This is a genomic window from Mesorhizobium sp. B1-1-6, assembly GCF_006443035.1.
In the GTDB taxonomy this organism is placed as follows: Bacteria; Pseudomonadota; Alphaproteobacteria; order Rhizobiales; family Rhizobiaceae; genus Mesorhizobium.
Map to the genome: position 1 here is coordinate 284,455 of NZ_VFWR01000004.1, position 55,717 is coordinate 340,171.

The following is a 55,717-nucleotide window of genomic DNA, read 5'->3' on the forward strand; positions in this document are numbered from 1 at the left end:
AAATCGATTTTCGCAGGCCATGGTGCGAAGATGAGAGGTGCCAGAGCGCTGCGGGCGTCCGGTTGGATGCCCGTCACCCTGGCCGAAGCAGGGCACCGCCGATGCTACGCTACATTTTCAGGCGGCTTCTGACCGCCATTCCAACGCTATTCGTCATCGTGACCTTGGCGTTCTTCCTGATGCGCGTCGCACCGGGCGGCCCGTTCAACCAGGAGCGGGGCCTGAGCCCCGAGATCAGGGCCAATCTTGAAGCCCAGTTCGGGCTCGCCGACCCGCTCTGGCTGCAATATGTCCACTATCTCGGCAATCTCCTGCGCGGCAATTTTGGCCCGAGCTACAATATGCCGGACTTTACCGTCACCGAGCTTTTCGCGAAGGGCTTGCCTATTTCCATTCAGCTCGGCGCCTCCGCGCTGATCTTGGCGCTGCTGCTCGGCAGCGTGCTCGGTACCATTGCGGCGCTCAACCAGAACAAACTTGGCGACTACACGGTGATTGCGCTGGCAACCGCGGGCAGCACCATCCCGACCTTCGTCATCGCGCCGATTATCCAGCTCGTGTTCGGATTGACCTGGAAGCTGTTGCCGATCGGCGGCTGGGGCGATGGCGCGCTTATCAACAAGATCGGTCCCGTGCTGACGCTTGCCCTGCCGCAGATCGCCATCGTCGCCCGCCTGATGCGCGGCTCGATGATCGAATCGCTGCGCTCGCATCACATCCGCACGGCGCGCGCGCTCGGCCTGTCCGACTGGTCGGTGGTGGTCAAGCACGCGCTGCGCGGCGCCGTCCTGCCGATCGTCTCCTTCACCGGTCCGGCTGCCGCCGCCCTGCTCACCGGCTCGATCATCGTCGAGACGATCTTCTCCATTCCCGGCGTCGGGCGCTACTTCGTCGATGCCGCGCTCAACCGCGACTACACGCTGGTGATGGGGACGGTGGTGGTCATCGCCATCTTCACCATCGTCTTCAACCTGATCGTCGACGTCATGTATGCCGTCGTCGATCCGAGGGTGCGCTATGACTGATATCGCGATCGCCGCACCGGTCGTCGGCCGTTCGCTGTGGGGCGATGCCTGGGCGCGCCTCAAGGCCAACCGCGCTGCCATGTTCAGCCTCTACTATCTGATCCTGATCGCCGTGATCAGCGTGTTCGGGCCCTGGTTCGTGCCGCACCAATACACCACCATCTATGGTGATTATGTGCGTACGCCGCCGAGCCTGTCGGCCTATCCGAAGGCGGACATGATCGAGACCGCGCTTAATGAGGCGATCAAGCGCATGCGTGTCGACATCAAGGACTGGCGCCAGGACGGCAATCGCGTCTTCGTCACCGTCACCTCCAGCAAGGCGATCGACGACCGCAACATCCGCTATCTCGACCGGTCCGACGCCTTCGACGACACCAGGATCGAAAGCAAGTCGCCTGACGGCCTCGAAGCGACGATGAGCGCCTCGGTCAAGCAGCAATATTTTCTTTTCGGCACCGACAACACCGGCCGCGATCTGTTGTCGCGGACGCTGATGGCCGGGCGCGTTTCGCTGGCCATCGGTCTGCTCGCCGGCGTCGTGGCCGTGGCCATCGGCGTGCTCTATGGCGCCACTGCCGGTTTTGCCGGAGGCAGGGTCGACGAGGTGATGATGCGCATCGTCGACGTGCTTTATTCGCTGCCCTTCATCTTCTTCGTCATCATGCTGGTGGTGTTCTTCGGCCGCAACTTCGTGCTGATGTTCCTGGCGGTCGGCGCCGTGCTGTGGCTCGACATGGCCCGCATCGTGCGCGGCCAGGCGCTGTCCATCCGCCGCCAGGAATATGTCCAGGCGGCCGAGGCCATGGGCGTCGGCCAGCGCGGCATCCTTTTGCGCCACGTCATTCCCAACCTGCTCGGGCCGGTGGTGATCTACATGACGCTGCTGGTGCCGCAGGTCATTATCCTGGAGAGTTTTCTGTCGTTCCTCGGGCTCGGTATCCAGGAGCCGATGACCAGCTGGGGCGTGCTGATCTCGGTCGGCGCCAAGAACATCGGCACCGCCAACTGGCTGCTCCTGTTCCCTGCCTTCTTCCTGGTCTCCACCTTGTTCGCCCTGAACTTCGTCGGCGACGGCCTGCGCGATGCGCTCGACCCCAAGGACCGCTAAGATGGACGCAGCAGAGACCATTCTCAGCGTAAAAGATCTTCGCGTGCGCTTCCGCACCCTCGACGGCGCGGTCGAGGCGGTGAAAGGCATCAACATCCACGTCAAGGCGGGCGAAACCGTCGCCGTGGTCGGCGAATCCGGCTCAGGCAAAAGCCAGACGATGATGGCGGCGATGAGCCTGCTGGCCTCCAATGGAGAAGCCACCGGCAGCGTCGATTATCGCGGCCGCAATCTTCTGACGCTAAGCAAATCCGAGCTGAACAAGGTCCGCGGCCGCAAGATCAGCATGATCTTCCAGGAGCCGATGACCTCGCTCGATCCGCTCTATTCGATCGGCAACCAGCTGATCGAACCGATCCGCCGGCACCGGGGCTTGAATGCGGCGCAAGCGCGCGAGGAGGCGCTCAACCTGCTCAGGCTGGTGCATATTCCCGATCCCGAACGGCGCATGAAATCCTATCCGCACGAAATGTCGGGTGGCCAGCGCCAGCGCGTCATGATCGCCATGGCGTTGGCAAACGATCCCGACATCCTGATTGCCGACGAACCGACGACTGCGCTCGACGTCACCATCCAGGCGCAGATCCTCATGCTTCTGGCCGAGCTGCAGCGCAAGCTCGGCATGGCGATCGTCTTCATCACACACGATCTCGGCATCGTGCGGCGCTTTGCCGACCGGGTCTATGTCATGCGCTCCGGTGAGGTGGTGGAGGAGGGGGACGCGCAAGCCATCTTCGCCAGTCCTCAGCATGCCTACACCAAGATGCTTCTGGCGGCCGAGCCGACCGGAACCAAGGCGCCGCCGCCGGCCAATGCGCCGGTCCTGCTCGAAGGCAGAAACGTCGAGGTCACCTTCCGTATCGGCGGCGGCTTTCTGGCCGGCGAACCGCTGATGCTGCGCGCCGTCGACCACATCTCGATCAGGCTGAGGCGCAATCAGACGATCGGCATCGTCGGCGAATCAGGCTCTGGAAAATCTACGCTTGGCCGCGCTTTGCTGCGGCTGTTGCCGAGCGACGGCGTCATCCGCTTCGGCGACCGCGATATCTCGACCGCCGACCGCCAGGCCATGCGACCGCTGCGGCGTCAGTTGCAGCTGGTCTTCCAGGATCCGTTCGGTTCGCTGTCGCCGCGCATGACCATCGGCCAGGTCATCACCGAAGGGCTGCTGGTGCATGAACCGAACCTCTCGGGCAAGCAGCGCGACCAGCGCGCCGTCGAGGCGCTGCGCGAAGTTGGCCTCGATCCCAACTCGCGCAATCGCTATCCGCACGAATTCTCAGGCGGCCAGCGCCAGCGCATCGCAATCGCTCGCGCCATGATCCTCAAGCCCAAGCTGGTGGTGCTGGACGAGCCGACCTCCGCCCTCGACCGCTCGGTGCAAAAGCAGATCGTGGAGTTGCTGCGCAAGCTGCAGGCCGACCATGAGCTGTCTTACCTCTTTATCAGCCACGACCTCGCCGTGGTGCGCGCCATGGCCGACTACATCATCGTCATGAAGCAGGGCAAGATCGTCGAGGAAGGGCCGACGGAAGACATTTTCAGCAATCCGCAGGCCGGCTACACGCAGACGCTGATGAGCGCCGCAATCGATGTCACGCGGTTTCGTTTGAGTGCGTGAGGCGAGCCCGGCAGCGGCGCCTCAGCTCAATTCGCCAGCCCTGGGCATTTGCGCGCCCTGGCGGCGGCCATGGCCGCTTGCTGCTGCTTCAGCCGATCGATCCTGGTCGTTTCGCGATTGGCGACGGCGGCCTTGACGCTTGAGCCGCCCAGCAGCCATCTCGGAACACTGGTGCTGGCGACCTTGCCCCGCGTGATGGCTGTCTGCGAGATGTCTTTGGCGGCTTCCCCTATGGCGCTGTTCAGTTCGGCGCATGTCATCTTGTCGTAATTCGCCGGGTCGATCGATCCGCTGGTCGACGCGCAGCCTCCGACAAGGGCGAGAAGGAGCACGGGGATGAACGGCCTGCTGGGGGTCGAATGCAATTTCATGTCCACGACCTTACTCCAGCGTAAGCGACCATGGCCACCCTCCGATATGTCCGCATGCGTGCGTACGCCGAAACGAACCGGGGTCATTCACATTCACGACGGACACGAGTTCGACCTCGGCGGAACCCTTGAAAGAGAGCCTGCGAGCCCCATCTGCGTTGACAAATATTCCTGGTTGGTTGATGGCTGAGGCGATATCCTATATCAGCGGACAGAACGAGCTTGTCATTGCGCGGCTATTGCCTACATCGATCGTTTGTCGAAAATTTTGGATTCTTTTTGGCTGAAATGGAATAGTCATTCCATGAAAAGTTGGATCAAGAATTCAAAAGAGCCGGCAAAGGCGCTGCCGAAGGCTGGCAACGTACAATCAATACTCATAAATCAGACGAAGTTTATCGGGGATGTTGTTCTAACTTCGGTTCTGGTCAGGCATCTGCGGGCAGAGTTTCCGAACGCGACGATCACCATGCTATGCCAGGCGGCGCTGGCGAAATTCGTTCTGGAGCAAGGCATCGCCGACAGCGTGGTTTCGCTCGATCGCGGCAAAATGCGCGGCTCCCCTTTCGAGCGCATGTCCGGAATGACCAGGCTCCTGCACGATCTGAGGAAGTCGGATTATGATCTTATCATCGATCTGTCCGACTCCAAGACATCACGGCTTGTGATGCGCTTCGTCAAGGCGCCTTTTCGCGTAGGCTATGTTCCATCGGAGCAGCCCCTGAAATTCTGGGAGCGCCAAAGCGCCAACATCTTTGCCGCCACATACGGCCATGGCGGCGAGCATTATCTGCATCGGTACCTGTCGCCGCTGTTTGCCCTTGGCATTCCTGTGACCGATCCTATTCCGTCCCTCAAGCCAACCGAATCCGGTTCGCGTCAGGCAAAGCAGCTGCTTGCCCGACACGAATTGGAAACGAAGTCGTTTGTCGCCGTCCATGCCGGCGCCAGTTTCCCAGGCCGTTGCTGGCAGCCTGACCGTTTCGCATCGGTCCTGGGAGAGATTTACCGTCGAAAGGGTCTCCGGGCGGTCATCGTTGGCGGCCCGGACGAGGCAGGTATCGCAGGCAAGGTGTTGGATGCGGCAACATCGCCGATCGTGAATCTCGTTGGCCAGGCACCCCTGACCACCCTTTTGCCCCTGCTGGGCGAGGCCCTGATCTTCCTGGGCAACGAAAGCGGACCCATGCACCTGGCCGCGGCCATGAAAACGCCCGTCGTTGGCCTGTTCGGTCTGACCCAACCTGACATCTGGGGGCCTCTTGGCGTTCCCAACCGTACGCTGCAGCCTCCGATGCCATGCAAGTGCATAGCGCCGGGCCTCTGCAAGGTGGGCAATGCAGGGGGCGTTTATTGCGTTCAACGGCTTGACGCCGCCGACGTCACCAAAGCGGCAATCGAACTCATAGAACGCGTCAGCTAAACCAATTCCAGGAAAACTGCGCAGCGGTTTTTCCGTCCGGAATTGCGTAAAGCGATGAATTGGAGCCGGAATTGCGTAAAGCGATGAATTGGAGCAGGCGACGATCAAACATCGAGCCGCTGCAGCGGGAACAACAAACACGCGTATCGCTTTGTTTTTCTGGTCGGAGTGGCAGGATTTGAACCTGCGACCCCCTCGTCCCGAACGAGGTGCGCTACCAGGCTGCGCTACACTCCGTGACCAGACGCGGGCTTATAGCCGCCGCATCTGGTTCCTGCAAGCGTCAATGGCAGCACTTCTGTCGCATTTCGCCAGCTTTCTTCGCGAGCCTGTTTCAGCGCCTCGAATAAACGCCGCTTAAAGGCTTCCGTGGTAGGGCACTCCTCGGCAAACGTTTGCGCGATTTGTGTTTCCAGCCGCCCGGAGATTTCCAGTCTTGACCCTCAGGATCGTTGGCGAAGCACGGCCCAACAGTTTCGGATTGCCGGAGCTTGTCGTGGTGGTGGAGAGCCCGGTATCGTCGCAGCGGCGCCGGCAGACGTTCGACGCGGTGCTGCGCCGTAGTCCGGAAGTCGGCGCCTACAACCAGATCTTTTGACAAGGGCATCATGAGCCAGCGCATCGTCAGTTTCGTCATGAGCGGCGGCGTCGGCTCGCGGCTCTGGCCGCTGTCGCGCGAGGACAATCCCAAGCAGTTCCACGACCTTTCGGGCGACGGCTCGATGCTGGCAAAGACCTTGCGCCGGCTGGCGTCACGGCCCAGCGGCGATACGCCCATCTTCATGATCGCTTCCGAACGCCATGCCGAGCGCGTCCATGCCGATCTCGCCGGCATAAACCTTGCCGGCGGTGGGCCGCTGTTCGAACCTACCGGCCGCAACACCGCCGCGGCGGTGGCGCTGGCAAGCCTGCGCACGCTCGCCGAATTCGGTGACGAACTGGTGCTGGTGGTGCCCTCCGATCACGAGATTTCGACCGCGCGGCAATTCTGGCAGAGCGTCGAGGCGGGCACCGCCGCTGCCAGCGCCGGGCGGCTGGTGGTGTTCGGCCTCAAGCCGACACAGCCGGAGACCGGCTATGGCTACATCGAAGTCGCCGCCGAAAGAGCAGGCGTGTTCGATGTCTCGCGCTTCGTCGAAAAGCCGGACCTTGCCACCGCCCAGGCCTATCTCGAAGCCGGCAATTTCCACTGGAACACCGGCATCTTCCTGTTTCGCGCCGGCGCCATGCGCGATGCTTTCGCAGCTTTCGAGCCGAAGATCTGGCAGGCGACCGAAGCTGCCTACAAGGCTGCGACATCGGACCTTTCCGGCTTCTACATGCCGCTGGACCTCTACGGCGCCATTCCTTCGGTCTCGATCGACTATGCCATCATGGAGCGGGCAAAGGACATCGCCATGGTGCCGGCCAGCTTTCGCTGGAACGATCTCGGCTCCTGGCAGTCGCTGCTCGATGTCGGGCCTGCCGATAGCCAAGGCAATGTCATCGCCGGCGACGTCGTCGCCATCGATTGCGAGAATTCCTACATTCGCAGCGATGGCCGGCTGCTGTCGGCCATCGGCATGAGAGATGTCGCCATCGTCTCGACATCGGACGCGACCTTCGTCGCCCCGGTCAGCCACAGCCAGCACGTCAAGAAGATCGTCGGGCAGCTCGAAAAATCCGGCCGGCTGGAAACCCGTTTCACGCCTGCCCGCGACCGGGTCATCGAAAGCGGCGCCTGGCGCCGTCGCGTCCACCACTGGCTGTTTCAGGAGACGCTTCCGCTGTGGTCGACATCAGGCGTCGACGAACGCTATGGCGGATTCCACGAGGCGCTTGGCTTCGACGCCACGCCGCTGATGAAGCCCAAGCGCATGCGCACGCAGGCCCGCCAGGTCTACGCCTTTGCGGTCGCCAAGCAACGCGGCTGGGACGGCCCGGCCGACCGGCTCATCGCCCACGGCATCGACTTCATGGCCGGAAGCGGCCGAACGGCAAGAGGCGGCTGGGTGCGTACCCTCGACATCGATGGTTCGGTCGCCGACCCGGTCGAGGACGCCTACGATCATTCCTGCGTGCTCTTGGCCCTGGCGCATGCCCACATGTCGGGCCATCCGGATGCGCTGCGGCTCGGCGAAGAGACCTTCGCCTTCCTCGATGCCCATCTCGAGGATAGCCGCACGACCGGCTTTCTCGAAACCTCGGACGGGCGGGGCGAGCGGCGCTCCAATCCGCACATGCATCTTCTGGAAGCCTTCCTTGCCTGGCACCAAACAACAGGCGAGCGCGCTTATCTGCGCCGCGCGGCGGGCATCATCGACCTGTTCCGCAGCCATTTCTTCGATCCCGAAAGCTGGACGCTGGGTGAATATTTCGACGCCGGCTGGAGGCCCGTGGCGGGCGAGAAGGGCACCTGGACCGAGCCCGGCCATCATTTCGAATGGGCCGCGCTGCTTGTCGATTTCGCCGCTCTTAGCGGTCAGGCCGAACTGAGTGGCTTCGCCAGGAAACTCTATGCCTCGGCCATCGCCAATGGCCTCAACCGCGCCACAGGCCTTGCCTATGGCGCCGTCTCCCGGCAGGGTCTGCCGCTGGACCTGGTCTCGCGTAGTTGGCCACAGGCCGAAGCGGTCAAGGCGGCGATTGCGTTGGACGGTTCTGGCGGACCCGATCTCAAGCCGGAGATCGAGGAACGCGTAGGCCGGCTGTTCCGCTGGCACATCGACCCGGCGCCGCTGGGTCTGTGGATCGACCGCGTCGACGAGCGCGGCCGCTCGCGGGCATCAGATGTGCCGGCCAGCATTTTTTATCATCTCGTGTGCGCGCTGACGCACTATCTGGATGGGACTGCCGAGAAGGGCGGCTGAGAAAGAGGCGCTGTCCCGACGACATTTTGCTCAATACGGGCTGACCACATCCCCGGTCTCGACATAAACCGCCTTCATCTGCGAATAGAGCGCCAGCGCGGCCAGTGAATTTTCTCGCCCAATGCCGGATTGCTTGACACCGCCGAAGGGGATTTCGACCGGGGTCAGGTTGTAGGCGTTGATCCAGCACGTGCCGGCCTGCAGCTCGGCGATGACGCGGTGGGCGCGCGACAGGTCGCGCGTGAACACGCCGGCCGCGAGACCGAACTCAGTGTCGTTGGCGCGCTCGACCACCTCGTCCTCGCCGTCGAATTTCAGCACGCTCATGACAGGCCCAAAGATTTCTTCGCGCGCGATGCGCATGCTGTCGCTCACCCCGGTGAACACCGTCGGCTCGACGAAGAAGCCGCCTTCAAAACCTTGCAGCGAAGGCACGTTGCCACCGCAGGCGAGCGTGGCGCCTTCTTGCTTGCCCGCCGCGATGTAGGAGACGACCTTCTCCTGCTGTGCCTTGCTGACCAGCGGCCCCATCTGGGTTTCGGCATCGAGTGGGTCGCCGATGCGGATCTTCTTGGTTCGCTCGACGAGCCGGTCGACGAAGCGGTCATGGATGCCCTTCTGGACGAAGACGCGTGTGCCGTTGGAGCAGATCTGCCCCGTCGAATAGAAATTGCCGAGCATGGCGCCGCCGACGGCATTCTCGAGATCGGCGTCGTCGAAGACGATCAGCGGCGACTTGCCGCCGAGTTCCATCGTCGCGTGCTTCATCTTCGAGCCGGCGAGCGACAGCACCTTACGGCCGGTCGGCACCGAGCCGGTCACCGACACCTTGGCCACGACATCGTGGCTGACCAGGCTGGCGCCGACATCGCCATAGCCTTGCACGACGTTGAACAGCCCGTCGGGCAGGCCTGCCTCGCTGTAGATCTCGGCCAGGGCCAATGCCGACAATGGCGTGTTTTCCGATGGTTTGAACACCATGGCGTTGCCCATGGCGAGCGCGGGCGCGGATTTCCAGCCGGCGATCTGGATTGGATAGTTCCAGGCGCCTATGCCGACGCAAACGCCGAGCGCCTCGCGCCGCGTGTAGGCGAAGGCCCCGCCCAAATCGACAGCCTCGCCATTGTAAGCTGCAACCGCGCCGCCGAAATATTCCAGGCAATCCGCGGCCGATGGCGCATCCGCCACCAGCGTTTCCTGAATCGCCTTACCGGTGTCGAGCGTCTCGAGGCGGGCAAGATCGGCGTTGCGGGCGCGCAAGATGTCGGCGGCGCGGCGCAGGATGCGGCCGCGCTCCACCGGCTTCAGCCGCGCCCAAGCCGGTTGCGCGGCACGCGCAGCCTCGATGGCGAGTTCCAGCACGTTCGGCGTCGCCGAGCGCAGCAGGGCGATGGTCTCGCCGGTTGCCGGATAGATGACCGGCAGTGGCGCGCCTTGCTCGTCGTCTATGTAGCGTCCGTTGACATAGTGCGATGCCGTTGGCTGGGCGCGCATGGGCTTCTCCAAATCGTCTTAGCGGCATGCCGATCGTGCGGTTGCACGATCATGCTCTATCTGTCGGACGCCTGCCAGCGGGGATTGATCCATGGTTCCTGGTTGGAAGGCGCCAGCGGCGTGCGGCCGAGAATGTGGTCGGAAGCCTTCTCGCCAGTCATGATCGACGGCGCGTTGAGGTTGCCGTTGGTGACGCGCGGGAAGATAGAGGAATCGGCTACCCGCAGGCCCTCGACGCCGATCACGCGGCATTCCGGATCGACGACGCTCGTGACCTCGTCGGCGCGGCCCATCCGGCAGGTGCCGCAGGGATGATAGGCGCTTTCGGCGTGATCCCTGATGAAGATGTCGAGGTCGTCGTCCGATTGCACGTGGCTGCCGGGCGAAATTTCCTGGCCGCGGAAGCCGTCGAAGGCCTTCTGGCCGAAAATCTCGCGCGTCAGCCTGATGCAGTGGCGGAACTCGCTCCAGTCGTTTGGATGCGACATGTAGTTGAAGTGGATCACCGGTTTCGAATTCGGGTCCGGCGAGCGCAGTGTCACCGAGCCGCGCGATTTCGAGCGCATTGGCCCGACATGCGCCTGAAAACCATGCGACTTCGCCGCCGCCTTGCCGTCATAGCGCACCGCCGCCGGGATGAAGTGGTACTGGATATCAGGATAGTCGACCCCGGCGCGCGAGCGCACGAAGGCCGCCGCCTCGAAATGATTGGTGGCGCCAAGGCCGGTCTTGAAGAACAGCCACTGCGCCCCGATCATCGCCTTGGAAAACGGGTTGAGCACCGAATTCAGCGTGATCGGCTTTGTCGATTCCTGCTGGATATAAAGTTCCAGATGGTCCTGCAGGTTGCGGCCGACGCCGGGTCTATCGGCCACCACCGCGATGCCGTTTTCCCTGAGATGTTCCGCAGGCCCGATGCCCGACAGCATCAGGATTTTCGGCGAATTGATCGACGATGCCGCGACGATCACCTCACGTCGCGCCTTAACGACTTGAATCTGTTTGCGAGCTTCGATTTCGACCCCGATGGCGCGTTGATTCTCGATGATCACCCGTCGCGCAAAGCCCTTGACCAGGCTTACGTTTTTGCGCCTGAGCGCCGGCCTCAGATAGGCTGATGCCGCCGACCAGCGGCGGCCGCCGAAAATGGTCTGCTCCATCGGGCCGAACCCCTCTTGCCTGGAGCCGTTATAGTCGTCGGTCAGTTCGAAGCCGGCCTGGCGGCCCGCTTCGACGAAGGCGCCATAGAGCGGATTTTTCCGCGTGCCGCGTCGCACGTGCAGCGGCCCGCCATGGCCCCGCCAGCCGTCCTCGCCGCCATCCGCATCTTCCATGCGCTTGAAATAGGGAAGCACGTCTGCAAAACCCCAGCCGGCGGCTCCCTGTTCGGCCCAGTGGTCGAAGTCGCGGGCGTGGCCGCGCACATAGACCATGCCGTTGATCGAGGACGAGCCTCCGATCACCTTGCCGCGCGGCGTCGCCAGCACGCGGCCGCCGAGATGCGGCTCGGGCTCGCTGGCAAAACCCCAGTCGTAGAGGCTCATATTGAGCGGGATCGACAGCGCCGATGGCATCTGGATCAGCGGCCCGATATCGGAGCCGCCGAATTCGATAACGATGACCGAGTGCTTGCCATCCTCCGACAGGCGATAGGCCATGGCCGAGCCGGCGGAGCCGGAGCCGATGATGACGAAATCCGCTTCAAGCATTGTTCATATGCGCCCATCGTTCATATGCGTGATGAAATCGGCGAGCGAGACATTGCCGCCGGTAGCCACCACAAGGACGGTCTTGCCGGCCACATCCACCTTGCCGCCGAGCAGTGCCGCCAGCGAGGCAGCTCCGGACGGCTCAAGCACCAGCTTCATCCGCTCGAAGGCGATTTTCATTGCCCGCCGCACCAAGGCGTCGTCGACAGTGATGCCGCGAACGCCGGCGGTTCTGACCGCCGCGAACGGCGCGTCGCCGGGCCGCCGTGACATCAGCCCGTCACAGATCGAATTCGGGGCGAGCGGCATGGTCTCGATGCTGCCATGCGCCAGCGAGGCGCCCATGCCGTTGAAACCTTCGGGCTCGACGCCGATGATTTCCGTGGCCGGCGACAGGTAGTGGAAAGCGAGCGAAACGCCGCCGATCAGGCCGCCGCCGCCGACCGAGCAGAACAGCACGTCCGCCTTCGCGCCCTTGGCAGAAAGCTGCTCCAGCGCCTCCAGCCCGGCACCTGCCTGGCCGGCGACGATTTCCGGATCGTCGAAGGGATGCAGCAATGTCAGCCCTTCGGTCTCGGCGATCTCGCGCGCCTTGGCGGCGGCGACTTCCTCACGCGCGCGCTCGCCGTGATCGGTAAGCACCACGCGCGCGCCGTAGCCTGCTGTGGCGTCGCGCTTGGCGGCCGGCGCGTCGATCGGCATGACGATGGTGACGGGAATGCCGAGCGCCTGGCCCGCAGCCGCCAGTCCTTGCGCAAAATTGCCGGAAGAATAAGCGACGACGCCCTTCTTGGCTTCGTCGGGCGACAGCCGCTTCAGCCGCCAATAGGCGCCCCGAACCTTGAACGATCCCGCCCATTGCAGCGATTCCGCCTTGACGAAGACGCGAGCGGCGCCGGTTTCCCTGGCGAGCGCCGCCGATTCCAGCAGCGGCGTGATCTGCGTCGCCTTGGCGGTGACCGCATAGGCTTGCTTCAGGTGGTCGAGTGAGGGGACAAGCGTAGTCATCATTCGCCTCGAGGATACCGCTTGCTCTCCTCGAGAGTGTCGAGGTTCATGTGGTTGCGCATGTAGCGCTCGGACGCTTTCTGCAGCGGCTGGAAATCCCAGGGGTAGTAGGCGCCGTTGCGCAGCGCCCGATAGACGACCCAGCGGCGCGCCTGGCTTTCGCGCACCGCAGCGTCGAAAGCGGCCATGTCCCAGCGCGCCCGCACCTTGTCCATGAACGCCGCGACCAGCGGTTCGTTGGCCGGATCGGCCGCGAGGTTTTCCCGCTCGAGCGGATCGGATTGGAGATCGAACAGTTGCGGCGCATCGAGCTCGCAATGGACGAACTTGTATCGGCCCTCGCGGATAGCCACCAGAGGAGCGTATGAACCCTCAGCCGCATATTCCATCAGCACAGGCGCGCTGCGCCGCTCACCGTCGATCAGAGGCAGCAGCGATTGGCCATCGGTCCATGGCGAGACGGCATCGATGTCGATGCCAGCGAGTTCGCAAAGCGTCGGCGTCACGTCGAGATTGGAAACCGGCGCTTCGATCAGCCCGGCCGCAACGCCCCTGCCGGCAATCATCAGCGGCACCCGCGCCGAGCCCTCGAAGAAGCTCATCTTGAACCACAGGCCGCGCTCGCCGAGCATGTCGCCATGGTCGGAGCAGAACAGGATGGTGGTGTCGTCAAGCATGCGCGTCCGCTTGAGGACGTCCAGGAGCTCGCCGAGCTTGTCGTCGACATAGGAAATATTGGCGAAATAGCCACGCCGCGAACGGCGCACCTGCTCAGGGGTGATCTGGAACGACGGATAATCGCTGGCGACATACAGCCGCTGCGAATGCGTATCCTGTTCGTCATACGCAATGAAATTGGTTTCCGGGTCGAGCGCCTGGCAATTTTCGTAGAGATCCCAGTACTGCTTGCGCGCGACATAGGGGTCGTGCGGATGTGACAGCGAAACGGTCAGGCACCAGGGCCGGCGCTCCTCATCATCCTGCTCCCGCGAAAGCTGGTAGAGCTTCTGCGTGGCGAGGAACACGACCTCGTCGTCATATTCCATCTGGTTGGTGGTTTCCGCGATGCCGGCCCCGGTCACCGAACCCAGATTGTGATACCACCAGTCGATGCGCTCGCCGGGCTTACGATAATCCGGCGTCCAACCGAAATCGGCGGGGTAGATGTCCGTGGTCAGCCGTTCCTCGAAGCCGTGCAACTGGTCCGGCCCGACGAAGTGCATCTTGCCCGACAGGCAAGTATGGTAGCCGGCGGCGCGCAGATGATGAGCGAAGGTCGGGATCGACGAGGCGAACTCGGCGGCATTGTCATAGACTCCGGTGCGCGACGGCAACTGGCCGCTCATGAACGAGGCACGGCCCGGCGCACAGAGCGGCGAGCCGGTGTAATTGTTGCGGAAGCGCGCCGAGCGGGCGGCCAATGCCTTCAGATGCGGCGCGTGCAGGAAGTCAGCCGGCCCGTCCGGAAAGAAAGTTCCGTTGAGCTGATCGACCATGACGATCAGGAAGTTAGGGTGCTTGCGTGTCACTGCGTCTACGTCCGCTGAGTTTCGTTTCGAGATAGTCTTCGACCAATGCGATCGCGGTCGCGGCATCGGGCACGCCGTCCTTGAGCGCGCGCCTGATATAGAGCCCGTCGATCATCGCCGCCGTCGCTTCGGCGACGCGGTCGGCCTCCGCTCGGGACAGGATGCCGGCCAGCCCGCTCATCAGGTTCGAATGCAGCCGCCGCGCATAAATCCTGAGCAGCCGGCGCAGCGCAGCCGATTTCTGCGCCTCGACATAGAAGGCGAGCCAGGCGGCGATCGTTTCGGCTCGGAACTGGATGTCGGAGAAATTGACGGCCACGACCGCCGAGACGCGCTCGCGTGGGGAACCGGCGGATTGAAGCGCGCGCCGCATGTCCGTGGTCAGTTCGGCCAGGATATGCCGCATCGTCGCGAACAGCAGCTCATCCTTGGCGCCGAAATAGTGATGGGCTAGCGCCGACGACACGCCGGCGCGCCCGGCGATCTCCGACATCGTCACGTCAAGCGAGCCGCGCTCGCCGATCGCCGAGATTGTCGCGTCGATGAGCGCTTTACGGCGCAGTGGCTCCATTCCGACTTTCGGCATGCTGTTCTCATTGTTTCGGCGAAGATTATTTTTTATTGACGGATCAATCAATAAAAATTCAGCCCAAACAACAACCGATTGTCGGCTCTGGCTCATTCTGCGGACTGGAAAACGGTTCACTATTGAACAATATTGAGTGCTCAGGCCGTGATATGACGTGTTAGGATCCGCGGCAAATGGAGGTTGCCATGACCGCATGCATCGTCGGCTGGGCGCATTCGCGCTTCGGCAAGCTTGAAGGCGAAACGCTGGAGAGCCTGATCGTCAAAGTGGCAACCGAGGCGCTCGACCATGCCGGCATTGGCCCGGACGACGTCGACGAGATTGTGCTCGGACATTTCAACGCCGGCTTTTCCGCACAGGATTTCACCGCCAGCCTTGTCCTCCAGGCCGACGACCGGCTGCGCTTCAAGCCGGCGACGCGCGTCGAGAACGCCTGCGCCACCGGTTCGGCCGCTGTCCGGCAAGGCATCCGCGCCATCGATGCCAATGCCGCCCGCATCGTGCTGGTGGTCGGCGCCGAGCAGATGACGACGACGCCTGGCCCCGAGATCGGCAGGAACCTGCTGAAAGCCTCCTATTTGCCCGAGGATGGCGACACGCCGGCCGGCTTTGCCGGCGTCTTCGGCAAGATCGCACAAGCCTATTTCCAGCGCTACGGCGATCAGTCGGATGCGCTTGCCCTGATCGCCGCCAAGAATCACAAGAACGGCGTCGACAATCCCTATGCGCAGATGCGCAAGGATTTCGGCTACGAATTCTGCCGCCAGGAGAGCGAGAAGAACCCCTTCGTCGCTGGCCCGCTGAAGCGCACCGACTGCTCGCTGGTCTCCGACGGTGCCGCCGCTCTCGTCCTAACCGATACAGCGACGGCACTGAAGATGCGCCGCGCCGTCACCTTCCGCGCCAATGAGCACGTGCAGGATTTCCTGCCGATGTCGAAGCGCGACATCCTGACTTTCGAAGGCTGCGAGCAGGCCTGGAGCCGGGCGCTCAGGAATGCCGGCGTGACGCTTGATGATCTCTCCTTCGTCGAGACGCATGACTGCTTCACCATCGCCGAATTGATCGAATATGAAGCCATGGGCCTGGCGAAGCCTGGGGAGGGCGCGAGGCTGGCGCTGGACGGCACGACCGCAAAGGACGGGCGGCTGCCGGTCAACCCGTCCGGCGGCCTGAAGGCGAAGGGTCATCCGATCGGCGCCACCGGCGTGTCGATGCATGTGCTGAGCGCCATGCAGCTCGTCGGTGAGGCCGGCGGCATCCAGGTGCCCAACGCCAAGCTTGGCGGCATCTTCAACATGGGCGGCGCGGCGGTCGCCAACTACGTTTCCATTCTCGATCGGATTCGGTAAAAGCGACCCGCATCCGCGGGGGCAACATGACAAATCCGGTTCTGATCGAAGTTCTGCGTGGCGCCATCGTCGAGAGCGCGCACCGAGGCGCGGTCGCGGTTTTCGACGCCGATGGCAAGCCGGTTCTCGAGATCGGCGACACATCGAGGCCGGTGTTTCCGCGCTCCGCGGTCAAGGCGATCCAGGCGCTGCCGCTGGTCGAAAGCGGTGCTGCCGATGCCTACGGCTTCGGTAACCGCGAACTGGCGCTGGCCTGCGCCTCTCATTCGGGCGAACCGGCCCACGTCGAACTGGCGCGGTCGATGCTCGCGAGGGCCGGGCTGGACGGGTCGGCGCTTGAATGCGGCGCGCATTGGCCGTCGAGCCATGACGCGACGATCGCACTCGCCCGCGCCGGCGGTTCCCCGAACGCCCTGCACAACAATTGCTCCGGCAAGCATTCCGGCTTTCTTTGCACCTGCGTCCATTCAGGCATCGAGCCTCACGGCTATGTCAGGGCGGATCACGCCTTGCAGGAGATGGTGCGCGATGCCATGCAGGCGGTGACGGGAGCTCGCCACGGCGCCGACGAGCGCGCGACCGACGGCTGTTCGATCCCGACCTACGCGGTGCCGCTCAGGAGTTTTGCGCTTGGCTTTGCCCGCATGGTGACCGGCAGGGGCTTCGCGCCCGAGCGCGCCAGGGCGGCAAAGCGATTGTTGTCGGCTTGCATGGCCGAGCCGTTCTTCGTCGCCGGCACAGGCCGCGCCGATCTCGCGCTGATGCAGGCGGCGCCTGGCCGAATATTTGCGAAGGGCGGCGCCGAAGGGGTCCATTGCGCGGCGCTTCCCGAGCTTGGCCTCGGCATCGCACTCAAATGCGATGATGGTGCCGGCCGGGCCGCCGAATCCATGGTGGCCGCAATCATCGCCCGACTGCTGCGCGCGGACGAGGTTTTGGCGGCGAAGCTGCTCGAAATGGCGAATGCACCCATCGAAAGCCGGATAGGCGCCAAGGTCGGTGCGCTCAGGCCGACGGCGGCACTGGCCTGAGCCGGACGCTCTCAACTGACATGATTGCGCTCGACGGTCAGATGCGGAAAGCCGGTGTCGGCTGACGCGGCGAGATCGCCCGTGGCCGGGTCGGCCCAGCGCTGCCCGACAATGGCGCCATTGCGTGCGCCGTCGATGACATTGTCGGAGATGATGGCGGTTCCGGCACCGTCGACCACGCTGACGACGATGCCGGTGCCCGCTTTGCGGATGATGTTGCCGGTGGCCACGACGTTGCGCAGATACGGTCCCCAGCCGATCGACATGCCGTAGAGCGGCGCATTCTCGATGACGTTGTTGGACACGGTGGTGTCGGCCTCGACGCCGATGCCGACGCCGAATCCCGGCGGGTCGGCGGGGTAGGGGCCTGATGTCGACAGGTTGCGCACGATGTTGCCCGAGCAAACACCCATGCGTCCGCCTTCGTTGAAATTGACGATCGAGATGCCGTTGGCGGCACCATCGACGATGTTGTTGCTGATAACGGCGCCCTCGAACGAGAATTCGGAATAGACCGCCGTTTCGCCGGAACGCATGCAAGTGTTGCCCGATACTTGCAGATTGCTGGCGCTGTTGGCGCGGATGGCGGAGAATGCGCAGTCCGAAACAATATTGCCGGAGACGATCACGTTGGCGGCGCGGAAGGCATTGATGCCATTGCCGTTCTGGCCAGTGCCGCCGCCGCGCGCCGCGATGCGTTCGACCCGGTTGCCGGTGACGATGGTGCCGTCCTCCGCCGCTTGCCAGCGGTGCACGAGGATGCCGCCATTGGCGCAGTCGGAGACGGTGTTGCCTGTGATCGCCAGCCCTGCGGCCTCGACCGAATAGATGCCGGCGTCCGCCGCTCCGGATATTTCCGTGCGCTCGACCCGGCCCGCCGCGTGCTCGAGCGCCAGCCCGTTCTTGCCGCTGCCGGTTATCTGGCAATTATCGACGATGAGATGCGCCACGCGGCGCAGATCGAGCAGTCCTTGCGCGTAGTCGCCCATCGAGCGGTTTGAGCCGTCGAGGACCAGGCCGCTGAGCTCGATGTGATCGGCTTGTTCGGCCATGAACAGGTGGCCGTCGCCACCATAGACGATGCGCGTTGCGCCAGGCACGCCGGTAAGGCGCACCCGGCCGGGCAGCGTCAGGTTGGACACGACATAGGTGCCGGGCTGCAGGAAAACCGGCATGTCGCGATCGCTGGCCTCGCGCAGCAGCTTGGCGAAAGCCTTGCTCTGATCGTCAAAGGTGCCGGGTTGCACGCCAAGCTCGGTGGCGTTGATCGATCCGCGCATCGAGGCTTTCTCGACGCCGGGCAAGCTCGCGGCGGCTGCCTTGCCCAGCGAAAGCCCGAACACGGCAAAACCGGCTGTCCGGACAAGCAGCTTGCGTCTGTTCAACATCGGCACAGGTCCTGGCTTTTGCCCGTCTAGTGGCAGGATTCGTGCCAGTCAGGCACCTGCGTCCCCGGCGAGGGCAATGACTTGTGAAGTCGTGAGGGCGGGCATAAGTTCAAGGAATGAGCAGAGCCTTTACCCGCGAGGAAGACAGCGAAAACGCCATCGCAGGCGTCGGCGAACGGCCGATCAGTCAACACCGCAACCTGGTGACGGAGCGTGGCCTGGCAATGATCGACGAGAATCTGGCCGATCTGCGCGACATATTGGCCAAAGCCGAGCGGCGGGGAGACCGCGAGCGCATCGCACTGGTATCTCGCGACCTGCGCTATTGGACCGCGCGGCGCGAAAGTGCCGAGCTTTCGGTGCCCGAGCCCGGGAGCGACGTCATCCGCTTCGGCATGGGCGCCACGCTCGAAGCCGACGACGGCAAAAAGGTGCACTGGAAGATCGTCGGCGAGGACGAGGCTGACCCATCGAAAGGCAGCATTTCCCATGTATCGCCAATGGCGATTGCTTTGTTTGGCAAGAAGGTCGGCGATGTCGCCACCGTCAATGGCAAGGAATGGGAAATCGTCAAGCTGAGCGCGGGCGGCTGAACCCCAACATCAGTCCTCGGTCTTCACGATGTGGTCGCGAAAAAATGCGGCGGCACCCGCTTCATCGATCTCGCCGGCGGCGACAGCCATCACGAATTCATAAAGCGTGCCGTTGTCCGCCGTCAGGACGTGACCGTTGACGATCAGGAAGGCGCCGGCGGCGACAATAGCCGTGCGTTTGTTGCCGTCGACAAAGGCATGATTTCTGGCAATGCCGAAGACATAGGCTGCTGCAAGATCTGCAATCGACGGAGTGCCGTAATTAGCCTTGTTCTCGGCCCAGGCCAGTGCCGATTCAAGTGCATTTTCATCCCGCAAACCTTGTGCGCCGCCATGCCGGCGCAATTGTTCGGCATGCATCGCCTCCACCGCGCGGCGCGACAGGAACTCCCAGTTCATTCGGCGAGCTTCTGGAGCGCGACCTTGTACTTGTCCATGACCTTGCGAGCAGCTTCCATCTGCCGCTCGAAACTATCGTCGACCGGTTTGAGGACGATGTCCTTGTCCGTTTCGAGAACCTGAAGCTGATCACCGGCTTTGAGATTCAGGCGGTCGAGTAGCTCCTTGGGCAGGATCACACCTTCGGAATTGCCGATCTTGCGAATGGTGGTGTTCATGCTGGATCAGCCCTGTTGCAACGCCGATTATAACTCGATCGCTGTGTTGTTGCAACAGAAATTATAACTTACGAATGGGAGGAAGGCTCGGACACACTCGTTGCCGATAACTCAGGACGCCAGCAGCCGGTCGATCAGCCGCTCCGCTGCTTGCGGGATCACGGTACCGGGCGGGAAGATTTCCGCCGCACCCGCTTGCAGCACGGCATCATAGTCCTGCGGAGGGATCACGCCGCCGGCAACGATCAGCATGTCGCTGTGGCCGAGCCTCTTCAGCGCATCCCTGAGTTCGGGGATGAGCGTGAGGTGTCCTGCTGCCAACGATGAGGCACCGACGACATGAACGTCGTGCTCCACCGCCAGCTTCGCGATCTCCTCCGGCGTCTGGAACATGGCGCCGACGGTGACGTCGAAGCCGAGGTCGGCAAAGGCTGTGGCGATCACCTTCTGGCCGCGGTCATGTCCGTCCTGTCCCATTTTGGCGACCAGGATGCGCGGCTTGCCGCCGGTCTTCTTTTCGAACGCGCCGATCTTCTCCTGCAGCCGGTCGACGGCCGGATTGTCGCCGAGCGCCTGGCGGTAGACGCCGGAAATCGTCTGCACCGACGCGATGTGGCGGCCAAAGACCTTTTCCAGCGCCAGCGAAATCTCCCCGACCGTCGCATTGGCGCGCGCGGCGTGGATGGCGAATTCGAGCAGGTTCTCGCCGCTCGCGGCCGCGCGGGAGAGCGCTGCGAGCGCATTCTCGAGCACCGCGACGTCGCGCGTGCCCTTCAGCCGCTGCAGCTTCGATAGCTGCCGGGCTCTTACCTCGGCATTGTCGATCTTCAAGACGTCGACTTCGATATCCGCACCGGGCCGGTGCGCGTTGACGCCGACCAGCACCTGCTCGCCTGAATCGATGCGCGCCTGGGTGCGGGCGGCCGCCTCTTCGATGCGCAGCTTGGGAATGCCCTTCTCGGTGGCCGCGGCCATGCCGCCGAGCGCCTCGACCTCCTCGATATGGGCAAGCGCACGCGCTGCCAGATCATGCGTCAGCCTCTCGAGATAAGCCGAACCGCCCCACGGATCGATGATGCGCGTGGTGCCGGATTCCTTTTGCAGGATCAGCTGCGTGTTGCGGGCGATACGGGCCGAATGATCCGTCGGCAGCGCCATGGCCTCGTCGAAGGAATTGGTGTGCAGCGATTGTGTATGGCCCTGTGTGGCGGCCATCGCCTCGATCATCGTACGGATGATGTTGTTGTAGGGATCCTGCACCGTCAGCGACCAGCCGGAGGTCTGGCAGTGGGTGCGCAAGGACAGCGAACGCTCGTCCTTCGGCGCAAAATTCTTCATCATCAGGCTCGACCACAGAAGCCGCGCCGCCCTGAGCTTGGCGACTTCCATGAAGAAGTTCATGCCAACAGCCCAGAAGAAGGACAGGCGCGGGGCGAAGCGGTCGATGTCGAGCTCGGCCGCGACGCCGGCGCGGGCATATTCGATTCCGTCGGCAATCGTATAGGCGAGCTCCAGGTCCGCCGTCGCGCCGGCCTCCTGCATATGGTAGCCGGAGATCGAGATCGAGTTGAATTTCGGCATGTGCCTGGATGTGTAGGAGAAGATGTCCGACACGATCCGCATCGAGGGCTTCGGCGGATAGATATAGGTGTTGCGGACCATGAACTCCTTCAGAATGTCGTTCTGAATGGTCCCTGCGAGATCCTTCTGCGCAACCCCTTGTTCCTCGGCAGCCACGATGTAGAGCGCCATGATCGGCAGCACCGCGCCGTTCATGGTCATCGACACCGTCATCTCGCCGAGCGGAATGCCGTCGAAGAGCTGGCGCATGTCGAGAATGGAATCGATGGCCACGCCCGCCATTCCGACATCGCCGGCCACCCGCGGATGATCGCTGTCATAGCCGCGGTGCGTGGCGAGATCGAAGGCGACCGACAGACCTTTCTGGCCGGCGGCAAGATTGCGCCTGTAGAAGGCGTTTGACTCTTCCGCCGTCGAGAAACCGGCATATTGCCGGATCGTCCACGGCTGCTGGACATACATGGTCGGATAGGGTCCGCGCACGAAGGGCGGCATGCCCGGATAGGTGTCGAGATGCGGCAGCCCCTTGAGATCGCCCTGATTGTACAGATGTTTGACGGCAAGGCCTTCCGGCGTCATCCGCTGGCCCTTGATCTCGACCGGCGCCCGCCGAGGCGGCGCCCAGCCGACCTGGCTGAAATCCGGAATCAAGAAGCGGCTCCGATCGCTTGATCGATGCGGACCGGAAACAGCGGCTCGCACATGACGATGCCTTCCGTGAACGCAGATCGCCGCTCCGCGGCCAGCGTCTCGACCGCGCGCTCGGTTTTCTGCGGATAGAGCGTGGCGCCGACGATGGCGCGCTCGCGGGATCGGAAGGCGGCAGCACGCTGGGCGGCGGCGGTGCGAACACGTTCCTGTATGCGTCCGTCCTGAAGGCTGGACAGCACGCCGCCCTCGGCCTCGATCGCCTGCAACTCGGACCAGGCCGCTTCGCAGAGGCCAGCGGTGAGCGCTTCGACGCCACCGGAGCCGCAGGCGGGATCGGCGACCTGATCGATGTGGCTTTCATTGGCCATGATCAACTGCGCATTACGGGCCACGCGGCGTGCGAAAGGCGCCGGCAGGCCATGCGCGACGGTGTGCGGCAGGATGGCGATCGAATCGGCTCCGCCCGCCGCCGCGGCGAAGCAGGCGATCGTCGTGCGCAGGATGTTGGTCTCCGGGTCCAATGCCGTCATCATCCGAAACGACGTCTCGGCGTGAATATTGGCCGTCGAAGTCGGGATCGAGCAGGCTTCCTGGACGCGAGCCCACAGCCTGCGCAAGGCCCGGACCTTGGCCATCGACAGGAACTGATCCTGGTCGGCGCTCAGCGCAAACCCGATATGGGGCGCTGCGTAGACGAGCGGTTGCCGCGCTTTCTCGAACATCCTGAGATAGGAGACGGCCGAAGCGAGCATGATGCCAAGCTCCTGCGCCTCCGTGGCGCCGGCATTGTGGAACACCCGCCCATCCGCCTCGAGCAGCACGCCGGGCACGCCCATCGAAAAGAAATGTGCCAGCGATTGCGGCATGGATTCCTGCAGCGCCTCGATCGACATGCGCAACCGGCCGGTTCCGGCCAGGATCGCCGCCGGATCGATCCCGAAGGAGAGGTTGAGCTTTGCCGGATCGGAGCGGCGCTTGCCAAGGAACGCCACCAGCCAGTCGGCCATGGGGCGGCTCCATGGGTGGGCGTCGATCCGGATCTGGACGCGGTTTAACGGGATGCCGTCCAGAACCGTCTCCAGCGCCTGCGCCGTTCTCGGCAGGCCGTAGCCGAAGGCGTTCGGGGCACCTTCGAAGACGAGCGACAATCCCGTCGCGCCCTGCGCGACGTCCTCCAGCGCCTGGGCTTTGGCGCGACCAATGTCGGGATCGTCGATGCGCTGGCTGACGATCCACGGCGATCCGGGGTTGGCGCGCACGATCGGCTCGGCCGCCGCCGCGCGCTCATAAAGCGGTTCCACGCGGATGCCGTCATCGGTGTGCGAGACCAGTTTTTCCTCGAAAGATGCGCCGGCGAGCGCCTTTTCAGCCAGGGCCAGCCATCGCTGCCGGTCGGCATTCGGAACTTCGTTATCCCTGGTCAAGGCTCCGGCGCTCATCCACTGTCCTCGTCACTATGCGGCCGCATCAGCCTGGAGCACTTCAGTCTACGGGTCCCGGTGCGATACCGCAATGCAATGCGCTTCCAAGACTCGAATTCGATCCCTCGAGCGTACACCAGCCTTCGAGCACGAAGCATGAACGATTGCCAAACATGGGCAAAATCCGCAAGCTCCAAAAAAGGCCATTTTCGCTGATCGCCATTGTCGCTGTGCAAGGGCCCCACTATACCTTCGGGCAAGGGGCTGGTTTTATACACAGCAGTTTGCGGAGACCGGACATATGGCTGACGACACCATTTTCATAGGCGCCAGCCGCAAGCCCGACGACAGCTATCAGCGTCCCGAAAACCTGCTTTTGCACTATGGCAACCGTCACGGCTTGGTGACCGGTGCCACCGGCACCGGCAAGACGGTCACCTTGCAAATATTGGCCGAGGGATTCTCCAATGCCGGCGTGCCGGTGTTCTGCGCCGACATCAAGGGCGATCTCTCCGGTATAGCCATGATCGGCACGGCGCAGGATTTCCTGGTCAAGCGCGCCGAGCAGGTCAAGCTCGACCCCTATGACTTCCAGGAATTCCCCGTCATCTTCTGGGATCTGTTCGGCGAACAGGGCCACCCCATCCGCGCCACCATCTCCGAGATGGGCCCGCTGCTCTTGTCGCGGTTGATGAATTTGTCCGAAGCCCAGGAAGGCATCATGAACATCGCCTTCCGCATCGCCGATGAGGAAGGCCTGCTGCTGCTCGACCTCAAGGACCTGCAGGCGCTGCTCGCCAATATCGCCGGGCGCGCCGAAGAGATCAGCGCCCGCTACGGCAATGTGACGAAACCCTCGGTCGGCGCCATCCAGCGCACGCTGCTGGTGCTGGAACAGCAGGGGGCGGCGAATTTCTTCGGCGAGCCGGCATTGCGCATCGCCGACATCATGCGCACCACCCGCGATGGCCGCGGCGCTATCAGCGTGCTGGCCGCCGACAAGCTGATGATGAATCCGCGGCTCTACGCGACGTTCCTGCTTTGGCTGATGTCGGAACTGTTCGAGGAACTGCCCGAAGTGGGCGATCCCGACAAGCCGAAGCTGGTCTTCTTCTTCGACGAGGCACATCTGCTTTTCGACGACGCGCCGAAGGTGCTGATCGACCGCGTCGAGCAGGTGGTGCGTCTGATTCGCTCGAAGGGCGTCGGCGTCTATTTCGTCACGCAGAACCCTCTGGATATTCCTGAGAAGGTTCTGGCCCAGCTCGGCAACCGGGTCCAGCATGCGTTGCGCGCCTACACGCCGCGCGAGCAGCAGGCGGTAAGGACCGCGGCCGAGACGTTCCGGCCAAATCCGGATTTCGATTGCGCGACCGTGATCACGCAACTGGGCACCGGCGAAGCGCTGGTTTCAGTGCTGGAAGCCAAGGGCATCCCGTCCATGGTCCAGCGCACGCTGATCCGTCCGCCATCGTCACGACTTGGGCCCATAACCCCAGCCGAGCGGCGGAAGCTGATCCAGGAAAGCCCGGTGATCGGTGAGTACGATGAGGGTGTCGATCGCGAATCGGCTTTCGAGATGCTGCAGAAAAAGGCCAAGGACGCGGCGGATGCCGAGGCACAGCAGGCCGACGCCGGCCGTTCACGCTGGACCATTCCGGGCTTCGGCAATGATGCTCCGCCGCCGCAACCCGGCGGCAGACGCCCGCCTCAACCGCGCCCGTCCAACCGCCAGACGGTGGCGGAAGCCGCGATCAAGTCGGTGGTGCGCTCTGTCGGCTCGTCGGTCGGCCGCGCCATCGTGCGCGGGATACTCGGGAGTCTGTCGAGGGGCAGATAGGGAAGCGCGATCGCGCAACGGCCATGCAGGGATAGGCTGATGTGGAGGTGAAGGCGGCGAGTCGCCGCATTCACCCTCGCTCCCATCAGAAAATCGCGTCGGTCACCGCTTTCACCGGGCCAAGCAGCACCGATCCGTCCGGCACGCCGGCATCGATCGGGATGGCTTTGTGATTCGCGGTCGCCACCATGGGCTGGCTGGCGTCGCTGGTCACGATGACCGGGGTCTTCGAAGGCACGCGATCATATAGGTCTATAATGTCCTGGTTCATCAGGCGCACGCAGCCCGACGACACCGACTTGCCGATCGAACGCCATTCCGGCGAGCCGTGCAGCCGGTAGAGCGTGTCGACGTTGCCCTGGAAGAGATAGAGCGCACGTGCACCGAGCGGGTTTTTCAGCCCGCCCGGCATACCGCCATTGTCAGCGCTGTATTGCCTCAGTTCCGGCTGCCGGGCGATCATCTCGTCCGGCGGCGTCCATTTCGGCCACTTCTGTTTCCACTGGACGACGGCATCGCCCGACCATTCGAAGCCGGCGCGGCCGAGGCCGACGCCGTAGCGGATCGCCTGGCCGCCCGGACGAACCAGATAGAGGAAGTGGCCGGTCGTATCGACGACGATGGTTCCCGGCTTCTGGCCGGTCGGGTCGGGCACGATCTGGCGCAGGAATTGCGGATCGATCCTGTCGACGGGAATGGCCGGCACTTCGAAACCGCCATCGCTGACGGCGGCGTACATCGTCACGTAGTCGGCGAGCGGCGGCTCGACATAGGCCGGTGGCGGTGGCTCGACTGGCCCGGACCCGGTGGTGGCGCATGCGGAAACCGCGATCGAGGCGGCGCCCAGGGCTGCGGCATTGAGAAAGCCGCGACGGCTCAGGCGATAGGATTCGATTTCGGCTGGGAACATGGTTGCCTTCTTTAAGTCTGAAATCGCAACAAAGCATGAATATGCCGACCGTTGCGAGGGTGCCTGATCAACACTTGGGCGCGATAGGCGGTTCCGAATCTGGCCTCAAGGTGGACAAACAAAGGCGAAGCTGTGACCGCGTCGCCACTGTGGCGCTACGGTCACAGGAGCGAAAACCAGGATTACTTTTGGGCCGCATGCGTTAGCCACCTGTGACAAGGGCATCGAGCGACGGCAGGATCAGGGCCGGTGGAAAATCCCGATACTCCTCCGGCTGGTTGGAGCGGTTGATCCACACGGTGCGGAAGCCGAACTTGGTCGCGCCGGCAATGTCCCAGCGGTTGGACGACTGGAAGGAGACCGCACCCGGATAGAGGCGCCAGCCTGTCGTGACCATGTCGTAGACCGACGGATCGGTCTTGAAGCGCCGTACCGCATCGACGGAATAGATATCGTCCAGCACCTGATCGAGCGCCGCGGATTTAACGGCTGCCTCCAGCATTTCCGGTGAACCGTTGGACAGGATTGCCAGCTTGGCGCCGGACGCCTTCAGCGCCTTCAGCACGGCGGGCACTTCCGCATAGCAGTCCAGCCGCCAATAGGCATCCAGCAATGCCGCCTTGAGGCCGGGATCGGCAGAGGGCACCTTGTGCAACGCGAAATCAAGTGCCTGCTCGGTGAGTTGCCAAAAATCGGCATAGGCGCCCATCAACGTACGCACCCAGGAATATTCGAGTTGCTTGGCGCGCCAGATCTCGGACAGCAACTGGCCGTCCGGTCCGATGGCGTCGGCGTGGCGGCGCACGGCGGCATGAACATCGAACAGTGTGCCGTAGGCGTCGAAAACATAAGCGGCGTATTGCATGGCAACAGTTTTGAGGCGAGGCGGGGCAAGGTGCAAGTCTTGATTGCAGCGCGCCGTCCGTGGCCTCAACAAAACTCCCCGATGCTGGTTGACGACGCCGGCCAAAGCGTCATCCAATGCTGCAACACGAGATTGATCGGAACGGGACAAAGCAATGACACTGGCGGCTGCCGCACTTTCCGCGACATGGACTTTCGTCGACGGCGACTGGTACGAGGGCAATGTCGCCGTTTTGGGCCCGCGCAGCCACGCAATGTGGCTCGGCACCAGCGTGTTCGACGGCGCCCGCTGGTTCGAGGGCGTCGCTCCCGATCTTGAGCTTCATGCCGCGCGCGTGAATGCCTCGGCGATCGCGCTCGGTCTCAAGCCTTCGATGACGGCCGAGAAGATCGTCGGACTGACCTGGGACGGATTGAAGAAATTCGATGGCAAGACGGCTGTCTATATCAGGCCGATGTATTGGGCCGAGCACGGCGGCTATATGGGCGTGCCGGCCGATCCTGCCTCGACCCGTTTCTGCCTGTGCCTCTACGAATCGCCGATGATCTCGCCGACCGGCTTTTCCGTGACGGTTTCGCCGTTCCGGCGCCCGACTATCGAAACCATGCCGACCAACGCCAAGGCCGGCTGCCTCTATCCCAACAATGGCCGTGCCATCCTCGAAGCCAAGATGCGCGGCTTCGACAACGCCCTGGTGCTCGACATGCTGGGCAACGTCGCCGAGACCGGAACCTCGAACATCTTCCTGGTCAAGGACGGCCACGTCCTGACGCCGGCGCCGAACGGCACCTTCCTGTCCGGCATCACCCGCTCGCGCACGATGACGTTGCTTGGCGAGTACGGGTTCAAGACCACCGAGAAGGCGCTGTCGGTGCGTGAATTCCTCGAGGCGGATGAGATTTTTTCGACCGGCAACCATTCCAAGGTCATTCCGATCACGCGCATCGAGGACCGCAGCCTGCAGCCCGGGCCGGTGGCCAAGAAGGCGCGGGAGCTCTATTGGGATTGGGCGCATTCGACGTCGGCGGGCTGATCCGTCCAGACTTTTCGTCGCAATGCGCCCGGTTTCCGGAAACTGTGTGACAGTTCTCCGGAACCCGCTTAGAAAGAGCACCCGGCGCTTCACTTTTCGGAGTTGTCCGAACCCAATCCAGACCTATCTTAGTCCGGTATCGACACCGGATTTTCCTTGAGGGAGTACCTTCCATGGCTTTTGAATTGCCCGCTCTGCCTTACGACTATGAGGCCTTGCAGCCCTACATGTCGAAAGAGACGCTGGAATATCACCACGACAAGCACCACAAGGCCTATGTCGACAACGGCAACAAGCTTGCCGCCGAAGCCGGCCTTGGCGATCTGTCGGTAGAAGAGGTGGTCAAGCAGTCGTTCGGCAAGAATGCCGGCCTCTTCAACAATGCCGCCCAGCACTACAATCACATCCATTTCTGGAAGTGGATGAAAAAGGGCGGCGGCGGCAACAAGCTGCCGGGCGCGTTGCAGACGGCTTTCGACAGCGATCTGGGCGGCTACGACAAATTCAAGGCCGACTTCATCGCCGCCGGCACGACCCAGTTCGGTTCCGGCTGGGCCTGGGTTTCGGTCAAGGATGGCAAGCTGGCGATCTCGAAGACGCCGAACGGCGAGAATCCCCTCGTCCATGGCGCGGCGCCGATTCTCGGCGTCGATGTCTGGGAGCACTCCTATTACATCGACTATCGCAACGCCCGGCCGAAATATCTCGAGGCCTTCGTCGACAGCCTGATCAACTGGGATCATGTTCTCGAACTCTACGAAAAAGCGAAAGCCTGATCGAGATTCAGAAAGCCCCGGCACTCCCGGGGCTTTTCTTTTTGTGTGCCGAGATCCCACAGCAGTAAAGGTCTGGCAAAATCGTTGGGGGAAGGGAATATTCCTCCCTTCACGTCCGTTAACGTCCTGTCCCGAAATGCCTTCATCATGGAGCCAATTGAATGAGAAAGCTTGTCGTCGCCATCTCTATGCTCGCGTTCGCCGGTTCGGCGGCCTTTGCCGACCCGATCCTCGACCGCCAGGCCCTGATGAAGGAGCGCGGGAAGATCGTCGGCGGCCTGTCGAAAGTGGTCAAGGGTGAGGAGCCCTTTGATGCCGCCGCCGTACTGACTGCGCTGCAGGCGCTCCAGGCGAACGCGGAAAAATTCGACGCCGACGTCCTGTTCCCGGCGGGCAGCGACACGGGCGACACCACGGCGGCGCCGAAGATCTGGCAAGACATGGCCGGCTTCAAGGCGACGGAAGACAAGTATCTTGCCGACGTCAAGGCCGCGGTCGCCGCGGCCCCAGCCGACGTGGAGTCCCTGAAGACGCAAATCGGCGTCATCGGCACCGACTGCGGCACCTGCCACAAGGGCTACAGGGTCAAGAAAGGCTGATCGCCGGCCATGGCATGGCTGAGGAAGTTTGTCGGCGCCGCACTCGTGCTCGGCGGCGTCGGCGCGGTTGCCGCGTGGACGCTTTCGGCGCCGGTGAAGCTCGACGCGGAAACTATGGCCAAGCTCGCGCCTGGTGACGCGGCCAGGGGCAAGCGCATTTTTTATGCCGGCGGCTGCACCTCCTGCCATGCAAAACCCGGTTCGAAAGGCGATGAGCGGCTCGAACTTGTCGGCGGCCTTGAACTCAAGACTCCGTTTGGCACGTTTGTGCCGCCCAACATTTCGCAAGACCCCAAGGACGGCATCGGCGCGTGGTCGGCCGAGGATCTCGCCAATGCCATGCTGAAGGGTGTCTCGCCGTCGGGCGAGCATTTCTATCCGGCATTTCCCTATACGTCCTACGCGCGCATGAAGCCCGCCGACATTGCCGATCTCTATGCCTTCCTGAAGACGCTGCCGGCGGTTGCCGGCCGAGCGCCGGCCAATTCGTTGAGTTTTCCGTTCAACATCCGTCGCGGCATCGGCTTGTGGAAACGGCTCTATCTCAGCGAGCAGCCTGTTGTGTCCCTGCCCGAAGGCGTCCCTGGTCCTGTGATTGCCGGTCGCTACCTGGTCGAGGGACCGGGTCATTGCGGCGAATGTCACACACCGCGTGACCTTGCGGGGGGGACAAAGAAGAGCGAGTGGCTGGCTGGAGCCACAGCCGCCGAAGGCAGCGGCATCGTCCCCAATATCACCTCCGGGGAGGGCGGCATCGGCGACTGGTCGCAGGCCGATATCGCCAACTATCTCGAAACCGGCTTCACGCCCGATTTCGATTCCGTTGGCGGGGCCATGGTCGACGTGCAGAGGAACATGGCCGAACTGGCGCCCGAGGACCGCGCGGCGATCGCGGCCTATCTCAAGGCGGTTCCGCCGCATCCGAACGGCTATCCGGCGCGCAAAAAACCGGCGAGCTGACTACGGGTGGCGATCGCCCAGGAAGTCGAAGCCCGCCTCGAAGAAATGATTGTAGTTGCAGGTCAGTTCCTCGCCGGCCGCGATGTCGCGCAACGCAAAGCTTTCCTCGGGCGAGGATACGTCGCAATTCGGCTCGTCGGCGTGGTTCATGTAGCGTGCATCGTCGGCCTCGAAGACGATGTAGTTCGGATCTCGCCTGTCCGGATAGGCATAGCGGTCGAGATAGCTCTTCACCGGTCCTGTCTGGCTCTCATAGGTCTCGACCTCGATGAGCCGGTCGAATCTCGGATCCAGCTTCCAGATCATCGTGCCGCGGGAAATGGGATTCTTGGCAAAGACACCAATGCCCTGGATGGGGGATTTGTCGAGATAGACGTCGACGAGCAGCATGGCAGGCCCTTGTGCGATTGTGGGCTGTCATGGCCCGGGACAAAACGCGCCTTGGGTAGCGCGCGGGCATCGCAATTGCGAGCGAAAACCAGCAACACGGAGTTCAAAAACCAATGATTGCCCGGCTCGCCGAGAAGGCCGCGCCGGTCACCGTTTCGCGTCAGCGCTGCTGAAGCGCCAGCCGCACGCCCAGGCCGCAATAGATGCCGCCGACAATCTTGCCCTGCCATTTCAACACCGTGGGATTTCGACGCAGGAAAGTGCCAAGCCCGCCTGCGCTCACCGCGAAAACCACTGTGCTGAAGAGGCCCAGCAGAACAAAGATGATCCCCAATACCGCCAGCTGGAGCATTACCGATCCGTTTTCGGGCCGGACGAACTGTGGCAGGAACGCGAGGAAGAAAAGCGCCGTCTTGGGGTTGAGCATCTCAGTCAGTATGGCTTGCCGAAACGCCTTGCCCGCTGAGATTGGGAACCTGCCGGCGGCGAGATCGGCCGGCGTCTTTTCCATGATCGCGCGAATGCCGAGATAAACGAGATATGCCGCACCGAGATACTTCACGGCGCTGAACAACACCGCCGATGCGGCGATGATCGCCGAGATGCCGACCATGGCCGTGAAGGTGTGAAACACGTCGCCGGCCGCGATCCCTGCGCCGGTTGCGATGCCGGCTTTGGTTCCCGAACTCGTTGCCCGCGCGACCGTCAGCAGCGTGGCGGGGCCGGGAATAAACACAAAACCGAGCACCACGGCGACATAGGTGGTCAATGTGGCCAGGTCGATCATTGCTCGCATCCTCCTCGGCGTTCGTCGCCGATCAAGTCACGCCAGGGGCCGAAGGGCAATGACCGCTTCAGCCCTGCGGCCCTGTTGCCCTGCCTGTCACTTTCAAGGCGAATGAATATGTGTAGGCGATCTCCTCAAGCCGGGAAAACCGGCCGGACGCGCCGGCATGGCCCGATTCCATGTTGATCTTGAACAGGACCGGATTGTCGCCCGTCTTGCGCTCGCGCAGCCGCGCCACCCATTTGGCCGGTTCCCAATAGGTGACGCGCGGGTCGGTGAGACCGGCTAGCGCCAGGATCGGTGGATAGCCGAGCGCGGCGACATTGTCATAGGGCGAGTAAGCGGCGATCGTCCGGTAGTCGTCCGCCGACGCGATCGGATTGCCCCATTCAGGCCACTCCGGCGGGGTCAGCGGCAGGCTGGCGTCGAGCATGGTGGTGAGCACGTCGACGAAAGGCACCTCGGCAACGATGCCGCCGAAACGGTCCGGCGCCATGTTGGCGACCGCGCCCATCAGCATGCCGCCGGCGGATCCACCTTGCGCGACGATGCGGTCATGCACAGTGTAGCGTTCGGCGACCAGATGGCGTGCACAGGCGATGAAATCGGTGAAAGTGTTCATCTTGTGCGCCCGCTTGCCGTCATCGTACCAGCCATAGCCCTTGTCCTTGCCGCCGCGGACGTGGGCGATCGCAAAGACAAAGCCGCGGTCGACCAGCGAGAACCAGTTGGTGTTGAAGGCCGCCGGCACTGTGATGCCATAGGAACCGTAGCCGTAAAGCAGGCAAGGCGCGGAGCCGTCCAGCGGGGTATCGCGGCGGTACAAGAGCGAGACCGGCACCAATTCGCCATCAGCCGCGGGCGCCATCAGCCGACGCGTGACATAGCGCTCCGGGTCGTGGCCGGACGGCACCTCCTGGGTCTTGAGCAACACGCGCTCGCGGGTGCGCATGTTGTAGTCGAAGACCTGCGCCGGCGTCGTCATCGATGAATAGGTGAAGCGCATGATCTCGGTGTCGTATTCCAGGGATCCCGACAGGCCGAGCGAAAACGCCTCCTCGTCGAAGGAGATCAGGTGTTCCTCGCCGGTTGCACGGTCGCGCACGACGATGCGCGGCAGGCCCTCCTTGCGCTCCAGCCTGACCATATGGTTCTTGAAGCCGATCACCGACAGGATCAGCCGGCCGGCCTCGTGCGGAACCAGTTCCTGCCAGTTGGCGCGGATCGGATCGCTCGCCGGCGCCGTCATGATCTTGAAGTCCTTGGCCCCATCGGCGTTGGTCAGGATGAAGAAAAAGTCGCCGCCTTCCTCCATCTCGTATTGAAGACCGGTCTCGCGCGCCGCCACCAGCTTCGGCTCGCCAAACGGCTCGCCCGCGCTCAGCAGCCGGTATTCCGATGTCTCGTGGTCGTTGATGGCAACCATGATCCATTCATTGGAGCGCGTGCCGCCGACATTCATGAAAAAGCCGGGATCATTTTCCTCATAGATCAGCCGGTCGCTTGCCGGATCCTGCCCAAGCGCATGGAACAGCACCTTGGAGGGACGGTGGTTGGGGTCGAGCCGGGTGTAGAAAAACCCGTCATTGGCGGCGTTCCACACCCCCGAACCGCCGGTGTCTGGAACCGTGTCCGCGAGTTCCTTGCCGTCGGAGAGGTCGCGCACCCGAAGCGTATAGAATTCGGAGCCCTTGTCGTCGAACGCCCATAAAAGCTTGCCATGGTCGGCCGAATGATCGACGCCGCCAAGCCGGAAATAGGCCTTGCCTTCGGCCTCGGCATCGCCGTCGAGCAGGATATGCTGCGCGCCGCCGTCCCGCGGCATGCGGAAATAGCGCGGCTGCTCGCCGCCGAGTTTGAAGGAGGAGCCATACGCGTAGGGTCCGTCCTTCATCGGCACGGAAGAATCGTCCTCCTTGATGCGACCCTTCATCTCCTTGAACAGCCGCTTCCGCAAATCGGCCGTGTCGGCCATCAGCTTCGACTGGTAGGCGTTCTCGGCCTCGAGATGGGCGCGGATGCCCGCATCGAGCAATGCGGGGTCCCTGAACATCTCCTGCCAATTGTCGGCCCGCAGCCAGGCATAGTCGTCCGTTCGCGTGATACCGTGATGCGTGTCGAAAACCGGCCGCTTCTCGGGCGTTGGCGGGGTGACATCCGGGAATGCAGAAGTTTTGGTCATTGCGTCTCGCTTTGGAAATGTCCTGAATGGCCAATGAACACGCCGATCAGCGTGGGTTCAAGAGCCGGGCCTTATTGCTGCGCCGGGCTCCAGAAAGTGGGCCGGGAGGAGAAATGATGAATATCTATGCTCGCACCGTCGCGGCTCTCGCCGTCGTTTCCGCAACTATGGCCATCGCCGGCCAATCTCATGCGACCGTATTCGCCGCTTGGCAAGTGGCCAACGTGCCGTTCGGCGACACGCTCAACGTGCGCAAATATCCCTCGGGCACGTCCCAGAAACAGGCCGCATATCCGATCGGCACCGTTTTGCAGATGACCGGACGATGCACCGGCGGGACGAACCTGCTCGACATCGCCAATCAGCCGCCATGGAAGCAGCAGCAGGCGGTTCGCTATCGCTGGTGCGAAGTCTGGCATGATCCGGCCAAGAACGGCGGTTTCGTCACCGGGTGGGCCTATGGCAAATACATCGCCCCGTATTGAGTGATCCGATCTGGTCGACTGCACGACGCGTGAGGGCCGGCAATGGCCGAGGTGGGGCAACCTCTGGTTTTGCGAAAGGGGGTGAGCAACCAAGATTGCCGGCGCGATCGCCAAGCAAAGCAAAGCACTCGGAGATGCTTTGTGAGTTAGCGCGAATGTAACGGTTAGCTAACGCTGCGTCACAGGCCGCTGGTTTCGCCTGCGAAATATCCAAAAATTACATCGTGCACGAAAGATTGAAGCTGATCCGGAAATATTTGATCAACATCGTTCAATATAGTGCAAGGATCGAATTGACTTACTTGCTAGGTAGGTTCATTGATGCCCCCGCGACACGAATCGCAGAAGCTCTGTCTGCACAAAATTCGTGCAATGCCTTGCCTGTAAAAAAGGGCGCACTAAACTAACTCTCGTTGGGGCCTGAAGACCATGGATATTGTCGAAACACCTTCCAGAAACAGCGACGCGCTGATCGAGCTGACCGCCGACGTGGTGGCCGCCTATGTCAGCAACAATCCCGTGCCGGTCGGCGAACTGCCGAACCTCATCTGCGATGTCCATGCTGCTCTCGGGCGTGTGGGCGGAACCGCCGAACAGCCGCCCGCCGACAAGCAGAAGCCGGCAGTGAACCCGAAGCGCTCGGTTCATGACGACTACATCGTTTGCCTTGAAGACGGCAAAAAGTTCAAGTCGCTCAAGCGTCACCTGATGACCCACTATGATCTGACGCCGGATCAGTATCGCGAAAAGTGGAACCTCGACCCGAGCTATCCGATGGTTGCCCCGAACTACGCGGCCGCCCGCTCCCAGCTCGCCAAGAAGATGGGCCTCGGCCGCAAGCGCAAGGCCCGCTAAGCATTTGCTGCCAGGTGAGTGCACTTGGCATCGCAGAATGCGGCTCAAACGATAGATAGAGCCGGACGGACAGTTCAACCGGATCGATATCGGCGCCTTCGGGCGCCGTTTTACTTTGCCGGTGGGCCGAGGACAGCGCTGGTACCAGTGCGCGGTATGATGCGATCGGCTGGTCGCGGAGGCGATATCAGGCCGTCTGCTCGAGTGCGGCCTCTGCATCGCGCCTGATGCGCTTGACCATCGAGCGAAGGCCGTTGGCGCGCTGCGGCGACAGGTGCTCGTCCAGGCCGAGCGCCTTCAGCGTCGCTTCCGCATCGGTCTTCTGGATTTCGCTGGCGGTCTTGCCGGAGAACAGCGCCAGCATGATCGCCACCAGCCCGCGTACGATATGGGCGTCCGAATCGCCCCTGAAGGTGATGACCGGATCGCCGCCCGGTCCCCGTTCGGTGGTCAGCCAGACCTGGCTGACGCAGCCCGGCACCTTGTTGGCGGCGGTGCGTTCCTCATCCGGGAATGGCGGCAGCGCCTCGCCGAGTTCGATGACATAACGATAGCGGTCCTCCCATTCGTCAAGGAATGAGAAGTCGTCGCGGATCGTCTGGATCGTGGTCGTCATGACAGGGATATAGTCATCCACCGTCGCCGCGTCACGGAAAAACAAGGACACCGCGGGCGTCGAGAGGCAGACTGCCCGCGGTGCGCCGTCGAAACGGCTTAATTCTTTACCGGCAGGTTGACTGTCTCGGGCAAGACGACTTCTTCGGGAACGCTGCCGGTCATTGTGGAGATGTCGGGGCCGGCGGACTTGTCGTCCAGCATGGCGGCCGCGATCTTGGCTGTCTCCTTGGCCCTTGCGGTGATGGTGTGCATTGCCGACTTGCCGGTCTCACAGACATCGGGCTTGCGTTCGCAAATGCCGGCGATGTCGCCGACCGCGTCGCGGGCCGCGAACAAAGCCTGGATCGGGCCTACGCTTTCTTGACCCGGCTCGGAACCGACGCCCAGCGGCAGTGCCAGCAGCACCAGCGAAAACCAGAAAGCCATTCTCATCAGGAAGAACATGCTCGCCTCTTGTCGTGACCGGATCATGCATCCATGAGCATGACCTCTTTTGTGGGCGGGATATTGGCACAAAGGCGCAAAGGACGGCTTGCGGGTTGGCCGAGAATTTTCTTCAAATTTGAGGCAAATTCGAAACGAAGCGTTTTGCTGTCGATTTGTCTCAGATTGGAACCATTTTTCTTATCATCCATCATCCATATATTCCTTTGTTTCTATTGCGTTTTCCACAAAATCAGGCGGTCGGTGCGCTGCGGCTGGCCAGGCTTCGGGCGGCCCCTGCGGATAACCCTCCGTTTACTATGGTGGCATTTGCCCGCCTTTTCGGGCGCTCCCATCCCGATATTCGCCGTGGGCCGGGCCTTGGGTCGGCCCTGCCTTATCCATTCTTTAAAGGCTGGGTGCGAGTTTCAGAGTCAATCAAAACGATCTGCAAAAGCAGAGCTGTTCACGACGAGTGCGGGTGCGTTGAGTTGATGCCGATCAAGGCCAGATACGTTGAATTGCCTGGGGCAATGGCCGCCGGTTGTGAACGTATGGTCCATCCCTCCATTCTTGGGCTGGACGACCGCGAGCGTCAGCGTCGCTTTATCGGCGCCATGCTGGCCGCTCCGTTCTTTGCCGCCGGTGCCGCCGTCACGCTCGTCACGTCAGGCATGGGCGCAGCCGTCACCGTGGCCGCCATCTTCGCGGCCTTTGGTCTTTGCTGGTTCATCGCCTTGCTGGTGGCCGCGACCGGCAGGATGGATCTGGCCGGCCGGGCCGCGCTGGCGATCGCGGGACTTGCGCTCGCCGGTCTTGTTGCCGCTGCCGGCGGGCTGAGCTCTCCGGTCGCGATGCTTTTCGTGGCGCTGCCGTTCGAAGCCTGGTGGATCGGCGCCTCGCGCCGCGCGGCGCTGTGGGGAGCCGTCTGCGCCGTCGTCGCCATTCTGTTGCAGCCTGTGACGGCAACCGTCCTCCCGCACGCCGCGGTGCCGATCGCCGCGTGGCACTGGCTGCTGCCATTGGCCTGGGCGCTGACGCTGGTGCCGCGTATATCGGCGGTTCGCAACACGGCGGCTGCGGCCGACGTAGGGGACACCGGCGATCGTCTGGAAGACATGATCGACGCGGTGGTCCTGCGCGTCGCCCGCCATGGCGAGGTTATCGATGCCTCGGCAAAGGCGCGTACGCTGTTGAAACTGCCCCCGCAACTGCTTTGCGGAACCGGGCTTTTCGATCGCGTGCATCTCTCGGATCGCGTCTCCTATCTCAGTGCCTTGGCCGACATGCGAGACGGGGCGCTGTCGCGCAGGCTGGAGTTGCGCGTCAGGCTGCCGCAGGACGGCAATGGACAGAATGGCAATGGCCCGGCAGACAACTATCGGCCGTTTTCGCTCGAACTGATGCGCGCTCAGGAGCAGGGCGACGTTTTCACGCTTGTGCTGCGCGAGAACGACGAGGTCGCCCGGTTGCGCGAAGACCTCGGCGCCGCCAATGACGCGGCCGCCGCCGCCGAAGTGGCGAAAGGGCGCTTCCTGGCGGTGGTGAGCCACGAACTGCGCACGCCGCTCAATGCCATCATCGGATTCTCCGACATGCTGCTGCACGAGATGTTCGGCGCCTTCAAGGATCCACGGCAGAAGGAATATGTCGGTCTGGTGCGCGATTCCGGCCAGCATCTGCTTGCCGTCGTAACCTCCATTCTCGACGTGTCGCGGATCGAATCGGGCGTCTATGCGACCGAACCGGAGCCATTCCGCTTCATGGAAGCCGTCGACATGTGTCAGCAGATGATGCGGCTCCAGGCGCAGGCCAAGAACATCGATCTCAAGGCGCAGATCGCGCCGGACGCCGGCGAAATCAACGCCGACCGGCGCGCCGTGCAGCAGATCCTCATCAATCTCGTCTCGAATGCGATCAAGTTCACGCCCGATGGCGGCGATGTCGTCGTCGGCGCCAAGCGGATCGGTTCGCGCCTGCATTTCTGGGTGCGGGACACCGGCATCGGCATCGCCGAGGAAGATTTCGCCAATCTCGGCAAGCCGTTCATGCAGATCCAGAACGACTATACCCGTCGTTTCGAGGGGACCGGCCTTGGCCTGTCGCTGGTCAAGGGACTGGTGGCGCTGCACGAAGGCACCATGTCGATCGAAAGCATGCCGGGCGAGGGCACCACGGTCACCATCAGCCTGCCGGTGAACGGGCCGAAAGGGCGGCCGGCGGACAAGGCCGGGGTGCTGACGATGCCGCTGGCCAGGGCGAAAGGGGACGGAAATGGCGCGCTCCGCAAAACAGCCTAAGGCGGCCAAGCGCCGCAGCAACGCCTTCCAGGACGGAGCCGTCGCCATCGGCGGCATGATTTCGCGCAATCCCGTCCTGGCGGGAGGGTCGACGGCATTCCTGGTGACGCTGTTCTACGTTTCGGCGAATGCGCTGTGGTACCAGCCTTTTCCGCATGCCGGCGCCTTCTTCGCGACCCGCAGCATGCAGGGCGTTCCGCACGCGGCCGCTGATGAGCCGGAGACCACCTTCAACATCGTGCGGCCAGGTACCGCGCCGGCGCCGGTCAAGGGCGATCCGGTGGTGGAGCAGGTGCAGGGCATATTGAAGGATCTCGATTTCTACGCCGGCACGGTCGACGGCATTTCCGGACCCAACACGCGCAAGGCGATCCAGGCCTATCAGCAGAAGGTTGGGCTCAACACGTCCGGCGAGATCGACGCGCTGCTGCTCGATCAGCTGGGCGCGACCCCGAAAACCGCCGCCGTGCCGAAACCGCAACCGCGTCCCGAAGTGTCGCAGGCGGTTCCAGTGTCGCTGCAGACCGATACGGCTTCCCAAGCGCCGGATCCTCGCATTGTCAAGATACAGGCCGGGCTCAAGGCCTTCGGCAATGACGACATGCAGCTCGACGGCGTCGTCGGCGCCCGTACCAAGGCGGCCATCAAGGAATTCCAGTCGCTGTTCGGCCTGCCGCAGACCGGCGAGCCCGACGAACTGGTCTATGTCAAAATGCGCGAGATCGGCCTGACCAACTGACGGCGCAAACAACGGCTCGCCCAGCGGTGTAAATACCGATAGATAGCCCGCATGCTGTCCGGACTTTTCTCATGCGCGTGACCACGGATCTGTGGGTATCGGCCCTGTTGCGTCGGGTTTTCGGCGCGGGCGGATTTGCCGCCGTGGTCAAGCGCGGCGCGACCGAAGCCGGCGCCGTGTTCGTTCTGACGCGGAGCCGGCTTGGTGAAATCGCTCTCTATGGGCCGGCGCCACAGACGAGCTACGATTCGGCCAAGCCCGACGACCGTTTCTTTAGCCTTCTCGCCACCGCCGCCGATGCTTCGGTGCTGGACGCCAGGCTGGAACGCGAGAAGAAATTCGATCCCGACATCTGGGTGGTTGAGATCGAGGCCGGCGCTGTTCCTGTCGAGGAGCTTATTTCCGTGAAGATGTCCTGAGGCCAGGGAAGGCCGCTGCATCGTCACTGTTCGACGCCTCGCGGCTGGCGCTGTTGGTGGGGGCGGCGTCGCGAACCACATCGGACAGGGTCACGGCCTTCCATTCCCGCACCTTGTCCAGCGCCGCGTCGCGGTGCAGGAGCCGGTAGCGATCGAGGAAGGTGCGGATCGCCTGCGGATGCGGAAACTCGCGGGAGTAGACGGCAACCGTGATCAGGAATGCCCGGTCCTCGCTGAGGTCGAGCGAGCGCAGCGCCGTCAGCAGCGGCATGTAATTCTGGTTCGCCGTCAGCAACCTGGCCGTCGAGAAATCGATATCGAGCGCATCGGCGAGCGCGGTCTGGAAGAAGGCGGCGTTTCCGGTCAGCGCCGTCTCGCGCAATTTGGCATAGGTGTCGGCTCCGGTGAACGGATCGACCTGCGCCGCCTGCGCCTCCTCGCCGGCCCGCATCATGGAGCGCAGCCTGTGCCGCGCATTTTCGGCACCAACGCCCGGCGTCTGCTGCCTTGTCGCGCTGTCGGCGGCCGGCGCCTTCAAGGGAGCGGTTTGTGCCGGGGAGGCTTCCGCTTCCGGATCGCGTACCCGCACCAGCGTCGGCCTTTCCAGCGCCCTGATCAGATCGGCGATGGTCGGATTAAGGTTCTTGCGGCGCGCGATCGCGCGCGCATGCGGCAGCCCGTGCCGGCCGATCAGCGCAATGAGGTCGATGTCACTGACTGCGCGCGAGCGGATGAGCAAGGGGGCGGCGATGTCTACCGGCTCCTCGCACAGGCGCCGCACCAGCCCGGCCGGAGCATATTCGCATTCAGAGAGGGCCGCCGCCACGTAGCGGCGCGATTCGACGGACACGTTGTCGAACAGCGGCAGCGTCAGATCTTCGAGCTGGCCGATCTCCCGGCGGGACGGCCGCGTAAGCGAGCAGAACGCAGACACCGCTGCGCGGAACAGCCTTTCGGCCTTTCCCGATTCCGTCCCTACCGCGATTTGCCTGAAGTCCGAAGATGACACGAGGGATACGCCCGATACTCTATACACGCCTGACCATGCTCGACCGGAACCGTGTCGGTTTCGCGATTGCCAAAAACAAAGATCAAGTTAGCTGGGATCCGTTAGCGCTCCGTTAACCCTCTGCCGGCCTTAATGATATTTGGAGGCGTTGCGTTGTGCTCCGGGGCAACCGAGAGGAATACGCGAACCATGGGCATGGTACTCTCTTTCGTGCCGAGAACGGCACCAACCAATCGAGCAAAGCAAACCACCGAAATACCGGCGGCGGTGATCATCTTTCCCGGTATCCGCTATGAGCGGTCCGCCGCGGGGGAAGCGCGGCCTGCCGGCCCTGACAAGCCGGGATCGCCACGCACGCCAGTGCCGCACCACTGAACGTTCTTGAGGCCGAGGCGGGAATCATCCCTGCGGCACCGCCCTTGATTGTTGTGATGCGGACTGTCCGGGCCGCGGTCTAAAAGTCTTGCAGCTCGCACGAACTCTGCTCCAGAAAGCGCGACACGATCGACTTCCAGCTGTCGTCCGGCACGAAGCTGCGGATGACGAATATGCCCTCGTCGATCGGCGCTTCGACGAAGATCGCTCCCTGAAGCTCCTCGGGAAGGTCCCTGCGCATGTCGATCATCTGCGCCGGCGTCAGCACCACGGCATCCAGCTTGCCCCCGGTCGCCGTGTGGTCGTTGAATGAATAGATGTTGTGGCCGTTGCGGTCATAGACAGACACCGACCAGAAGGGCACATTGCCCGGCGCCCTGATCCTCACCATTCCCTCATCGAGGTCGAACCGGCAAGCCGTCGCATAAAACAGCGGGTCGACCGATTTCACCACCGGCGCGCCGCCCGCCTCGGCATCGAGCCGGGTCATCCGGTAGAGATCCGACGCCATCGACAGCCGTGACCAGGCATCGCGTTCCGAGAATTCAGGCACCAGAAGCAGCACGACGATATGCACGATGCCGGCGCCGACGAGGCCGAGCAGGACGGCATGTAGAAGTCTGCGCGTCGCGGCATAGACACTACGCATCGCAGCTGACCTTGGTGATCTTGGGCAGCGACACATCCGACAGGCCGGTGCTGCTGGCGATCGGCGTGTCGTAGAATGTCAAAACGAAATACATCCTGCCGGAACCGTCGGTCAGCAGCCAATTGCCGGGCATCGGGTGATGGCCGACGGAAATGAGCACCGAATTGTCGGATTGGCGCAGCACGCCATAGGATTGAAGCGCGGCAACCCGCGATTTGCCGGTCTCGACCACGCTGAGCGATTGGTCGGCGGCATAGAGGGTCCAGAATCGGGCGGTCGGAAATCCGCCTTCGATCGTGTAGGTACATTCGCGCCTGAGTTCTCCGCCAGCTGCGTCGTCCTCGGCGACAAAGGACAGCCCTTCGGCGCGGCCGAGCGCGAGCACGCCCTCGCGCGCCACGCGGGCCTTGGAATAGGGGTCGGCTGCGGGTGTGCCGATATCGGGAAAGGCGGTCCACTGGCCGATCCTGATCGCCCCGACGCCGTCCTGCATTTTCAGCGCATACCAGACGCTGGCGCCGCCGCCGCCGATGGCTATGGCAAGCGAAAGCAGCGTCAGGAAGGCGTTCTTGAGCATGAAAGGCCGGGCGCATGAAGAATTGCCGCTCGGGGATATCGCGGCGCGGGGTCGTGTGGCAAGCCGCAGGACGCGGATTCGCAAGGTGTGGCTTTTCCATCTTCCCGAAGGCAGAAGGGAAGAGGCGCCGCGATCACAGCGCCGACAGCGTTTCGGGCGGAGCCGATGCACCGAGCCTGCGCGCCGTTTCGAACAGGTGGGTCATGTCCCTGAGCGTCTGTGTCGTCCGGCTGGACAGCACCGGCGGCCGTTCGGCGGCGGCATCGGCCGCTGCCTGTTCCTCGCTCTTCTTCTGCGCTTCCGCGGCCTTGGCCGCGATCTCCTCGTCGACGAAGGGCTTGTCGATGCCGGGGATAGGCTTGAGGTCGATGTTCTGATGCGCATAGACCATGAGCCGCTGCCACACCATCGCCGGCAGCGAGCCGCCTGTCATGTTCTTGGTCGGCGTGAAATCGTCGTTGCCCAGCCAGACGGCCGCCGTGTAGTTGCCGGTGAAGCCGACGAACCAGGCATCGCGGTAGGATTGCGTCGTGCCGGTCTTGCCGGCGACGACGATGTTGGGTATCTGCGCGCGCCTGGCGGTACCCATCGCCGGTACCGCGACAAGCATGGTGTTCATCGATTTCAGCGCCTGCTCGGACAGCACGCGATGCGGCGGCGGCGCATCCTTGGCGAAATCGTAGACCACCTCGCCGGTGCGGGTGACGAGCTGCGTGATCCCATGCCTGGAGCCGACAAAGCCGTTCTGCGCGAACACGCTGTAGCCCGTCGCCTGGTCCATCACTGTCATGCCCGAGGTGCCGAGCACCATGGTCTTGTGCGCTTCGAGCGGCGATTCCACGCCGAACGATTCCGCCATCGCCTTGATCGGCCCGATACCGAGATAATCCTTGGCAAGCCGCACGGGCACGGTATTGATCGACTTGGCCATGGCCACGATGAGCGGAACCTTGCCCGCCGACTCGCCGCCGTAATTGTGCGGCGACCAGCTGCCCCAGCTGATCGGCCCGCCTGATACGATCGAATTCGGCGTAAAGCCGTGCTCCATAGCCGTTGCATAGACATAGGGCTTGAAGGAGGAACCGGTCTGGCGCAGCGCCTTGGTGGCGCGGTTGAACTGGCTGGCGCCATAGTCGCGGCCGCCGACGATCGCGCGCACCGCGCCGTTGGTCTCGATGACCACCACGGCCCCTTCGGTGACGTTGTACTCCTTGCCGAACTGGCGCAGGTGGAACTCCACCGACTCTTCTGCCGCCTTCTGGATGTTGGCGTCGAAGGTGGTGTGCGCCACCAGCGAGTGCTGCCCGGGCTTGGCGATCTTCTTAACCTCGTCGAAGGCCCAGTCGAGGAAATAGTCGGGGCTCTTCTGTTCGCCGCGGTCGACGACATCGGCCGGATGCAGCCTTGCCTGCAGCACCTGGCCCTCGGTCATGAAGCCGGAATCGACGAGATTGGACAGCACCACATTGGCGCGCGCGCGCGCCGCCGGCAGGTTGATGTGCGGCGCGTATTTGGTCGGCGCCTTGAACAGGCCTGCAAGCATCGCCGCCTCGGCGAGATTGAGGTCCTTGACGCTCTTGCCGAAATAGAAGTCCGCCGCCGCCTCGATGCCGAACGTGCCGCCGCCCATATAGGCGCGGTCGAGATAGAGCTGCAAGATTTCCTTCTTCGACAGATTGGCTTCGAGCCACAGCGACAGGAAGGCTTCCTTGATCTTGCGCTCGAAGGTGCGCTCATTGGTCAGGAACAGGTTCTTGGCCAGCTGCTGCGTGATGCTGGAGCCGCCCTGGACGACGGAGTTTGCCCGCACATTTTCGAAGATTGCGCGCGACAGGCCGAGAACGTCGATGCCGTAATGGTCGAAGAAACGCCGGTCCTCGGTGGCAAGCACCGCCTTGATGACATGATCGGGCATTTCGTCGACCGGCACGGAATCGCGCTGGATGATGCCGCGTTGGCCGATCTCGTTGCCATAACGGTCGAGGAAGGTAACGGCGAAGTCGCCCTGGGCGCGCCAGTCGCCGGCCGTGTCCTGGAAGGCGGGAATAGCCAGCGCCAGCATGACGACGATGCCGCCGGCGCCAAGCGTAAAACCTTCGCTCAACAACTCGACGATGCCACGGCGCCAGCCGTTGACGCGAAAGCGCCGCGAGAAAATCGTCGCGCCCTCCCAGAACTGGCGCGCCTTGAACCCGATCTCGTAGAGAGAGGAATCAATCCATGCGTCGAGCGCCAACAGCCGGGCGGCGATCGCACCTCTTCTCTTGCGTGGTTCAGGACTGACCATTCAAAAACCCGGACGGCTATAGCACGGCCTGAAAACCAAGCGGGCAGTTTCAGGGCGACGCCGCCCTGACTATTCATCCATTTGCGGACGCCCACAAGGGTGGCGAGGACACACCTGCGGGGTTTGTTGATGGGGGCGGTTACAAACTGCCATTCACCCCCCTGATGCTGATCAGGCCGGCGAAGATGGGGGTTGCCGTTCCGGGCTCAGGCCGCCTCGCGCTTCAGCGCCTGCGCCATGCAGTGGATGCCGCCGCCGGTCTTGGAGATCTCGCTCATGTCGACGGCCGCCACTTCGAAGCCGCGCGCCTTGAGTTGACCGATCAGCGACTGGCTGGATGTCGGCGCGATCACCCTGTCCTTGCCCAGCGACATGAAGTTGCAACCGAGCGCCATCGTGTCCTGGAACGGCACGTCGATGATCTCGTGCCCTTTGCCCTTCAGCCAGTCGACGATCCCCGGCTCGGTGCAGGCGAGGCAGACGGCGGTGAGTTTTTCGGCGATCGGCACCACCATCAGGTCGATATGGACATAGTACTCGTCGATGAAGGCGATACGTGTTTCCCAGCCCTCTTTTTCGAACCAGGCCTGCACCTGCCGGGCGCCTTCTTCCTGCGTGCGGGCGCCGCCGCAGCCGATTAGCACCACGCCGTCCTCGATGACGTTGAAATCGCCGCCCTCGAAGGTGCCTGCGGTGACCATGTCATAGATCGGGATGCCAAGTTTTTCATAGGTGCGAATGGCGGCATAATTCTCGCCGCGCCGCCACCAATTGGCCATGGCGGTGATGATGGCGCCGTAGGGCGTCATTACGCTGGAATCGCGGGAGTAGACCTGCATCGGCAGCTCCGGCGTCGGCTCGTGCCAGTGGATGTTGACGCCGAAATGCTCGTAGGCCGCGACCAGATCCTTGTGTTGCGCCTGCGCGATCTGCACGTTGCAGGGTGCCTCGCGCAGGTGTTTCCGCGACAGCGAACTGGTCGAGAGATGGCGCAGGAAATTGGGCGAGCCGAGCAGCACGTCGGTCAAGACGTCGGTCTCGTTGGCGAAACCCCACGATGTCAGCGGCTTGGTGCCGCCGGCCGGGTTGCGGCGCTGCAGCGAAAACGGCTCGGCGATGATGCGGTCATGAACGGTCATGCGGTTCTCCTCGTATGGGCGTTTGCGGTCATAGCTTGCTTGGTATCCACCAGTCGCGGCCGCGCGGCGTGGTGACATATTCCGGCCAGCGGAAGTTGATGGGCGGATCGTAGTCGCAGAGCGGCGCGATCCAGGTCGAACCGCCAATGCCGCCGCCGGTTCGGGTGACGAACTCGTCCATCGCCATGTCGCGCGCGGCCTTGTCTTCCAGCAGGCGAAGGGCGGATAGCGCGACGGTCTTCGCCGCGCAGATGACCATCGGGTCGATGGTCGCCGGGATGCCACCCAGCGCGTTCATCGCCCAAGCTGGAAAAACATGACCGTTTGCCGAACGCAGGGCAGGGCGGGCGACATAGAAACGCGCCGTCGGCGCGTGCCAGCTCATGTCGGTGTAGTCGTCCGAGGTCGAGTTCACCTGCGACGGCGGCAGGTCGCGGCGCAGGATCGCCTCTGCCTCCTGTGGTGCAATCAGCCGCTCCAGCTCGTCGATGAAGGGGTTTTCGCTCGCCACCCCACCGGCATTGACCTGGATCTCGCGGGCGATCTTCTTCGCCGCCTCGTCCCAGCGGGGCGGGCCGACGCTCGCCAACGCCTCATAGGCGATCCCGGCCATGGCATGATTGGCCAGCCCCGGCCGCGACTTCGAAACCCAGTGCCGTTCGTAGCGGCAGCCGCTGATCGCGGCGGCGGCCGAGGCGTTTCGGTCGAGCACGGCGGTGACCTGCTCGGCCATGGCGATGGTCGGAACACGGATCATGTACTGGATCTCGGCAAGGCCTGCCGGCAGATTGTCGGCGGTGGCCTGGCCCGCCGTCAGGATCGCCTCGCTGATCGACCAGCCGCCCTGGTGCGGCAGCATGGAATCGCGCAGCGCCTTGGAGGCTATGTACATCGTCATCAGCGCGTCGTTGGCGCCGGGCGCGCGAACCGCCGAATGTGCTTGCGGGATCGGGGCGCCGTCGCCGGCGGCGCGTGCCCAATTCTCGGGCTCATCGCAGATGAAGCGATAGATCATCGCGTAGGCAGCGCCGCAATGGGTGTCCCAGCGCGCAGTGTTGCAGAGCGGCAGCATGTAGAAGGGATGGAAGGAGATCATGCCGGCTAGGCCGTCATAATAGCCTTTGGCTGCATGGATCGGTTTCGAGCCGCGCACCTTCTCCGCCGGCTCGCCGGTGAAGCGCAGCGTGCCTGCAATGCCGTGGCGCTGCATGGCGGCCTTGGTGGCGAGCAGACCGCCCAGGCTGGCCATGCCCAGGCCCGAGTGTGGATCGGTATGGCCGCCGGCTTCGGAACCGAGCCCGAGGCGTGGCCGCCTCACCGTGGCAGCGTCCTGGCAGTTGCCGGGCACGGCGTCATATTCGGCATACATGCCGATGGTCGGACCGTCCCCATTGGTCCAGTGGGCGCAGAAGGCCGTCGGCATGCCCGCGGAGCCTTCCTCGACCGCAAACCCCTCGCGCTTCAGCCGATCGACATACCAGTCTGCCGACTGGTACTCGCGCCAGGCAGTCTCGCCGAAGTCGAAGATGGTGCGCGTCCAGGCCGACAGCAGCGGCTGGATGCCGTCGAGGCAGGCAAGAGCGGTTTCTTGCGCCGATGTCGTCACCGGTTTTTCCATGCGCCAAAGAAAGCAGTGAAGCGGCTCGCCAAAAAGTGATATGTTTTCCCGGTTCGTGCAAATTCGGTTCACCTCTTGAGAATTCCATCGACGCAGGCGCTGCGCGCCCTCGACAGTTTCGCCCGTCATGGCAGCGTCTGGCGCGCCGCCGACGAATTGCACCTCACCCGCAGTGCGGTCAGCCATCAATTGCGCTTGCTCGAACGCGACCTCGGCTTCGATCTGCTGGAGCGCATCGGCAAGGGCGTGGCGCTGACGCCGCGCGGCCAGCGCTATGCCGCGGACGTGCGCAAGGCGCTGACCGTGCTCGGCGACGCGGTGGCGCAAAACGCCGGCACCGGGGTCGGCGGCTCCTTCGCAGTCTCATGCACACCAGGCTTCGCCTCGCTGTTCTTGTGCACCCATATCGGCGAGTTCCGGCAGATGTATCCGGACGTGGCGCTGAGCATACTGACGCCCCGGCGGCTCGACGACGTCAGCAATCCGGACGCCGACGCCTTCATTGCCTTTGGCGTCGGCAACTGGCCGAACCGCGTGGTGGAACTGCTGTGCGAAATCTCGTTCACGCCGCTCTGCAGCCCGACGCTACTCAACAAAGTGGGCGGCTTTTCCAAGCCCGCCGACGTCCTGCGCGCCAACCTGCTGCATCTTGGCGATACGGAGGACTGGGCGCGCTGGCTGGCGCTGGCCAAGGTCGAGAACCCCGACACCGAGGGCGGCATCTTCTTTTCCGACATGAACCTCGTTTTCTCGGCGGCGATTGCCGGCCAGGGCATCGCCATGGGGGACGAGCTGACCAGCCGCCGGGCGCTGAGTGAGGGCCGGCTGGTCAAGCCGTTCGAGACCTCGATCCCGTCGCCGCGTTCCTATTTCCTGGTTTCCGAGCACGCCAAGGCGGGTCACCCTGTGCTGGAGGCGTTTGGGGGATGGTTGAGGTCGAAGCTATCGGAGAACAGGTTGCGGACATATTGAGATCAACTGATCTCCCCCAGGAGAGGTGAATTTCGCGGCTCCAGCGTCGCCGGCATTCGCCATAGATGAATCAAATTTGCCGATCAGGCGAAAACTATTCGGTTGCGGTGAGCCTTCGCGCTGCCTACGATTTCCCCAGCCACCAAGGAAGAGGCAGGATGCAGCAACCCGGCCGGGCCGCAGAGATCAAGGCGAACGGGATCGGCAAGAGCTTCGGCTCGTTCCGTGCGCTGGACAATCTGACGCTCAATATCGGCCGCGGCGAGTTTTTGACGCTGCTCGGCCCCTCCGGCTCCGGCAAGACCACCTTCCTGATGATCCTGGCCGGCTTCCTGCAGCCCAGCGAGGGCCGCCTGTTCAGCGACGGCGTCGATATTACCGACCGGCCGGCCGAACAGCGCGCCGCCGGCATGGTGTTCCAGGGCTATGCGCTCTTCCCGCATATGAGCGTCGAGCAAAACATCGCCTTTCCCCTCAAGGTTCGCAAGAAATCTGCCGCCGAGATCAAGCGTAGCGTCGGCGAGATGATAGAGCGCGTCGGTCTGCTCGGCCACGAGAAGAAGCTGCCGGCGCAGCTTTCCGGCGGCCAGCAACAACGCGTGGCGCTGGCCCGCGCGCTGGTGTTCGAGCCGGGCGTGCTTTTGCTCGACGAGCCGTTCTCGGCGCTGGACAAGAGCCTGCGCGGCCAGATGCAGGCCGAGATGAAACGTCTGCACCAGGAGACCGGCACCACCTTCGTCTTCGTCACCCACGACCAGAGCGAGGCGCTGGCGCTGTCCTCGCGTGTCGCCATCTTCAACCATGGCAAATTGTTGCAGGTCGGAGCGCCTGACGAGGTCTATGACCGGCCCGCCAACCGCTTCGTCGCCGAGTTCCTGGGCGAGATCAATATGCTGCCGCTGAAGGGCGTGCGCGTCGCCGACCATGGCGCGACCGCGCTCTGCGAAGACCGGGCAATCAAGCTGCGCGGCAACGCCGAAGCAGTGGATGGCAATGCCATCCTGGCGATCCGGCCAGAACATATGTCGATAGCGCGCGAGGCGGCGGCAGGCGAGAACGGCATAGCTGCCACCGCGATCGGATCGACCTATCTGGGCGCGGCGACCAAACTCGACCTTACGACACGCCAAGGTGCGAAGGTGACCGTCTCTGTGCCGAACGAGGTCGCGGCCGCGGCACTCAGCAAAGGCAATTCCGTCTGGCTGACCTGGCCGGCGGAAAAGGGTTTCCTCCTTCCGGACGGAGGGCAATGAGCACCGGCGCGGCCTGAATTCGCCGCACCGGATTCCGGATTCGATCAACGAAAACAAAGGGGAACTAACATGAACGATACCAAGAAACAGGCCATCGAAACGCTCTCCGAAAGGACAAGGCGCGGTGAGATCTCGCGCCGGCAATTCACGCAACTTGCAGGCCTCGTGCTTGCCGGCACGCCGCTGCTGCTGCGCTCGACCAAGTCCTTCGCCGCCGCGAAGGAACTGGTGCTGGTCAACTGGGGCGGCGACGCCATCACGGCTTACGACGCCGCCTATGGCCAGGCTTTCACCAAGGACACCGGCATCACCGTCAAGATGGATGGCTCCGGCCCGACCGAAGGGGCCATCGCGGCACAATTTAAAAGCGGTGCGCCGACCTGGGATCTTGTCGACGTCGACCCGTTCTCGGCCATCACGCTTGGCGCGCAAGGCATGCTCGAGCCGATCGACTACACAATAGTCGACAAGAAGAAGATGCGGCCGGGTTTCGGCTGGGATTACGCCGCCTCGACCTATTTCTTCTCCTATGTGATCGCCTACGATTCGCAGAAATACGGCAGCAATGCCCCGACCGGCATGGCCGATTTCTTCGACGTGAAGAAATTCCCCGGCAAGCGCTCCCTCTACAAATGGGGCGTGTCGAGCTGGGAGGCGGCTCTTCTCGCCGACGGCATCGCGCCGGCGTCGCTCTATCCGCTCGACCTCAAGCGCGCGCATGACAAGATCGCCGCGTTCAAGGAGAACGTCGTCGCCTATTGGGGCGGCGGCGCGGAAAGCCAGAGCGTGTTGCTCAACGGCGAAGCCTCGATGGCGATCGTCTGGTCGACGCGAGCCTCGCTGATCGAGCAGGATTCGGGCGGTCAGATCAAGTTCATCTGGGACCAGGGCCTGATTTCGCCCGGCGCACTGGCCGTGTTGAAGAACAACCCCGGCGGCAAGGACGCGGCGATGAAGTTCATCGCCAGCGCGCAGGACCCTGCAAAGCAGCTTGTCATGTTCGACAAGCTCGGTCAGGGCCCGGCCAACCCGGCTGCCGACGCTCTGGTTCCCGCCGACAAGAAGCGCATCAACCCGGTCGATCCCGAGAACATGAAGAAGCAGATCCCGCTCGACATGGACTGGTACGCCAAGAATTACGGGGCGGCGCTGGACGAATATACCAAGATCATCTCCGCCTGACCGGCGCTGGGCTGACATGAGAGGCGTTCTCTCGGATAGGATGGGCGCGGCGCTGCTGATGGCGCCGCTGCTCCTGTTCCTTGGCCTCGCCTATGCCTGGCCGTTCCTCGGCGTGGTGAAGTGGAGCTTCACACTGCCGACGCCGGGGCTTGGCCAGTACGGCGCGCTGATAACCGACCCGCTGGTACAGTCGGTGTTCGTCCGCACGCTGCGCATCGCGGCGATCGTCACCGTTGTGTCGGTTGCCGCTGCCTACGCCATCACCGTGGTCTGGGTGCGCGGCAGCCCGGCGCAGCGGGTGCTGGCCGAATTCTGCATCCTGGTGCCGTTCTGGATATCGGTGCTGACGCGCGCCTTCGGCTGGGTGGCGCTTCTCTCCAACCGCGGCCTGATCAACACCTGGCTGCAGTCGATCGGCTTCATTAGCGAACCGCTGACGCTGGTGCGCAACGAATTCGGCGTCATCGTCGGCATGACGCACTTCCTCATTCCTTTCGCCGTCTTTCCGCTGGCGTCTTCCATGCGCAGCCTCGACGAGCGTGTGCTGCTCGCCGCGCGCGGGCTGGGTTCCAGCCGCATGCGCACCTTCTGGACGGTGTTCGTGCCGATGACGCGCTCCGGCATCATCGGCTCCGCGCTGATCGTCTTCGTCTTCTCGCTCGGCTTCTTCGTTACGCCGGCGATCCTTGGCGGTGGCCGCAGCGTCATGATCGCCGAATTGATCTATCTCCGCATCTTCCAGAGCCCGGACTGGGGGCTGGGTGCTGCCATCAGCGTGGTGCTGGTGTTGTTCGTCGGCATCCTGATGGCGCTGCTCTTCCGCTACGTCAGACCGAAGCAATTGGTGTAGCCTATGCCGACCTATCGCCCCGGTCCCGTCTCGCTTGCCCTCGCCGTCATGGTGGCGCTGTTCCTGCTCCTGCCGCTGCTGGCCGTGATCCCGGTCTCGCTGACGCCCAGCCGGATGCTGGCGATGCCAACGGGCGAGTTGTCGCTGCGCCACTACCGCTCGCTGGTCGAGGATCCGCGCTGGCTTCAGTCCATCCTGCTCTCGATCAGGATCGGCATCGTCAGCAGTGTTATCTCGACGGTGCTGGCACTGTGCTTCAGCCTTGGCGTGTGGATGTTCCAGCCGCGCTTCACCGCGGCTCTGGTCGGCTTCGTGCTGTTGCCAATGGTGGTGCCGCCGGTGGTCTCGGCGGTGACGCTCTATTTCCTGCTCACCTCGATCTCCGGCGTCAGTTCCTTTTTCGGCTACGACACGTGGCTGGGTGTGGCCATGGCGCATTCGGTGATGACGGTGCCCTTCGCCACGGTGCTGATCCTGGTCTCCCTCAGCCAGCTTGACCGCCGTATCGACCTCGCAGCGCGTGGCCTTGGCGCCAGCGTTTGGGAGCGCGCCACGCGCATCATCATGCCCAACATCAAATTCGGCATCGTCACCGCGGCACTGCTGTCCTTCGTGCTCTCCTGGGAGGAAATCGGCGTCACGCTGTTCATCACCTCGGTCAACGCCATCACGCTGCCCAGGTTGATGTGGATGGGTCTGCGCGACAATATCGACCCGGCGATCGCGGCACTTTCAGTGATCCTGATCGTCATCACCGTGCTGGTGCTTGCAGTGCGCAGCGTTGTGGTGCGGCTGCGTGGAGGACAATGACCGGGGGCCTGTCTGCCTCAGGGGATTGTCACAGGGGTAAAACTGCTAGCAGAAGCGCACCGAGACCCGGCCGAACCTGCCCAAATCGCCGATGACTTCGTCGCCGGCCTCGACATTTATCGGCGTCACGCAGGTGCCGGTTATCACCACTTGCCCCGGCTGGAGCGTTATGCCCAGCCCCGACAGTTCGTTGACGATCCAGGTCAGCGCAACACGCGGATCGCCCAACACGGCTGCTCCTGATCCGGTATGCTGCGACCTTCCAGAGACAGAAGCGGCCACCGGGTGCTTCGCGAAATCTACGTCACGCCAATCGTCTTCCGCCGCCTCGCCGATGACGAACAGATTGGCACAAGCATTGTCGGCGATGAGCTGCGGCGCGCCGACAGCGCAGAAATCGTCATAGCGGGAGTCCGGTATTTCGATCGCCGGATGCAAACTCGCCACGGCGTCCATTACATCACCGATTTCATAAGGCCCCGGGCGAGGCGGCAACTGACGGCTGAACCGGAAGGCGAATTCGATCTCGGCGACACGCATCTTGCTTGTCGCCAGGGAAACGGAGCCACCGACCTCGACCGCCTTCTCGGCGAGGAGGCGCCCGGCCATCGGGCCGTCGACGTTGATATGCCGCTGGCCGGCCAGGCTGGTTGCCGCGATCTTCCAGCCGAAGAGCGGAGCCACTGAGCGATCCATGACGTGCGACTGGATGGCGTAGCCTTCGGCCCGCGTCTTCGGCCGCAATTCCTCGGGTATGGCGTCGAGGCGGGTGCCCTTGTCCCAATGGCCTACCAGGAGGCGCGACGCGGCCCTGGCCTTTTCTGGATCGAGCATGGTCAGCTCCTGAAATTAGGAAATGCGGCGCTGCCGGGTGTTGCTGATGCTTGCGGTGCGCAAAGGATACCCGCTATTCATCGTCGCTGACGAGATTGTCGGGAAGTCGTATTTTCGAGATCATCGACATTCATCATCGTGACAACGAATCGGCAATCGTGTTCGTTCGGTAAATGGCTTTATATGGCAAAGCGTCTGGAGTGCGGAAGAGCTTCTGGCGAGCAGGGTCGATAGCGCACCGGGTGAGGGAGAAACGATGACGGCGCCCGGCGATTTGCAACAGGCACTGTTTCTGAGGCTAAAAAGCGATCCGTCCCTGTCGGCTCTGCTGGGCGGCGCCGGACTGCGCGAACAACCAACCGACAACGTCGCCTTTCCCTATGTCACATGCGGCCAGACTTGCGCCTTTGACTGGGACACTGGCGCCGAGAACCGCGACGATCAACTTATTACGCTGCATGTCTGGTCGAAGGCCCATGGCGAAGCCGAAACGCGCGCCATCATGGATGCCATCGAGGCGCGCCTTGCCGACGCGGTGCTGGAGGTCGGTGCTCGCGGCCAGACACGCCTGTCGCTCGAATTCAGCGAGGCGCGCTATGACGAGGAACTGCTTGTCCATCACGGCCTGCTGCGTTTTCGGGCGCTGACCCAGGAAAACGCCTGACGCGCGCTTTCAATATGAACGAAACGGAGTCTAGACTGGAACTTCATGGGTTTCATCGGGTTGGGCGGTGAAATCTCAATTTGTTTGTCTCGCATTGCAGGGGTGGCTGAGCATGGTTTCAGCGGCGATCACCGTTCATTTCACGTTCAGCGCCGATGCGTTACAACGCTGGCCATGAGAACGCTTCGCTCCCATTTCCGAACCGCGACCCTGGCGCTCTGCGCCGGGCTGCTTGCGGTGCCGGCAAGCGTGGCGCCGGCAGCCGCGCAGGATGAATCGATTGTCGTGGCGGCGGCCGACTGCTACGCGATCGGCCAGCAGGTGGCCGAGCAGAATGGCGGGACGCTTGCCAAGGCCTCGCAGTCGACGCGAGGCGGGCAGCCGGTCTGCGTCATCGTCGTGCTCGTTCCGGGCAAGAACGGGCAGCGTCCGCGCCGCTCCGAGATCGTCGTCCCGCAGAACTGACCCCCGTCGTTTCCCAGGCCGGCGGAATCGGCCTATAGCTGAAGCAATCGGTCAACAGGCAGTGGTCTTCGCATGCGCGTACTGGTCGTCGAGGATGACAAGGATCTCAACCGGCAGATATCGGATGCGCTGGTCGACGCCGGCTATGTCGTCGACCGGGCATATGACGGCGAGGAGGGCCATTTTCTCGGTGACACCGAGCCCTACGACGCGGTCGTGCTCGACATCGGCCTGCCGCAAATGGACGGCATCAGCGTGGTCGAGCGCTGGCGGCGCGGCGGCCGCAAGATGCCGGTGCTGATCCTGACCGCCCGCGACCGCTGGAGCGACAAGGTCTCCGGCATCGACGCCGGCGCGGACGACTATGTCACCAAGCCGTTCCACATCGAGGAGGTCCTGGCGCGGGTCAGGGCGCTGATCCGCCGCGCCGCCGGCCACGCCTCATCCGAACTGACCTGCGGGCCGCTACGCCTCGACACCAAGGCCTCGAAGGCCGATGTCGCCGGCGTGCCGTTGAAGCTGACATCGCATGAGTTCCGCCTGCTTGCCTACCTGATGCATCACATGGGCGAGGTCGTCTCGCGGACCGAACTGGTAGAGCATCTCTACGACCAGGATTTCGACCGCGATTCCAACACGATCGAGGTGTTTGTCGGACGGCTCCGCAAGAAAATGGGCATCGACATGATCGAAACCGTGCGCGGCATGGGTTATCGCATGCGTGAGCCGGAGGCGTAAGGCGGAACCGCTCCCTACCAACCCAACCGTGAGCAAGCGGCTCTCGCTGCGCTTGTGGCCGCGCTCGCTGACGTTCCGCGTCATCGCCTTTTCCACGGTCTGGGCGATCCTGACCCTCATCGTCATTTTCACCCTCATTACCACGCTCTACCGCCAGGCCAGCGAGCGCGGTTTCGACAGCCTGCTTTCTGCGCATCTGTTCAACCTGATCGGCTCCATCGGCATTTCCGACACCGGCGCGCTCACCGGCGCTCCGGATCTCGGCGACCTCCGCTTCTCGGAACCGAATTCGGGCTGGTACTGGTCCGTCGAACCCGCCTCGGAAGGGGTGCACGGCAATCTCCACTCATCGTCGATGACCAAGACGATCCCGTCGCCCGATGTGGCGGACGTTCCCTTCAACGCCAATTTCCAGCGCAGCTACGCGGCGCAAGGCATCGATGGCGAGGAGTTGGTCGTGTTCGAGAGCGAATTCGTTCTCGATGCCAAGAACCGCGCCGCCCGCTTTCGCGTCATGGGCAACAAGACCGAACTGGAACAGGAGATCGCCACCTTCCAGCGCCGCCTCCTGACCTACCTTTCCCTGTTCGGCGTCGGCATGATCGCCATCAACGCCATCGCCATCCTGCTCGGCCTGCAACCGCTGCGAAGGGTCAGGAACGCGCTCGCCATGGTGCGCGAAGGCACCGCGCAAAGACTTGACGGCCAGTTTCCAGCCGAGATTGAACCGCTTGCCAACGAAACCAATGCC

The 55,717-nt window shown here is 63.1% G+C and carries 54 protein-coding genes and 1 tRNA gene (1 of these 55 cut by a window edge); 28 read left to right on the plus strand and 27 right to left on the minus strand.

The window, feature by feature from the left end; all coding sequences use genetic code 11:
• The first annotated feature begins 101 nt into the window (after positions 1-101).
• From FJ979_RS10535 to FJ979_RS10545, 3 genes are read left to right on the plus strand one after another with little or no spacing between them, the layout of a single operon-like run.
• Entirely contained in the window at positions 102-1,025 is a 924-nt protein-coding gene (locus FJ979_RS10535) for an ABC transporter permease subunit (RefSeq protein ID WP_140494801.1), read from the plus strand.
• Positions 1,018-2,136, plus strand: coding sequence for an ABC transporter permease subunit (locus tag FJ979_RS10540; RefSeq protein ID WP_140494797.1), 1,119 nt, complete (start codon positions 1,018-1,020; stop codon positions 2,134-2,136). The genes FJ979_RS10535 and FJ979_RS10540 overlap by 8 nt, the downstream gene beginning before the upstream one ends.
• Position 2,137: 1 nt before the next feature.
• Positions 2,138-3,757: an ABC transporter ATP-binding protein gene (locus tag FJ979_RS10545; RefSeq protein ID WP_140580821.1), complete on the plus strand. Its 1,620-nt coding sequence runs from the start codon at positions 2,138-2,140 to the stop codon at positions 3,755-3,757.
• Between the two features lie 26 nt (positions 3,758-3,783).
• Here the strand turns inward: FJ979_RS10545 and FJ979_RS10550 are convergent, their stop codons facing one another.
• Positions 3,784-4,128 (minus strand): hypothetical protein, encoded by a 345-nt coding sequence (locus FJ979_RS10550; RefSeq protein WP_140580823.1) that lies wholly within the window; start codon positions 4,126-4,128, stop codon positions 3,784-3,786.
• A gap of 304 nt (positions 4,129-4,432) precedes the next feature.
• Between FJ979_RS10550 and FJ979_RS10555 the strand changes: the two genes are divergently transcribed.
• Positions 4,433-5,551, plus strand: a complete 1,119-nt coding sequence (locus FJ979_RS10555; RefSeq protein WP_140520751.1) for a glycosyltransferase family 9 protein — start codon at positions 4,433-4,435, stop codon at positions 5,549-5,551.
• 160 nt (positions 5,552-5,711) lie between these two features.
• On the opposite strand, the gene FJ979_RS10560 is transcribed toward FJ979_RS10555, so the two are convergent.
• A tRNA-Pro gene (locus tag FJ979_RS10560) sits at positions 5,712-5,788 on the minus strand.
• A 199-nt stretch (positions 5,789-5,987) separates the two neighbouring features.
• Here FJ979_RS10560 and FJ979_RS32485 point away from each other — a divergent pair.
• Both FJ979_RS32485 and FJ979_RS10565 read left to right on the plus strand, forming a co-directional pair.
• On the plus strand, positions 5,988-6,149 hold the full coding sequence (locus FJ979_RS32485; protein WP_181167211.1) for a hypothetical protein: 162 nt from the start codon (positions 5,988-5,990) through the stop codon (positions 6,147-6,149).
• A gap of 10 nt (positions 6,150-6,159) precedes the next feature.
• Positions 6,160-8,400 (plus strand): AGE family epimerase/isomerase, encoded by a 2,241-nt coding sequence (locus FJ979_RS10565; RefSeq protein ID WP_140580824.1) that lies wholly within the window; start codon positions 6,160-6,162, stop codon positions 8,398-8,400.
• A 30-nt stretch (positions 8,401-8,430) separates the two neighbouring features.
• On the opposite strand, the gene betB is transcribed toward FJ979_RS10565, so the two are convergent.
• Genes betB through betI form a run of 5 tightly spaced genes read right to left on the minus strand, consistent with a single transcriptional unit; the run spans position 8,431 to position 14,726 of the window.
• On the minus strand, positions 8,431-9,894 hold the full coding sequence (betB, locus tag FJ979_RS10570) for a betaine-aldehyde dehydrogenase (RefSeq protein WP_140580826.1): 1,464 nt from the start codon (positions 9,892-9,894) through the stop codon (positions 8,431-8,433).
• 56 nt (positions 9,895-9,950) lie between these two features.
• Positions 9,951-11,603, minus strand: a complete 1,653-nt coding sequence (gene betA / locus FJ979_RS10575) for a choline dehydrogenase (protein ID WP_140580827.1) — start codon at positions 11,601-11,603, stop codon at positions 9,951-9,953.
• A gap of 3 nt (positions 11,604-11,606) precedes the next feature.
• Entirely contained in the window at positions 11,607-12,614 is a 1,008-nt protein-coding gene (locus FJ979_RS10580; RefSeq protein ID WP_140520747.1) for a threonine/serine dehydratase, read from the minus strand.
• Positions 12,611-14,140: a choline-sulfatase gene (gene betC, locus FJ979_RS10585; RefSeq protein WP_140580829.1), complete on the minus strand. Its 1,530-nt coding sequence runs from the start codon at positions 14,138-14,140 to the stop codon at positions 12,611-12,613. Before betC ends, FJ979_RS10580 begins: the two co-directional genes overlap by 4 nt.
• Positions 14,121-14,726, minus strand: a complete 606-nt coding sequence (betI, locus tag FJ979_RS10590; protein ID WP_140580831.1) for a transcriptional regulator BetI — start codon at positions 14,724-14,726, stop codon at positions 14,121-14,123. Before betI ends, betC begins: the two co-directional genes overlap by 20 nt.
• A 188-nt stretch (positions 14,727-14,914) precedes the next feature.
• Here betI and FJ979_RS10595 point away from each other — a divergent pair, with 188 nt between their 5' ends.
• Together FJ979_RS10595 and FJ979_RS10600 are read left to right on the plus strand one after the other, a co-directional pair.
• Positions 14,915-16,081: an acetyl-CoA acetyltransferase gene (locus tag FJ979_RS10595; protein WP_140580832.1), complete on the plus strand. Its 1,167-nt coding sequence runs from the start codon at positions 14,915-14,917 to the stop codon at positions 16,079-16,081.
• A gap of 26 nt (positions 16,082-16,107) precedes the next feature.
• The gene (locus tag FJ979_RS10600; RefSeq protein WP_140517947.1) at positions 16,108-17,112 is read left to right on the plus strand and encodes an asparaginase; all 1,005 of its coding nucleotides are present in this window, start codon (positions 16,108-16,110) and stop codon (positions 17,110-17,112) included.
• An 11-nt stretch (positions 17,113-17,123) separates the two neighbouring features.
• Here the strand turns inward: FJ979_RS10600 and FJ979_RS10605 are convergent, their stop codons facing one another.
• Entirely contained in the window at positions 17,124-18,500 is a 1,377-nt protein-coding gene (locus FJ979_RS10605; RefSeq protein WP_140517948.1) for a TIGR03808 family TAT-translocated repetitive protein, read from the minus strand.
• 116 nt (positions 18,501-18,616) lie between these two features.
• On the opposite strand from FJ979_RS10605, the gene greA reads away from it, so the two are divergent.
• Positions 18,617-19,093 carry a transcription elongation factor GreA gene (gene greA / locus FJ979_RS10610; RefSeq protein WP_140494772.1) on the plus strand — a complete coding sequence of 159 codons (477 nt, stop codon included), beginning with the start codon at positions 18,617-18,619 and terminating at the stop codon, positions 19,091-19,093.
• A gap of 9 nt (positions 19,094-19,102) precedes the next feature.
• On the opposite strand, the gene FJ979_RS10615 is transcribed toward greA, so the two are convergent.
• The 4 genes from FJ979_RS10615 to FJ979_RS10630 all read right to left on the minus strand — a co-directional run bounded on the left by FJ979_RS10615 (position 19,103) and on the right by FJ979_RS10630 (position 23,381).
• Positions 19,103-19,492 (minus strand): type II toxin-antitoxin system death-on-curing family toxin, encoded by a 390-nt coding sequence (locus tag FJ979_RS10615; protein ID WP_140580834.1) that lies wholly within the window; start codon positions 19,490-19,492, stop codon positions 19,103-19,105.
• Positions 19,489-19,710 carry an AbrB/MazE/SpoVT family DNA-binding domain-containing protein gene (locus tag FJ979_RS10620; protein WP_140494768.1) on the minus strand — a complete coding sequence of 74 codons (222 nt, stop codon included), beginning with the start codon at positions 19,708-19,710 and terminating at the stop codon, positions 19,489-19,491. Before FJ979_RS10620 ends, FJ979_RS10615 begins: the two co-directional genes overlap by 4 nt.
• A 111-nt stretch (positions 19,711-19,821) precedes the next feature.
• Positions 19,822-21,942: a methylmalonyl-CoA mutase gene (gene scpA / locus FJ979_RS10625; protein WP_140580836.1), complete on the minus strand. Its 2,121-nt coding sequence runs from the start codon at positions 21,940-21,942 to the stop codon at positions 19,822-19,824.
• Positions 21,939-23,381 carry a methylmalonyl-CoA mutase subunit beta gene (locus tag FJ979_RS10630; protein ID WP_140517951.1) on the minus strand — a complete coding sequence of 481 codons (1,443 nt, stop codon included), beginning with the start codon at positions 23,379-23,381 and terminating at the stop codon, positions 21,939-21,941. Before FJ979_RS10630 ends, scpA begins: the two co-directional genes overlap by 4 nt.
• 283 nt (positions 23,382-23,664) lie before the next feature.
• On the opposite strand from FJ979_RS10630, the gene FJ979_RS10635 reads away from it, so the two are divergent.
• Complete coding sequence (locus FJ979_RS10635) at positions 23,665-25,203, plus strand: helicase HerA-like C-terminal domain-containing protein (protein WP_140580837.1); 1,539 nt, start codon at positions 23,665-23,667, stop codon at positions 25,201-25,203.
• Positions 25,204-25,288: 85 nt separating this feature from the next.
• Here the strand turns inward: FJ979_RS10635 and FJ979_RS10640 are convergent, their stop codons facing one another.
• Both FJ979_RS10640 and FJ979_RS10645 read right to left on the minus strand, forming a co-directional pair.
• A complete protein-coding gene (locus FJ979_RS10640) occupies positions 25,289-26,113 on the minus strand; it encodes a L,D-transpeptidase (protein ID WP_140553967.1) in 825 nt (274 codons plus the stop codon).
• A 202-nt stretch (positions 26,114-26,315) separates the two neighbouring features.
• Positions 26,316-26,978 carry a haloacid dehalogenase type II gene (locus FJ979_RS10645; RefSeq protein ID WP_140494758.1) on the minus strand — a complete coding sequence of 221 codons (663 nt, stop codon included), beginning with the start codon at positions 26,976-26,978 and terminating at the stop codon, positions 26,316-26,318.
• 154 nt (positions 26,979-27,132) lie between these two features.
• On the opposite strand from FJ979_RS10645, the gene FJ979_RS10650 reads away from it, so the two are divergent.
• From FJ979_RS10650 to FJ979_RS10665, 4 genes are all read left to right on the plus strand, one after another.
• Entirely contained in the window at positions 27,133-28,011 is an 879-nt protein-coding gene (locus tag FJ979_RS10650) for a branched-chain amino acid aminotransferase (protein WP_140517955.1), read from the plus strand.
• Between the two features lie 173 nt (positions 28,012-28,184).
• Positions 28,185-28,787, plus strand: coding sequence for a superoxide dismutase (locus FJ979_RS10655; RefSeq protein WP_140494754.1), 603 nt, complete (start codon positions 28,185-28,187; stop codon positions 28,785-28,787).
• A 161-nt stretch (positions 28,788-28,948) separates the two neighbouring features.
• On the plus strand, positions 28,949-29,386 hold the full coding sequence (locus FJ979_RS10660; RefSeq protein WP_140580839.1) for a cytochrome c: 438 nt from the start codon (positions 28,949-28,951) through the stop codon (positions 29,384-29,386).
• A 9-nt stretch (positions 29,387-29,395) separates the two neighbouring features.
• Positions 29,396-30,346, plus strand: a complete 951-nt coding sequence (locus FJ979_RS10665) for a cytochrome c (RefSeq protein ID WP_140580841.1) — start codon at positions 29,396-29,398, stop codon at positions 30,344-30,346.
• Here the strand turns inward: FJ979_RS10665 and FJ979_RS10670 are convergent, their stop codons facing one another.
• The 3 genes from FJ979_RS10670 to FJ979_RS10680 all read right to left on the minus strand — a co-directional run bounded on the left by FJ979_RS10670 (position 30,347) and on the right by FJ979_RS10680 (position 33,705).
• The gene (locus FJ979_RS10670; RefSeq protein ID WP_140580842.1) at positions 30,347-30,736 is read right to left on the minus strand and encodes an SET domain-containing protein-lysine N-methyltransferase; all 390 of its coding nucleotides are present in this window, start codon (positions 30,734-30,736) and stop codon (positions 30,347-30,349) included.
• A 160-nt stretch (positions 30,737-30,896) separates the two neighbouring features.
• The gene (locus FJ979_RS10675) at positions 30,897-31,523 is read right to left on the minus strand and encodes a LysE family translocator (protein ID WP_140520736.1); all 627 of its coding nucleotides are present in this window, start codon (positions 31,521-31,523) and stop codon (positions 30,897-30,899) included.
• 67 nt (positions 31,524-31,590) lie between these two features.
• Positions 31,591-33,705, minus strand: a complete 2,115-nt coding sequence (locus FJ979_RS10680) for a S9 family peptidase (RefSeq protein WP_140580844.1) — start codon at positions 33,703-33,705, stop codon at positions 31,591-31,593.
• A gap of 116 nt (positions 33,706-33,821) precedes the next feature.
• Here FJ979_RS10680 and FJ979_RS10685 point away from each other — a divergent pair, with 116 nt between their 5' ends.
• Positions 33,822-34,190: an SH3 domain-containing protein gene (locus tag FJ979_RS10685; RefSeq protein WP_140580971.1), complete on the plus strand. Its 369-nt coding sequence runs from the start codon at positions 33,822-33,824 to the stop codon at positions 34,188-34,190.
• Positions 34,191-34,619: 429 nt separating this feature from the next.
• Positions 34,620-35,045: a MucR family transcriptional regulator gene (locus FJ979_RS10690; protein WP_140580846.1), complete on the plus strand. Its 426-nt coding sequence runs from the start codon at positions 34,620-34,622 to the stop codon at positions 35,043-35,045.
• A gap of 187 nt (positions 35,046-35,232) precedes the next feature.
• On the opposite strand, the gene FJ979_RS10695 is transcribed toward FJ979_RS10690, so the two are convergent.
• From FJ979_RS10695 to FJ979_RS32490, 3 genes are all read right to left on the minus strand, one after another.
• Entirely contained in the window at positions 35,233-35,661 is a 429-nt protein-coding gene (locus FJ979_RS10695) for a SufE family protein (protein ID WP_140580974.1), read from the minus strand.
• Positions 35,662-35,759: 98 nt separating this feature from the next.
• A complete protein-coding gene (locus FJ979_RS10700) occupies positions 35,760-36,107 on the minus strand; it encodes a DUF5330 domain-containing protein (protein WP_140580848.1) in 348 nt (115 codons plus the stop codon).
• A gap of 23 nt (positions 36,108-36,130) precedes the next feature.
• A complete protein-coding gene (locus FJ979_RS32490) occupies positions 36,131-36,301 on the minus strand; it encodes a hypothetical protein (protein ID WP_181168500.1) in 171 nt (56 codons plus the stop codon).
• Between the two features lie 339 nt (positions 36,302-36,640).
• On the opposite strand from FJ979_RS32490, the gene FJ979_RS10705 reads away from it, so the two are divergent.
• The 3 genes from FJ979_RS10705 to FJ979_RS10715 all read left to right on the plus strand — a co-directional run bounded on the left by FJ979_RS10705 (position 36,641) and on the right by FJ979_RS10715 (position 39,544).
• Positions 36,641-38,386, plus strand: coding sequence for a PAS domain-containing sensor histidine kinase (locus tag FJ979_RS10705; protein ID WP_140555855.1), 1,746 nt, complete (start codon positions 36,641-36,643; stop codon positions 38,384-38,386).
• Positions 38,361-39,125, plus strand: a complete 765-nt coding sequence (locus tag FJ979_RS10710; protein WP_140520732.1) for a peptidoglycan-binding protein — start codon at positions 38,361-38,363, stop codon at positions 39,123-39,125. Before FJ979_RS10705 ends, FJ979_RS10710 begins: the two co-directional genes overlap by 26 nt.
• Positions 39,126-39,196: 71 nt before the next feature.
• Positions 39,197-39,544 (plus strand): DUF1491 family protein, encoded by a 348-nt coding sequence (locus FJ979_RS10715; RefSeq protein ID WP_140494737.1) that lies wholly within the window; start codon positions 39,197-39,199, stop codon positions 39,542-39,544.
• On the opposite strand, the gene FJ979_RS10720 is transcribed toward FJ979_RS10715, so the two are convergent.
• The 6 genes from FJ979_RS10720 to FJ979_RS10750 form a co-directional block, all read right to left on the minus strand.
• Positions 39,522-40,553 (minus strand): DUF2336 domain-containing protein, encoded by a 1,032-nt coding sequence (locus FJ979_RS10720; protein WP_140494734.1) that lies wholly within the window; start codon positions 40,551-40,553, stop codon positions 39,522-39,524. The genes FJ979_RS10715 and FJ979_RS10720 overlap by 23 nt on opposite strands.
• A gap of 454 nt (positions 40,554-41,007) precedes the next feature.
• The gene (locus FJ979_RS10730; protein ID WP_140494730.1) at positions 41,008-41,577 is read right to left on the minus strand and encodes a DUF1254 domain-containing protein; all 570 of its coding nucleotides are present in this window, start codon (positions 41,575-41,577) and stop codon (positions 41,008-41,010) included.
• A complete protein-coding gene (locus FJ979_RS10735) occupies positions 41,570-42,154 on the minus strand; it encodes a DUF1214 domain-containing protein (RefSeq protein WP_140517961.1) in 585 nt (194 codons plus the stop codon). Before FJ979_RS10735 ends, FJ979_RS10730 begins: the two co-directional genes overlap by 8 nt.
• A 133-nt stretch (positions 42,155-42,287) precedes the next feature.
• Positions 42,288-44,441: a penicillin-binding protein 1A gene (locus FJ979_RS10740; RefSeq protein WP_140520727.1), complete on the minus strand. Its 2,154-nt coding sequence runs from the start codon at positions 44,439-44,441 to the stop codon at positions 42,288-42,290.
• Positions 44,442-44,647: 206 nt separating this feature from the next.
• Positions 44,648-45,580: a dimethylarginine dimethylaminohydrolase family protein gene (locus FJ979_RS10745; protein ID WP_140580853.1), complete on the minus strand. Its 933-nt coding sequence runs from the start codon at positions 45,578-45,580 to the stop codon at positions 44,648-44,650.
• A 28-nt stretch (positions 45,581-45,608) separates the two neighbouring features.
• On the minus strand, positions 45,609-47,198 hold the full coding sequence (locus FJ979_RS10750; RefSeq protein ID WP_181168499.1) for an amidohydrolase: 1,590 nt from the start codon (positions 47,196-47,198) through the stop codon (positions 45,609-45,611).
• Between the two features lie 75 nt (positions 47,199-47,273).
• On the opposite strand from FJ979_RS10750, the gene FJ979_RS10755 reads away from it, so the two are divergent.
• The 5 genes from FJ979_RS10755 to FJ979_RS10775 all read left to right on the plus strand — a co-directional run bounded on the left by FJ979_RS10755 (position 47,274) and on the right by FJ979_RS10775 (position 52,265).
• Positions 47,274-48,170 carry a LysR substrate-binding domain-containing protein gene (locus FJ979_RS10755; protein ID WP_140553936.1) on the plus strand — a complete coding sequence of 299 codons (897 nt, stop codon included), beginning with the start codon at positions 47,274-47,276 and terminating at the stop codon, positions 48,168-48,170.
• 158 nt (positions 48,171-48,328) lie between these two features.
• Positions 48,329-49,423, plus strand: a complete 1,095-nt coding sequence (locus tag FJ979_RS10760) for an ABC transporter ATP-binding protein (protein ID WP_140494713.1) — start codon at positions 48,329-48,331, stop codon at positions 49,421-49,423.
• Positions 49,424-49,492: 69 nt separating this feature from the next.
• Positions 49,493-50,605, plus strand: a complete 1,113-nt coding sequence (locus FJ979_RS10765; protein WP_140494711.1) for an ABC transporter substrate-binding protein — start codon at positions 49,493-49,495, stop codon at positions 50,603-50,605.
• Between the two features lie 16 nt (positions 50,606-50,621).
• Positions 50,622-51,455: an ABC transporter permease gene (locus FJ979_RS10770; protein ID WP_140559435.1), complete on the plus strand. Its 834-nt coding sequence runs from the start codon at positions 50,622-50,624 to the stop codon at positions 51,453-51,455.
• 3 nt (positions 51,456-51,458) lie between these two features.
• The gene (locus FJ979_RS10775) at positions 51,459-52,265 is read left to right on the plus strand and encodes an ABC transporter permease (protein WP_140580854.1); all 807 of its coding nucleotides are present in this window, start codon (positions 51,459-51,461) and stop codon (positions 52,263-52,265) included.
• Positions 52,266-52,310: 45 nt separating this feature from the next.
• On the opposite strand, the gene FJ979_RS10780 is transcribed toward FJ979_RS10775, so the two are convergent.
• Positions 52,311-53,099, minus strand: a complete 789-nt coding sequence (locus FJ979_RS10780; protein ID WP_140580856.1) for a fumarylacetoacetate hydrolase family protein — start codon at positions 53,097-53,099, stop codon at positions 52,311-52,313.
• Positions 53,100-53,355: 256 nt separating this feature from the next.
• Between FJ979_RS10780 and FJ979_RS10785 the strand changes: the two genes are divergently transcribed.
• From FJ979_RS10785 to FJ979_RS10800, 4 genes are all read left to right on the plus strand, one after another.
• Entirely contained in the window at positions 53,356-53,763 is a 408-nt protein-coding gene (locus FJ979_RS10785; protein WP_140494704.1) for a DUF3168 domain-containing protein, read from the plus strand.
• A gap of 174 nt (positions 53,764-53,937) precedes the next feature.
• Positions 53,938-54,228, plus strand: a complete 291-nt coding sequence (locus FJ979_RS10790; protein ID WP_140494702.1) for a hypothetical protein — start codon at positions 53,938-53,940, stop codon at positions 54,226-54,228.
• Positions 54,229-54,300: 72 nt separating this feature from the next.
• Positions 54,301-54,966 (plus strand): response regulator transcription factor, encoded by a 666-nt coding sequence (locus tag FJ979_RS10795; protein WP_140494700.1) that lies wholly within the window; start codon positions 54,301-54,303, stop codon positions 54,964-54,966.
• Positions 54,967-54,994: 28 nt separating this feature from the next.
• Positions 54,995-55,717, plus strand: partial view of an ATP-binding protein gene (locus FJ979_RS10800; RefSeq protein WP_281405892.1) — the 5' portion only. It continues 666 nt past the right edge of the window; only the first 723 of its 1,389 coding nucleotides appear in the window; it begins with the start codon at positions 54,995-54,997; its stop codon lies off the right edge, out of view.

Coding starts and splice junctions, on each gene's coding strand:
- FJ979_RS10535 (WP_140494801.1), top strand. CDS start 102: ATGCTACGCTACATTTTCAGGCGGCTTCTGACCGCCATTCCAACGCTA.
- FJ979_RS10540 (WP_140494797.1), top strand. CDS start 1,018: ATGACTGATATCGCGATCGCCGCACCGGTCGTCGGCCGTTCGCTGTGG.
- FJ979_RS10545 (WP_140580821.1), top strand. CDS start 2,138: ATGGACGCAGCAGAGACCATTCTCAGCGTAAAAGATCTTCGCGTGCGC.
- FJ979_RS10550 (WP_140580823.1), bottom strand. CDS start 4,128: ATGAAATTGCATTCGACCCCCAGCAGGCCGTTCATCCCCGTGCTCCTT.
- FJ979_RS10555 (WP_140520751.1), top strand. CDS start 4,433: ATGAAAAGTTGGATCAAGAATTCAAAAGAGCCGGCAAAGGCGCTGCCG.
- FJ979_RS10565 (WP_140580824.1), top strand. CDS start 6,160: ATGAGCCAGCGCATCGTCAGTTTCGTCATGAGCGGCGGCGTCGGCTCG.
- betB (WP_140580826.1), bottom strand. CDS start 9,894: ATGCGCGCCCAGCCAACGGCATCGCACTATGTCAACGGACGCTACATA.
- betA (WP_140580827.1), bottom strand. CDS start 11,603: ATGCTTGAAGCGGATTTCGTCATCATCGGCTCCGGCTCCGCCGGCTCG.
- FJ979_RS10580 (WP_140520747.1), bottom strand. CDS start 12,614: ATGATGACTACGCTTGTCCCCTCACTCGACCACCTGAAGCAAGCCTAT.
- betI (WP_140580831.1), bottom strand. CDS start 14,726: ATGCCGAAAGTCGGAATGGAGCCACTGCGCCGTAAAGCGCTCATCGAC.
- FJ979_RS10595 (WP_140580832.1), top strand. CDS start 14,915: ATGACCGCATGCATCGTCGGCTGGGCGCATTCGCGCTTCGGCAAGCTT.
- FJ979_RS10600 (WP_140517947.1), top strand. CDS start 16,108: ATGACAAATCCGGTTCTGATCGAAGTTCTGCGTGGCGCCATCGTCGAG.
- FJ979_RS10605 (WP_140517948.1), bottom strand. CDS start 18,500: ATGTTGAACAGACGCAAGCTGCTTGTCCGGACAGCCGGTTTTGCCGTG.
- greA (WP_140494772.1), top strand. CDS start 18,617: ATGAGCAGAGCCTTTACCCGCGAGGAAGACAGCGAAAACGCCATCGCA.
- FJ979_RS10615 (WP_140580834.1), bottom strand. CDS start 19,492: ATGAACTGGGAGTTCCTGTCGCGCCGCGCGGTGGAGGCGATGCATGCC.
- FJ979_RS10620 (WP_140494768.1), bottom strand. CDS start 19,710: ATGAACACCACCATTCGCAAGATCGGCAATTCCGAAGGTGTGATCCTG.
- FJ979_RS10630 (WP_140517951.1), bottom strand. CDS start 23,381: ATGAGCGCCGGAGCCTTGACCAGGGATAACGAAGTTCCGAATGCCGAC.
- FJ979_RS10635 (WP_140580837.1), top strand. CDS start 23,665: ATGGCTGACGACACCATTTTCATAGGCGCCAGCCGCAAGCCCGACGAC.
- FJ979_RS10640 (WP_140553967.1), bottom strand. CDS start 26,113: ATGTTCCCAGCCGAAATCGAATCCTATCGCCTGAGCCGTCGCGGCTTT.
- FJ979_RS10645 (WP_140494758.1), bottom strand. CDS start 26,978: ATGCAATACGCCGCTTATGTTTTCGACGCCTACGGCACACTGTTCGAT.
- FJ979_RS10650 (WP_140517955.1), top strand. CDS start 27,133: ATGACACTGGCGGCTGCCGCACTTTCCGCGACATGGACTTTCGTCGAC.
- FJ979_RS10655 (WP_140494754.1), top strand. CDS start 28,185: ATGGCTTTTGAATTGCCCGCTCTGCCTTACGACTATGAGGCCTTGCAG.
- FJ979_RS10660 (WP_140580839.1), top strand. CDS start 28,949: ATGAGAAAGCTTGTCGTCGCCATCTCTATGCTCGCGTTCGCCGGTTCG.
- FJ979_RS10665 (WP_140580841.1), top strand. CDS start 29,396: ATGGCATGGCTGAGGAAGTTTGTCGGCGCCGCACTCGTGCTCGGCGGC.
- FJ979_RS10670 (WP_140580842.1), bottom strand. CDS start 30,736: ATGCTGCTCGTCGACGTCTATCTCGACAAATCCCCCATCCAGGGCATT.
- FJ979_RS10675 (WP_140520736.1), bottom strand. CDS start 31,523: ATGATCGACCTGGCCACATTGACCACCTATGTCGCCGTGGTGCTCGGT.
- FJ979_RS10680 (WP_140580844.1), bottom strand. CDS start 33,705: ATGACCAAAACTTCTGCATTCCCGGATGTCACCCCGCCAACGCCCGAG.
- FJ979_RS10685 (WP_140580971.1), top strand. CDS start 33,822: ATGAATATCTATGCTCGCACCGTCGCGGCTCTCGCCGTCGTTTCCGCA.
- FJ979_RS10690 (WP_140580846.1), top strand. CDS start 34,620: ATGGATATTGTCGAAACACCTTCCAGAAACAGCGACGCGCTGATCGAG.
- FJ979_RS10695 (WP_140580974.1), bottom strand. CDS start 35,661: ATGACGACCACGATCCAGACGATCCGCGACGACTTCTCATTCCTTGAC.
- FJ979_RS10700 (WP_140580848.1), bottom strand. CDS start 36,107: ATGTTCTTCCTGATGAGAATGGCTTTCTGGTTTTCGCTGGTGCTGCTG.
- FJ979_RS32490 (WP_181168500.1), bottom strand. CDS start 36,301: ATGATGGATGATAAGAAAAATGGTTCCAATCTGAGACAAATCGACAGC.
- FJ979_RS10705 (WP_140555855.1), top strand. CDS start 36,641: ATGGTCCATCCCTCCATTCTTGGGCTGGACGACCGCGAGCGTCAGCGT.
- FJ979_RS10710 (WP_140520732.1), top strand. CDS start 38,361: ATGGCGCGCTCCGCAAAACAGCCTAAGGCGGCCAAGCGCCGCAGCAAC.
- FJ979_RS10715 (WP_140494737.1), top strand. CDS start 39,197: ATGCGCGTGACCACGGATCTGTGGGTATCGGCCCTGTTGCGTCGGGTT.
- FJ979_RS10730 (WP_140494730.1), bottom strand. CDS start 41,577: ATGCGTAGTGTCTATGCCGCGACGCGCAGACTTCTACATGCCGTCCTG.
- FJ979_RS10735 (WP_140517961.1), bottom strand. CDS start 42,154: ATGCTCAAGAACGCCTTCCTGACGCTGCTTTCGCTTGCCATAGCCATC.
- FJ979_RS10740 (WP_140520727.1), bottom strand. CDS start 44,441: ATGGTCAGTCCTGAACCACGCAAGAGAAGAGGTGCGATCGCCGCCCGG.
- FJ979_RS10745 (WP_140580853.1), bottom strand. CDS start 45,580: ATGACCGTTCATGACCGCATCATCGCCGAGCCGTTTTCGCTGCAGCGC.
- FJ979_RS10750 (WP_181168499.1), bottom strand. CDS start 47,198: ATGGAAAAACCGGTGACGACATCGGCGCAAGAAACCGCTCTTGCCTGC.
- FJ979_RS10760 (WP_140494713.1), top strand. CDS start 48,329: ATGCAGCAACCCGGCCGGGCCGCAGAGATCAAGGCGAACGGGATCGGC.
- FJ979_RS10765 (WP_140494711.1), top strand. CDS start 49,493: ATGAACGATACCAAGAAACAGGCCATCGAAACGCTCTCCGAAAGGACA.
- FJ979_RS10770 (WP_140559435.1), top strand. CDS start 50,622: ATGAGAGGCGTTCTCTCGGATAGGATGGGCGCGGCGCTGCTGATGGCG.
- FJ979_RS10775 (WP_140580854.1), top strand. CDS start 51,459: ATGCCGACCTATCGCCCCGGTCCCGTCTCGCTTGCCCTCGCCGTCATG.
- FJ979_RS10780 (WP_140580856.1), bottom strand. CDS start 53,099: ATGCTCGATCCAGAAAAGGCCAGGGCCGCGTCGCGCCTCCTGGTAGGC.
- FJ979_RS10785 (WP_140494704.1), top strand. CDS start 53,356: ATGACGGCGCCCGGCGATTTGCAACAGGCACTGTTTCTGAGGCTAAAA.
- FJ979_RS10790 (WP_140494702.1), top strand. CDS start 53,938: ATGAGAACGCTTCGCTCCCATTTCCGAACCGCGACCCTGGCGCTCTGC.
- FJ979_RS10795 (WP_140494700.1), top strand. CDS start 54,301: ATGCGCGTACTGGTCGTCGAGGATGACAAGGATCTCAACCGGCAGATA.